Origin of the sequence: Tannerella forsythia 92A2, assembly GCF_000238215.1 — a bacterium.
In the GTDB taxonomy this organism is placed as follows: Bacteria; Bacteroidota; Bacteroidia; order Bacteroidales; family Tannerellaceae; genus Tannerella; species Tannerella forsythia.
The window spans coordinates 1,729,121-1,786,791 of sequence record NC_016610.1; the positions used below are offsets into that span (position 1 = coordinate 1,729,121).

At 49.6% G+C, this 57,671-nt stretch carries 38 protein-coding genes, 1 tRNA gene and 1 pseudogene (2 of these 40 running past the window's edge); 30 read left to right on the forward strand and 10 right to left on the reverse strand.

Going from position 1 to position 57,671, the window contains the following annotated elements; all coding sequences use genetic code 11:
* The 6 genes from BFO_RS07100 to BFO_RS07125 form a co-directional block, all read left to right on the forward strand.
* On the forward strand, positions 1 to 679 hold the 3' portion of the coding sequence (locus BFO_RS07100) for a glutaminase (RefSeq protein WP_041591191.1). Its footprint begins 236 nt before the window's first position; 679 of the gene's 915 nt are visible here — the last part of the coding sequence; its start codon lies off the left edge, out of view; it ends in the stop codon at positions 677 to 679.
* A gap of 121 nt (positions 680 to 800) precedes the next feature.
* Positions 801 to 1,535, forward strand: a complete 735-nt coding sequence (locus BFO_RS14415; RefSeq protein ID WP_014224974.1) for a hypothetical protein — start codon at positions 801 to 803, stop codon at positions 1,533 to 1,535.
* Between the two features lie 115 nt (positions 1,536 to 1,650).
* Entirely contained in the window at positions 1,651 to 2,631 is a 981-nt protein-coding gene (locus tag BFO_RS07110) for a cation diffusion facilitator family transporter (protein WP_197556426.1), read from the forward strand.
* A gap of 745 nt (positions 2,632 to 3,376) precedes the next feature.
* Positions 3,377 to 4,312, forward strand: a complete 936-nt coding sequence (gene ribF, locus BFO_RS07115) for a riboflavin biosynthesis protein RibF (protein ID WP_041590752.1) — start codon at positions 3,377 to 3,379, stop codon at positions 4,310 to 4,312.
* 21 nt (positions 4,313 to 4,333) lie between these two features.
* Positions 4,334 to 5,407 (forward strand): M20 family metallo-hydrolase, encoded by a 1,074-nt coding sequence (locus tag BFO_RS07120; protein WP_014224978.1) that lies wholly within the window; start codon positions 4,334 to 4,336, stop codon positions 5,405 to 5,407.
* Positions 5,401 to 6,651, forward strand: a complete 1,251-nt coding sequence (locus tag BFO_RS07125) for a lipopolysaccharide biosynthesis protein (RefSeq protein WP_014224979.1) — start codon at positions 5,401 to 5,403, stop codon at positions 6,649 to 6,651. The genes BFO_RS07120 and BFO_RS07125 overlap by 7 nt, the downstream gene beginning before the upstream one ends.
* 60 nt (positions 6,652 to 6,711) lie before the next feature.
* Here BFO_RS07125 and BFO_RS07130 read toward each other — a convergent pair whose 3' ends face one another.
* Complete coding sequence (locus BFO_RS07130) at positions 6,712 to 7,356, reverse strand: thiamine diphosphokinase (RefSeq protein WP_046472584.1); 645 nt, start codon at positions 7,354 to 7,356, stop codon at positions 6,712 to 6,714.
* Between the two features lie 117 nt (positions 7,357 to 7,473).
* On the opposite strand from BFO_RS07130, the gene BFO_RS07135 reads away from it, so the two are divergent.
* Together BFO_RS07135 and BFO_RS14420 are read left to right on the forward strand one after the other, a co-directional pair.
* A complete protein-coding gene (locus BFO_RS07135; RefSeq protein WP_014224981.1) occupies positions 7,474 to 8,586 on the forward strand; it encodes an Ig-like domain-containing protein in 1,113 nt (370 codons plus the stop codon).
* 68 nt (positions 8,587 to 8,654) lie between these two features.
* Complete coding sequence (locus tag BFO_RS14420) at positions 8,655 to 10,277, forward strand: Ig-like domain-containing protein (protein WP_014224982.1); 1,623 nt, start codon at positions 8,655 to 8,657, stop codon at positions 10,275 to 10,277.
* A gap of 172 nt (positions 10,278 to 10,449) precedes the next feature.
* On the opposite strand, the gene BFO_RS07145 is transcribed toward BFO_RS14420, so the two are convergent.
* Positions 10,450 to 11,685, reverse strand: coding sequence for an anaerobic sulfatase-maturation protein (locus tag BFO_RS07145; RefSeq protein ID WP_014224983.1), 1,236 nt, complete (start codon positions 11,683 to 11,685; stop codon positions 10,450 to 10,452).
* 242 nt (positions 11,686 to 11,927) lie between these two features.
* Here BFO_RS07145 and BFO_RS07150 point away from each other — a divergent pair, with 242 nt between their 5' ends.
* The 4 genes from BFO_RS07150 (at position 11,928) to argS (ending at position 18,139) form a co-directional block, all read left to right on the forward strand.
* On the forward strand, positions 11,928 to 12,617 hold the full coding sequence (locus BFO_RS07150; protein ID WP_014224984.1) for a succinate dehydrogenase cytochrome b subunit: 690 nt from the start codon (positions 11,928 to 11,930) through the stop codon (positions 12,615 to 12,617).
* Between the two features lie 41 nt (positions 12,618 to 12,658).
* A complete protein-coding gene (locus tag BFO_RS07155) occupies positions 12,659 to 14,599 on the forward strand; it encodes a fumarate reductase/succinate dehydrogenase flavoprotein subunit (protein ID WP_014224985.1) in 1,941 nt (646 codons plus the stop codon).
* 31 nt (positions 14,600 to 14,630) lie between these two features.
* Positions 14,631 to 15,386, forward strand: coding sequence for a succinate dehydrogenase/fumarate reductase iron-sulfur subunit (locus BFO_RS07160; protein ID WP_014224986.1), 756 nt, complete (start codon positions 14,631 to 14,633; stop codon positions 15,384 to 15,386).
* Between the two features lie 962 nt (positions 15,387 to 16,348).
* A complete protein-coding gene (argS, locus tag BFO_RS07170) occupies positions 16,349 to 18,139 on the forward strand; it encodes an arginine--tRNA ligase (RefSeq protein ID WP_014224988.1) in 1,791 nt (596 codons plus the stop codon).
* 57 nt (positions 18,140 to 18,196) lie between these two features.
* On the opposite strand, the gene topA is transcribed toward argS, so the two are convergent.
* Entirely contained in the window at positions 18,197 to 20,539 is a 2,343-nt protein-coding gene (gene topA, locus BFO_RS07175) for a type I DNA topoisomerase (protein ID WP_014224989.1), read from the reverse strand.
* A 193-nt stretch (positions 20,540 to 20,732) separates the two neighbouring features.
* On the opposite strand from topA, the gene BFO_RS07180 reads away from it, so the two are divergent.
* The 11 genes and pseudogenes from BFO_RS07180 to BFO_RS07240 all read left to right on the forward strand — a co-directional run bounded on the left by BFO_RS07180 (position 20,733) and on the right by BFO_RS07240 (position 41,852).
* Positions 20,733 to 23,402: a valine--tRNA ligase gene (locus BFO_RS07180; RefSeq protein WP_014224991.1), complete on the forward strand. Its 2,670-nt coding sequence runs from the start codon at positions 20,733 to 20,735 to the stop codon at positions 23,400 to 23,402.
* Entirely contained in the window at positions 23,392 to 24,453 is a 1,062-nt protein-coding gene (locus BFO_RS07185; protein WP_014224992.1) for a DUF6340 family protein, read from the forward strand. Before BFO_RS07180 ends, BFO_RS07185 begins: the two co-directional genes overlap by 11 nt.
* 358 nt (positions 24,454 to 24,811) lie before the next feature.
* A complete protein-coding gene (locus BFO_RS07190; RefSeq protein ID WP_014224993.1) occupies positions 24,812 to 26,053 on the forward strand; it encodes an ISL3 family transposase in 1,242 nt (413 codons plus the stop codon).
* Positions 26,054 to 26,182: 129 nt separating this feature from the next.
* A complete protein-coding gene (locus BFO_RS07195) occupies positions 26,183 to 26,635 on the forward strand; it encodes a hypothetical protein (RefSeq protein ID WP_041590755.1) in 453 nt (150 codons plus the stop codon).
* Between the two features lie 75 nt (positions 26,636 to 26,710).
* Positions 26,711 to 26,783: transfer RNA gene (locus tag BFO_RS07200), tRNA-Thr, on the forward strand.
* 388 nt (positions 26,784 to 27,171) lie between these two features.
* Positions 27,172 to 30,711: pseudogene (gene tfsA, locus BFO_RS15610) on the forward strand (S-layer glycoprotein subunit TfsA).
* A 109-nt stretch (positions 30,712 to 30,820) separates the two neighbouring features.
* Positions 30,821 to 34,903 (forward strand): S-layer glycoprotein subunit TfsB, encoded by a 4,083-nt coding sequence (gene tfsB, locus BFO_RS07215; RefSeq protein ID WP_155642566.1) that lies wholly within the window; start codon positions 30,821 to 30,823, stop codon positions 34,901 to 34,903.
* Positions 34,904 to 36,627: 1,724 nt separating this feature from the next.
* Complete coding sequence (locus tag BFO_RS07225; RefSeq protein ID WP_041590760.1) at positions 36,628 to 37,524, forward strand: TIGR01212 family radical SAM protein; 897 nt, start codon at positions 36,628 to 36,630, stop codon at positions 37,522 to 37,524.
* A gap of 50 nt (positions 37,525 to 37,574) precedes the next feature.
* Entirely contained in the window at positions 37,575 to 39,743 is a 2,169-nt protein-coding gene (locus BFO_RS07230; RefSeq protein ID WP_014225003.1) for a S9 family peptidase, read from the forward strand.
* Positions 39,743 to 40,594, forward strand: coding sequence for a lipoyl synthase (gene lipA, locus BFO_RS07235; RefSeq protein ID WP_014225004.1), 852 nt, complete (start codon positions 39,743 to 39,745; stop codon positions 40,592 to 40,594). Before BFO_RS07230 ends, lipA begins: the two co-directional genes overlap by 1 nt.
* Positions 40,595 to 40,643: 49 nt before the next feature.
* Positions 40,644 to 41,852 (forward strand): NUDIX hydrolase, encoded by a 1,209-nt coding sequence (locus BFO_RS07240; RefSeq protein ID WP_014225005.1) that lies wholly within the window; start codon positions 40,644 to 40,646, stop codon positions 41,850 to 41,852.
* Here BFO_RS07240 and BFO_RS07245 read toward each other — a convergent pair.
* From BFO_RS07245 to BFO_RS07275, 7 genes are all read right to left on the reverse strand, one after another.
* Positions 41,830 to 42,324: a metallophosphoesterase family protein gene (locus BFO_RS07245; protein ID WP_041590761.1), complete on the reverse strand. Its 495-nt coding sequence runs from the start codon at positions 42,322 to 42,324 to the stop codon at positions 41,830 to 41,832. The two genes, BFO_RS07240 and BFO_RS07245, sit on opposite strands and share 23 nt — an antisense overlap.
* A gap of 193 nt (positions 42,325 to 42,517) precedes the next feature.
* Complete coding sequence (locus tag BFO_RS07250) at positions 42,518 to 43,198, reverse strand: DUF3825 domain-containing protein (RefSeq protein ID WP_014225007.1); 681 nt, start codon at positions 43,196 to 43,198, stop codon at positions 42,518 to 42,520.
* Positions 43,199 to 43,298: 100 nt separating this feature from the next.
* Positions 43,299 to 44,381, reverse strand: a complete 1,083-nt coding sequence (locus BFO_RS07255; RefSeq protein ID WP_041590763.1) for a PCMD domain-containing protein — start codon at positions 44,379 to 44,381, stop codon at positions 43,299 to 43,301.
* 81 nt (positions 44,382 to 44,462) lie between these two features.
* On the reverse strand, positions 44,463 to 45,656 hold the full coding sequence (locus BFO_RS07260; RefSeq protein WP_014225009.1) for a pyridoxal phosphate-dependent aminotransferase: 1,194 nt from the start codon (positions 45,654 to 45,656) through the stop codon (positions 44,463 to 44,465).
* A 33-nt stretch (positions 45,657 to 45,689) separates the two neighbouring features.
* Complete coding sequence (locus BFO_RS07265) at positions 45,690 to 46,901, reverse strand: bifunctional 3,4-dihydroxy-2-butanone-4-phosphate synthase/GTP cyclohydrolase II (protein WP_014225010.1); 1,212 nt, start codon at positions 46,899 to 46,901, stop codon at positions 45,690 to 45,692.
* On the reverse strand, positions 46,879 to 48,777 hold the full coding sequence (locus BFO_RS07270) for an LptF/LptG family permease (protein ID WP_014225011.1): 1,899 nt from the start codon (positions 48,775 to 48,777) through the stop codon (positions 46,879 to 46,881). Before BFO_RS07270 ends, BFO_RS07265 begins: the two co-directional genes overlap by 23 nt.
* Positions 48,778 to 48,849: 72 nt before the next feature.
* Entirely contained in the window at positions 48,850 to 49,233 is a 384-nt protein-coding gene (locus BFO_RS07275; protein ID WP_014225013.1) for an START-like domain-containing protein, read from the reverse strand.
* A gap of 255 nt (positions 49,234 to 49,488) precedes the next feature.
* On the opposite strand from BFO_RS07275, the gene rimP reads away from it, so the two are divergent.
* From rimP to sufD, 7 genes are all read left to right on the forward strand, one after another.
* Entirely contained in the window at positions 49,489 to 49,956 is a 468-nt protein-coding gene (gene rimP, locus BFO_RS07280) for a ribosome assembly cofactor RimP (RefSeq protein WP_041590764.1), read from the forward strand.
* Between the two features lie 8 nt (positions 49,957 to 49,964).
* Positions 49,965 to 51,350 (forward strand): transcription termination factor NusA, encoded by a 1,386-nt coding sequence (nusA, locus tag BFO_RS07285; protein WP_041590765.1) that lies wholly within the window; start codon positions 49,965 to 49,967, stop codon positions 51,348 to 51,350.
* A 28-nt stretch (positions 51,351 to 51,378) separates the two neighbouring features.
* The gene (gene infB / locus BFO_RS07290) at positions 51,379 to 54,336 is read left to right on the forward strand and encodes a translation initiation factor IF-2 (RefSeq protein WP_014225016.1); all 2,958 of its coding nucleotides are present in this window, start codon (positions 51,379 to 51,381) and stop codon (positions 54,334 to 54,336) included.
* Positions 54,337 to 54,348: 12 nt separating this feature from the next.
* Positions 54,349 to 54,846, forward strand: a complete 498-nt coding sequence (locus tag BFO_RS07295; protein ID WP_014225017.1) for a CvpA family protein — start codon at positions 54,349 to 54,351, stop codon at positions 54,844 to 54,846.
* A 1-nt stretch (position 54,847) separates the two neighbouring features.
* On the forward strand, positions 54,848 to 56,305 hold the full coding sequence (sufB, locus tag BFO_RS07300) for a Fe-S cluster assembly protein SufB (protein ID WP_014225018.1): 1,458 nt from the start codon (positions 54,848 to 54,850) through the stop codon (positions 56,303 to 56,305).
* A 104-nt stretch (positions 56,306 to 56,409) separates the two neighbouring features.
* Complete coding sequence (sufC, locus tag BFO_RS07305) at positions 56,410 to 57,156, forward strand: Fe-S cluster assembly ATPase SufC (protein ID WP_041591198.1); 747 nt, start codon at positions 56,410 to 56,412, stop codon at positions 57,154 to 57,156.
* Positions 57,157 to 57,198: 42 nt separating this feature from the next.
* On the forward strand, positions 57,199 to 57,671 hold the beginning of the coding sequence (sufD, locus tag BFO_RS07310) for a Fe-S cluster assembly protein SufD (RefSeq protein ID WP_041590766.1). The gene runs 871 nt beyond the window's last position; only the first 473 of its 1,344 coding nucleotides appear in the window; it begins with the start codon at positions 57,199 to 57,201; its stop codon lies beyond the right edge, outside the window.

Here is a 57,671-nt window from a genome sequence, read left to right on the forward strand (position 1 = left end):
CAATATCTGGAAACGGATGGATTTGGAACCTGCGGGAACGCCTTTTAATTCGCTCGTACAATTGGAATACGACAGAGGAATACCGCGTAATCCTTTTGTAAATGCCGGTGCGATAGTTGTATGCGATATTCTTGTGAGTCGGTTTGAAAATCCTTCGGTCGAGGTGTTGGAGTTTGTACGAAGCTTGTCGGGGAATAACAAGATAGATTTCAATCTCAAGGTTGCGTATTCGGAGCGATCGATGGCATATCGTAATTACGCATTAGTCAACTTGATGAAATCGTTCGGAAATATCAAAAACGACATTGAGAAAGTCATGGACCTGTACTTTAAAATATGTTCCATTGAAATGACATGCAGAGAGCTGTCCGAGTCATTTCTTTTTCTTGCCAATAACGGTGTTGTGCCTTATTCGGGCAAGCCCATCCTTTCTCCCAGTCGGACCAAACGCACGAATGCATTGATGCAGACTTGCGGGTTTTATGATGAGGCCGGACAGTTTGCGTTTAAGGTCGGACTTCCCGGCAAGAGCGGTGTGGGCGGTGGCATTGTCGCCGTACATCCGCAAAGATACTGTATCGCCGTGTGGAGTCCGCGACTGAACCCTAAAGGGAATTCCCAGAGAGGTATATTGTTTTTGGAAGAGTTTACGACCAAAACCAAACTTTCTATTTTCTGATTCTCGTCCGGAAATTCAGTTTCGTAGAGCGGTTATTCGGAAAAATCCCTACAAATAGGGATTTTTTAAATGCCGGAAAAGGGCTTCCTTTGTACGAACAAATTATTTATTTATTTCAAAGATGAATCTGCAGAAAATAACAATCAGATGCTGCGTCTGCTTTTTGATGCTGATCATTACGCATGTGTCGAAGGCGCATACGATGTGGATCGAATCGTCCTATCAGGGGCATATCGGTCAGGAACAGCAGGTTAAAATCTTTTTCGGCGAGTTTTCGATCGATATGATTACGCCTGCGCAAAAATGGTTTTCGGATATTGCCGATTGCGAGTTGATGCTTCTTACTCCCGACGGAGCGCGAAGGACGTTGTCGAAAGTTCGGGAAGAGAACTGTTACACGGCTTCGTTTACTCCCGAGTCCGAAGGGTGGTATCTTGTTTATCTTGAACATCTCGTAAAAGACTTGTATCAAGGAATGCGTATTATGTATCAGGCACTCTCGTGGGTCAAAGTGGGTAGCCCGACAGGATTACCGGACGTACCGTCGCCTTTCAGTGACGGGAAACTGATCCTTCCTCCACAGACACCTTTTGAATTGAATACATCGGCGGAGGTTGCACTTCTTAGAAACAGAGCTCCGGTCGTCTCACAACGTTTTACGCTTACGGCGAACAACGGATGGCGAAAGAGCCTGCGGAGTGGCAAAGAATCGGGTAAGGCTAGCACGGAACTGATCTTCCCTGCAAAGTATTTATACGAATGGAGCGAAAACATCCCCGTCGGTAACGATGCGGAGAAAGTGCAGCCCGAACATCGTTCCGATTACGTGAACATGTGCTATTTTTTCAGTTTGTAAGACTTTGCCCGGACAGTAAATTAAAGATGCACCAGAGCTGCCGATTGTGAGCAATATATTATATGTATGAACAGGAGGAGGGGATAACGAATAATCATGAACTGATTTGGAGAAAATGACACACGAACATGAAATAAAAAACAAGATGCACGGGCATCACGCACATGATGACCATCACCATCATCATGCACACCCTGTAAGAGGGCGTAAGCTGTTGTGGGTGACACTGCTGAATTTTTCGATCACGATTGTGCAGGTGGTCGGAGGAATTCTTTCTAACAGTCTTTCGTTGATTTCCGATGCTGTACACAATTTGGGTGATTCGTCAGCCATCTTTATCGCTTTTCTGGCCGGTAAGCATGCTGAAAAACAACCTGACGAACGGAAGACATTCGGTTATAAACGTGTTGAAATTCTCGCGGCGCTTTTCAATGCCGTCGTGTTGATCGCCATTTGTATCTATTTGTTCTTCGAAGCTTATCAGCGATTTGTGACACCGGAGCCGATTCAAGGGAAAGTGATGCTCTTCGTCGCTGTTTTCGGTCTGCTGGCAAACCTGATCTCGGTTGTTGTACTGCATAAAGACAAATCACACAATCTGAACGTACGTGCCGCATACTTGCATCTGCTGGGTGATACGCTGTCGTCCGTGGCCGTCATTGTCGGAGGAGTGGCCATCTGGATATGGGAACTGTATTGGCTCGACCCGCTCATCACCGTATTAGTAGGCGTGTACATTATCCGTCATACATGGTCGATTGTGCGGCAAACAGTCAATATTCTGATGCAGGCTACTCCCGACGGAATAGATGTCAATATGCTGAAACGGAAGGTTGAAGAATTTCCCGAAGTGGAAAACATGCACCATCTCCATATCTGGCGGATGGATGATGAGCATATCCATCTGGAGGCACACATAAATCTTTGCGAAGATCGTATGCTATCCGATGTACAGCAAATCAGAAGACATCTCGAAGCGATGCTGTCCGAAGAATTCGGAATTGGTCATGTAACCCTTCAGTTCGAATATAAAGGATGCCATGGAGAAGACGGATTGATTCATCAAAGAACACCTGCATGTTCTGCACATACATAGAGAAGGCGGGAATCTTGTAAAGAGTGTAATCACTTGTTCCATTTATTTTTCTTTAACCCAAATTACGCGATACACTGTTCGGCGTTTACCGTTAATATAATAATGGACGTGCGAATGTACGACAATGGTTACGTCCGGCTTACAGCCCTCCGCCGAGATGCGATGCCTTTTTCCCCAACGCTTCGCTTTGCTCTTCCCCCCCCCCTTGAAGGGGGGGAGGGGGGATGTTCCTCTGCGCTCGGAAACCGTGTACCACGCATAACAATTAACCATTGACAATTAACAATTAATTTGTCATTCAGAGCGAAGCGAAGAATCTCTTTTCCGTTACTTTTGGCTTGACCCAAAAGTAACCAAAAGGTCAAGGCTTCGGGCGCTTCACACGCCTTCGCGACGCTTGCAGGTCGGAAAATCAGGTAACTCGCTTCGCTCGGACAGCCTGATTTTCTTTCGCCCTGCTCGCTGTTCCGTCGGCTCACCGCCCGAGGCCTGAGGGACGAACGCCGAGGGCGTTCGAGGCGAGATTCCTCACTACGTTCGGAATGACAAAGGGATATCTAAATCCATATTCATTCAGGCTTTCAGCCCTCCGCTGAGATGCGATGCTTTTTTCCCCAACGCTTCGCATTGGACTGAATTAATGCGCCCTTTCAGGGCTTTTACAGCGGTCAGTAAACAATTCAACAACTAAACATTTTTTCGAATCGTGTATACTATTCTCGGCTTTTTTATCTATGTTTGTGCCATGATCATCATACGCAATGCAGAAGAGAGGCGAGGCAACGCGTGGGCGGCAACGGTCGGATTTTTCGATGGTGTTCATCAAGGACATCGTTTCCTGATTCATGAACTGCGCCGTCTGGCCGATGAACACGGGCAGACGGCTGCCGTTTTTACATTTCCGGTGCATCCCCGTATCGTGTTGCAGGCCGATTATCAGCCGAAGCTGTTGAATTCGTTCGATGAAAAATTGAAACGTCTGGCAACGACGGAGGCCGACTGCTGCGCAGTACTTGACTTCACACGCGAATTGGCCACTCTCTCGGCGCGTGAGTTTATCGAACAGGTTTTATGGCAACAATGGGGTGTCCGTACACTGTTAGTGGGGTACGACCATCGTTTCGGGCACAATCGCGAAGAAGGTTTTGAAGCATACGCCGCATACGGCGAAGCATGCGGCATGGAAGTGCGGAAGGCCACTCCATATCTCCCGTCGGAAGGTAAAGACGCCGTCAGTTCATCGCGGATCAGGCAGTTTCTTGCCGAGTGCCGCGTAGAAGAAGCCGCGCAGATGTTGACGTATCCGTATCTTCTGAAAGGACATATCGTCGGCGGGCGTCAGATTGGTCGTATGATGGGTTTCCCGACGGCCAACATCGAGGTCGACGAACCGTTCAAGGTCTGGCCGGGTAACGGAGTCTATGCCGTGTGGGTACACCTGCGCGGTACTCGCTACAAGGGGATGCTCTCCGTCGGCAACCGCCCGACGGTCGATGGTCAGTCGCTGACGGTCGAAGTCCATCTGTTGCATTTCTCCGATACGGTCTATGGCGAAGCAATCGAGGTGGAGTTTATTCATTTCATACGTCGGAACAGGAGATTCAAAGACTTGGAAGCCTTGAAAGAACAGCTTGAGATCGACCGTGAAGAGGTAGATCGTCTGCTGCATTATGAACCATGACATAACGAATCGCGTATTGAAATGGAAATATATTATCAGGCCATAGATTTGCTGAAAGGGATGATCAGACGCCCCTCCTTTAGTCGTGAAGAAAAGGAGGTCGCCGATTTCTTACAGTCCGAATGGAAGACTGCGGGGCGCGTCGTGCATCGCAAGGGGAATAACCTCTGGATGACCTCCGGAAGCATTGATCTCTCCAAGCCTACCGTACTGCTCAATTCGCATATCGATACGGTCAGACCCGTACAGGGCTGGACGAAAGATCCGTTCGCTCCTTGTGAAGACGACGAAACCGAACGCCTCTATGGTTTGGGCAGCAACGATGCCGGTGCGGGTGTTGTCGCTCTTTATGCGGCATTCAATGAGTTATCGGTGAAGGACCAACCCTATAATCTGATTTTTCTGGCGTCGGCCGAAGAAGAGGTGTCCGGGCAGGGAGGGGTTGAAAGTGTCCTGCCCGAGTTGCCTCCGATCGCGTTCGGTGTCGTGGGCGAACCAACCGCGATGCATCCGGCGATTGCCGAAAAAGGACTGCTTGTGCTCGATTGTGTCAGCCATGGAAGAGCCGGTCATGCTGCCCGAAACGAGGGTGTTAACGCGATCTCCGAAGCTATGAAAGACATCGCGTGGTTTCATTCGTATACTTTCCCTCGCCGCAGCGACCTGTTGGGGAGCGTAAAGATGAGTGTGACGATGATCGGAGCCGGCACACAGCACAATGTAGTGCCGGACCGATGCCGGTTTACCGTCGATGTGCGTACCAATGAATTTTATTCCAATCGGGAAGCGCTGAACGAAATACGGGCGCATGTCTCTTGCGATGTGACGCCCCGCAGCCTGCGCCTCAACTCGTCGTGCCTTGATGCCGGGCATCCGTTTGTGCAACGTGCCGTGATGCTGGGGAAAGAACCGTTCGGGTCTCCCACAATGAGTGATCAGGCCTTGATGCCGTTTCCTACGGTAAAGATCGGGCCGGGTGATTCGGCGCGTTCTCACAGCGCCGACGAATACATCGAACTGCCGGAAATACGTGAAGCGATCACTCTTTATGTCCGTTTGTTGGATCAGCTAAATATCACCTCCTTCCCGTGTTAAAAAAAATCCTTGCGACCGTCGGAACGCGCTATGCGATCGCGTTGCTCAACCTGTTGCTTATCCTGATTCACAGCCGGGTGCTGGGTAGGGACGGGATGGGGGTAGTCGGGGTGATATATGCTTCGGTCAATCTGGCGGTTATCTTTAACAGTGTCCTCTGTGGCAATACGATCGTCTATTTTATGCATCGGCAGCCTTTCCGTACCGTTTTCTGGCCGACGTATGTATGGGCTTTTGTCGGGTCGGCGATAGCTTGTGTCTGCATGTCCCTGCTGGGGATGCTCCCCGAAGGTTATGGGTTTATTGTTTACGGGCTGTCCGTCCTGCTTTCGCTCGTAGCGGCGAATGCTCGTTTCCTGCTGGGTAAAGACCTGATCAAGGCGTTTAATGCGGTTTTTATCATTCAGGGCGGATTATTGTTTTTTATCCTCGTCGGCTTCTACTTCGGACTGAACAAGCGCGATGTGTCAGGGTATCTGTGGGGTCTTTTTCTGACGAATCTCATCGCGTGGATGGTTAGTCTGGGATTGATGATAAAGCCGTTCTTTCGCGTGCCGCACGAAGCTCGGGTTTCCGGATCGTGGATAAAAGGTGTGAAAGCGATGTTTGTGTATGGCCTCTGGAGCAGTGCCGACAATTTGGCCGAAGGACTGACTACGCGCCTGAATTACTTTCTGCTGCAACGATTCGGTGGGTATGGTCAGGTCGGGTTGTTGGATTCGGGTACGAAAATATCCGAAAGTATCTGGCATATCAGTCACGGGGTGAGCTTTATCGCTTACAGTCAGATCGCCCGGACATCGGAGGCCGAACGGCAGCGCAGCCTGACGTTGAGGCTGTTTAAGCTAACTTACTGTACGCTGATCGTTGCTATGGCACTTGTCCTCTGTCTGCCGGAGTGGGTCTATACGGATTATCTGTTTACGCCCGAATTTACGGGAATCCGAAAGGTGATTGTGGCCTTGGCTGTCGGGATTGTGACCTTTGGCAGTAATCGTATCCTGAGTCATTACTTCATTGGAACGGGGCGCGTGCGTATCAGCGCCATATGTTCGTGTATCGGATTGCTTATACTGCTTATAGCGGGTGGCTTCCTGATTCCTGCTTACGGGGTGACCGGAGCGGCGCTCTCTTCGAGTATCGCATTTTCGGCCATGCTGCTTTTTTCCATCGTTGTGTTTCTCCGTCTTACTCCAACTCGCCCTGTCGAGTTATTGCCGCGCATGCCCCGCATCAAAAAGTAATTCTTTACGCAGGGGTTTTCAAGGGAAAAACTTCTTGAATGATGTTTCGCACCGATAGAATCAATAGGCACGGAACACAATGACTTTACCTTCCGTTTCCACTTCGAACTGATCGCTCAGCGCCTCGTTCAGTGTGCCTTGCCACCAACGGGTGATGCGTTGTCGGGTTAGGGGCCAGCGTACGTTGCGGAGGGTTAACGGTTCGCTGTCTACACAAAAAACGGAAATCTGTTGTCCGGTATACGAAGCAAAAGAGGTATGTCCCGTGGCAGGTGTGAAGATGCCGTAATCTGTGCGCATCTCGACGGTTGCCTTGTCCATATAATCGGCCAGCAGGCTGATGTTGCCGAGCGTGTGGTCTTCACGTTTCCCCGTGGCGCCGACAATAAGCAGTCGGCGATGTCCCTGCTTGAGGGCATAACGTACCGCTTTCGTCAGGTCATTCGTTTCCTGTTCCGATTCGAGATGTAGCCTGTCTGCCACCTTGTCGCGCGCCGTCTCGGAGATGGAGTCGCCATCGCCTGCCACGGCCAGCGGCATAAAGCCGGCGCGAAGGAGAGCATCGGCAGCTCCGTCACAGCAGATGATGCGGTCGCGAAACCGTTCTATCGCCCCATACGCAGCCGGATGGGAAGGAAAATCTCCGGCTGCCACAATGACTGCGTCGGGAACCGGTGTCATAGGATGTTTATGTGTGAAATTCATGAAAATGAGTGTTAAAAACGGTGCAAATGTAAGATATTATTTGGATAGTAAGGGTAAAGTTCTGACTTTTGCAGTTCTATTTCATTGCCGTAATTATACATGCATTTCAAAATAACTATGAAAAGAATGATTCTTTATTTTCTGGCAGCCGTATTTGCGGATGCAGGGCTTTCTTTTGAGGCTGCCGGACAAGCGAAGCCGGTGCAACAGACAGTCTATTTTCATCAGGACACATTGCGTCTGGTGGTGGGACAGGAAGATTCTCTGAGAGCAACAGCCGTTCCTGACGCCCCGATTCTTTGGGAGGCACCTGCTGCCATACCTGTCATTGCTTCTATTGCTCCTCCTGCTAATTCAGGTCGTTATGGAAAGGTGTATCTGGTCAAAGGCAGAAAAGTAGGTAAGACGAAGGTGATCGTTCAGGTCGGTGCGGCTAAGGATACGTGCTGGGTCTATGTTTCTCCCAGGATTCTCGTGAAAGAGGTGCGTTTGAATAAAGACACCGTTCGTCTGAAGGCCGGCCGGACTCAAATGCTTCAAGCCAGTATAACTCCGCAGAATGCCACCGACCCAACGCTGAATTGGATGAATATGGGGAAAGCTACGGTTACCCCGTCGGCGACGAATCGTACCGAAGCGTTGGTAACCGCCGCTGTCGTGACAGACACAACCCTCATCATTGCCGAAGCAAAGGACGGGAGTAAATGTCGCGATACGTGTGTGGTTATTACGCATGTCCCGCTTGACAGTATCCGTCTGAACAAAGACACCCTGCGTGTGGATATCGGGAGCAAAGATACACTTCGGGCAATGGTGTATCCGAGCCAAGCCACGAACCGTTCACTGAACTGGACGGTCAAAGGAAAGGCCGAGCTTACTGCATCGTCCGAGACGGATACGGTGGCGCTGATCGCAGCGGCTCTGACTCCCGACACGGCGTATGTCATCGTGGAGGCCAAAGACAGCAGTGACTGTCGTGATACCTGTGTCGTCATCACCCGTAAACCCGGCGATGACGCTACTGTTGAAGTGAATGATCAGAGTATATATGCCTCCGAAGGGTATGTGCATATCCGTTCCGGTAAACCTGTTTCGTTGCGCATTTACACGATTTTGGGGGCGCTGTACCGGCACGAAGAAAGGCTTGTCGGCGACCATGTCATTGCTTTGCCGCGTGGCCTTTATATCGTCGTTCTGAATCATACCGCTAAAAAAATAATGGTGCGGTAAGAAAAAACGCAACCTTTTATTCGCTTTGTTTGTTACTTTATTACGAATCAAATTAAATAATAAAAGACATGAAAAGATGTACGCTTTATTTTGGAGCCACCCTTATCTGGGTGATGGCTCTGCTTCCAAGTGAAGTATGGGGGCAGTCTCCCCAACCCGGATGTGTTCTGACTAAAGACACGATCCGCATCGATGTGGGGCAGTCTGACTCGGTCAAAGTGAATGTCACGCCCAAAACGGACACTGTGGCGTGGAAATCGAAAAATCCGCTGATAGCAACGGTAAAATATGCCGTATCCGACAGCACGTATGGTAAGATTACCGGAATAAATCCGGGAGAGACGGAAATTGTGGTGACCTCGCAAAGTAAGGTGAAAGATTCTTGTGTCGTCATTGTTTACCAGCCGGTGACGAGTGTGGAACTGAAGGATAAAAAAGGCGCTGATATTGAAGAACTCTATATGACGGTCGGCAGTAAAGACACGCTTTATGCAAAGGTCAATCCGTCGGGGGCGAATAAGAAAGTGCGGTTTTTCAGTCTTTCGGGGCTTGTGACCGTCAATACCTTCGATACCTTGGGCGTGATCACAGCAAAGGGACAGACAGGAAAAGTGAAGATTGTCGTTATTGCCGGACATGAAGGCAACTTGAAAACCGACACGTGTCTGGTGCATATTACCAATCCGGTGACGGAAGTTTCTTTTCCGGAGGTTAAAAAAGACACGGTCGTGATGCATATGCGTCATAAAATGTTGTTGCGTGCCATGGTAAAGCCGGCGAATGCAGATAACACCGATCTGGCTTGGTCGGTAGAAGGCGGGTCGGTAACGGCTACCCCCATGGTCGACGATACGAAAGTCGCACGCATTGAATCCGTAGCACCCGGTATCTCGAAGGTGACGGCGATGGCAAAGAACGGAAAGTTTGCCACGTGCGTCTTTAAGGTGCTCCCCCCCGTAGCGGTAACGGGGTTATCACTCGATAAGGATACGCTTTACATGGCCATCGGAGAACGTGATACGCTGACGGCTAAGATTACACCTCACGATGCTTTCAAAAAGAAAGTAAAATGGTCATCGACGAATACCACTTATGCCACGGTGACATCCGAAACGGATACAACGGCTGTCGTATCGGCTAAGAAACGTGGGATCGCCCTGATTATTGCCGAATCGTTGGATGGAAGTTTTAAAGACACTTGTTATGTGAGTGTGCTGGAAACGATACCGGTGAAGGGAATAGATATAGACAGTACCTCCATTGAACTTTCCGTCGGAAAGAAAACGACGCTTCAAGCAACGATTAAGCCGGTCAATGCCACGAATAAGAAAGTGGTATGGACGAGTGGAAACCCAGCTGTTGTGACGGTCGATTCATGCCACGTGACCGGAGTGGCTTCGGGTGAGACCTGGGTGTATGTCCGGACGGTCGACGGCGGCTTCAGGGACTCCTGCAAAGTGACGGTTCGTAAAACGAATGCAAGCGAAGATATCGTTGAAAATGTTGATATCTGGAGTTTTGACAACAGCTTACGCATCCGTACCGATCAATTGCGGCCATTGGCCATTTATACGATTTCAGGTACGCTCTACCGCAAAGAGGATGTAGTCGGCGAGCGTATTATCACGCTGCCTAAGGGCGTCTACATTGTCGTATTGGGCGATGTGCGCAAAAAAATCTTTGTGCAATAAGGTTGTACATAGGTTATTTCCGAAAGAGCCTGCCGGACGCCATAGCCGAGCAGGCTCTTGTTTTTTTGGGGGAGGGCGTCTTCGTGTCTGAATTTTCAAAACGCTCCTATTCACATTCACAAGGTCGTATCTTGCGAGATGAGGTGTAATGTCCGATGGAACAGCGTTATTTTTATCGTCTTATTTCGTGCATGATATTGGCCGGCGGCCGACCGTTACGCAATTCTTCGGCCATGAAGGCCATAGCCGGCTCGACGTGTGCGAAATAGCGCTTTAATCCGGCACAGAGGTAATTCAAGCCGTACTCGCCATCGTCCGACACGGCGATTCTGTTCTTCGGGCATTCGCCATTGCACAATCTCAAGAAGCGGCAGGAGCAACATTCTGCCGGTAGACCGTCCCGTTTGTCATTCCCGAAGCGGCGCTGTTCGTCCGAGAGGGTCATCTCCACAAGTGTTTTCTCATACAGGTTGCCCCGTCGGTATTCGGGATAGACGAAATGGTCGCAGGCATAGACGTCGCCGTTATATTCCATGGCCAGCGCATGTCCGCAGGTCTTCGCATAGATACAGACGCCAGGCGGTTGGCCGAGGACACCTGCGAGCGTGGCGTCGAAAAGTTGTATATAATATTGTCCCACATCGTGGCGTACCCATTCGTCGAACACTGCAATGTAGAAATCGCCGTAAGCGATCGGATCGACCGACCAGGGGGCCGGCTCACAGTCTTTCGGATGGTCGGTCGCCGTCAGCAGTTCCAGCCCGTCCGCACGCGTACCGAGGCGTTCGACAATGGGAGAGAATTGCATGTATCGGCTGCCGATGTCTTTGAAGAAGTGATACATCTCAAGCGGGAAACGCACGTTATAGTCGTGCAGTACCGAAAGCGTATTAAACTCGACCTCGTGGTGATGCAACCGCTCGATGCCCCGCATGACCCGGGTAAACGTACCCCGTCCTCCACAATCCTTACGATAGCGGTCGTGCATGGCTTCCGGCCCATCGATGGAGATGCCGACCAGAAAATCGTTGTCTTTGAAGAAACGGCACCATTCGTCGTTAAGCAGCAGCCCGTTCGTCTGGATGCAATTTTGTATCTCCCGTCCCTGTCCGTATTGCCGCTGGAATTTCAGCGCTTTGCGGTAGAAGTCGAGGCCTCGTAACAGCGACTCGCCTCCGTGCCATGTGAACTGTACGAACGGACTTGTCTGGCATTCAATATACGCTTGGGTAAATCGTTCGAGGGTCTCGTCGGACATTCTCTTCTGCTTGCGTTCCTGATACAGTCCGCTTTTTTCGAGATAATAACAATATTCGCAGTCCATATTGCAGAGTGCACCTGCCGGTTTGGCCATCACGTAAATCGGAAACGAGAGCGGAGTGAAATACAGCGTCGGTTTCATATTCATAGAGCAAAGATACGGAATTTTTGCCAATGGTAAAGAGTGTCCTTACTTATGCCTCTATAGATAGAGGATTTGTAAGTGGATGAATGGGTGTAAATCACTTTTTATTAGTGTTTAGAGATATCCTGTAGTGATTACGGAAAAATTTCTGCAATATATTTGTTTATCCACTTTCTATATCGTACTTTTGCGACATTAAAAGAAACGTTAAACCGAATAAATAAACATTTAAAAATAATTTGCTTATGTGGTTACTAAAATCTTCTATCGGGAAAAAACTGGTGATGAGTATATCCGGAATTTTCCTGGTTCTGTTTTTACTGTTCCACCTGTCGATGAATGTGACGGCAGTCTTCTCGACTGACGCCTACAACATGATTTGTGGATTGCTGGGGGCAAACTGGTATGCGGTAGTGGCGACCATCGGCTTGGGAGTGATTATTACCATTCACTTTGTGTATGCGGTGATGCTGACGCTGCAAAACCGGAAGGCGCGCGGGAACGACCGTTATGCGGTCAATACGCGTCCCCAAGGGGTGAGCTGGGCCTCGCAGAATATGTTCGTGATCGGTGTGGTGGTCATTGGCTTTATGATTCTTCATTTTAGCCAGTTTTGGTACAAGATGATGTTTGCGGAATTACTGGGACATCACGAAGTAGAGCTGGGTAGCCGTGTTGTATCTCCGCAGGACGGGGCCGACTTTATTCAGTATTATTTTAGCCAGTTGTGGGTGGTGATAGCCTATTTGATTTGGTATGTGGCGTTGTGGTTTCACCTCACACACGGTGTGTGGAGTGCGATCCATACCATCGGCTGGAACAATCACGTGTGGATGAACCGTCTGAAAGTGATCAGCAATGTGGTGGCTACGCTTATCTTTTTGGGATATGCTTTTGTTACGCTCTTCTTTTATGTGAAAAGCCTGTGCGGCTAATGGGAACAAACAAGATGTAATTTCTTTTAAAAGCAATCGTTATGAGTCAAATAAATTCAAAAATACCACAGGGGCCGTTAGCCGAGAAGTGGACCAATTATAAAGCACACCAGAAGTTGGTAAACCCGGCCAACAAACGTCGTTTGGATATTATTGTCGTAGGTACCGGTCTGGCCGGCGCCTCGGCTGCCGCCTCGCTGGCCGAGATGGGGTTTAACGTATTTAACTTCTGTATTCAAGATTCGCCGCGTCGTGCACACTCTATTGCTGCGCAGGGAGGGATCAATGCGGCCAAGAATTATCAGAACGACGGCGATTCGGTATACCGTCTGTTCTATGACACGATTAAAGGGGGCGACTATCGTGCCCGTGAAGCCAACGTGTACCGTTTGGCCGAAGTATCGAATGCCATTATCGACCAGTGCGTGGCGCAGGGCGTACCTTTTGCCCGCGAATACGGCGGATTGCTCGACAACCGTTCGTTCGGCGGGGCACAGGTATCGCGCACGTTCTATGCCCGCGGACAGACGGGACAGCAGTTGCTGCTGGGCGCATATTCGGCGCTGAGCCGTCAGATCGGGCTGGGTAAAGTAAAGATGTACACGCGTCATGAGATGCTCGATGTCGTAAAGATCGACGGACGCGCCCGCGGTATTCTGGCACGCAATTTAGTGACCGGTAAGATCGAACGTTTTGCGGCTCACGCCGTAGTCGTAGCCACAGGCGGATATGTGAACACATTCTTCCTGTCGACGAACGCGATGGCCTCGAACGGATCGGCGGCATGGCAGTGCTACAAGAAGGGTGCGTACTTTGCCAACCCGTGTATGGTACAGATTCACCCGACGTGTATTCCGGTGCACGGCGAATTTCAGTCGAAACTGACGCTGATGTCGGAGTCGTTGCGTAATGACGGACGTATCTGGGTGCCCAAGAAGAAAGAAGATGCCGAAGCGATTCGTGCCGGCAAACTGAGACCCACACAGATCAAGGAAGAAGACCGCGATTATTATCTGGAACGTCGTTATCCGGCGTTCGGTAACCTCGTGCCGCGCGACGTGGCTTCGCGTGCTGCCAAAGAACGTTGCGACGCCGGGTTCGGCGTAGGAGCCGGTCAGGCCGTTTACCTCGACTTTGCCGATGCCATCAACCGTCTGGGACGCGATGTGGTAGAAGCACGCTACGGAAACCTCTTCCAAATGTATGAAAAAATTGTAGACGATAATCCGTACGAAACCCCGATGATGATTTATCCGGCGCTCCACTATTCGATGGGCGGACTGTGGGTAGACTACGAATTGATGACCAACATCCCCGGTCTGTTTGCCATCGGCGAAGCCAACTTCTCCGACCACGGAGCGAACCGTCTGGGAGCATCGGCCCTGATGCAAGGATTGGCCGACGGTTATTTCGTGCTGCCGTATACGATTCAGAATTATCTGGCTGACCAGATTCAGGTGCCCCGTTTCAAGACCGACGCGCCGGAGTTTGCGGAAGCCGAGAAGCAGATTCAGGATCGGATCAACCGGTTGATGAACATCAAAGGAAAGCGTTCGGTCGACAGTCTGCATAAAGAGCTGGGACACATCATGTGGGATCACGTCGGGATGGCGCGTAATGCCGAAGGGCTGAAAGAAGCCATCGAGATGTTGAAGAAACTGAAAAAAGAATTCTGGAGCAATGTACGTATTCCCGGCAAGGGCGACGACCTGAACGTAGAGCTTGAAAAAGCGTTGCGTCTGGCCGACTTTATCGAGATCGGCGAACTGATGGCGCACGACTCGTATGACCGTGCCGAATCGTGCGGCGGACATTTCCGCGAAGAGCACCAGACGTCGGAAGGTGAAGCGATGCGCCACGACGAAGAATTCTCGTATGTATCGTGCTGGGAATATCAGGGCGAAGACAAAGATCCGGTGATGCTGAAAGAACCGCTCGATTACGAGTTTGTCGTTCGCCAGCAGCGGAACTATAAGAATTAAGGAGTTTCACACAGCTTAAAAGAACAAGACAATGGATAAAAATATCGATATAACTGTAAAAGTATGGCGCCAGCGAGGTCCGAAAGAAAAAGGCGCTTTTGAAACATATCCGCTTAAAGGAATCTCCCAGGGCAGTTCGTTCCTCGAAATGCTGGATGTGCTCAACGAACAGTTGGTCAACGAAGGCAAAGAACCGGTCTTCTTCGATCATGACTGCCGCGAAGGCATCTGCGGCATGTGCTCGTTATACATCAACGGCCATCCGCACGGCCCGGATTCGGCTATTACCACGTGCCAGTTGCACATGCGCAAGTTCAACGACGGCGAGACGATTACCGTCGAACCGTGGCGCTCGGCCGGTTTTCCCGTGATCCGTGACCTGACGGTCGACCGTCAGGCATACGACAAGATCATGCAGGCCGGAGGGTTCGTGTCCGTCAACACCGGTGGAGTACCCGATGCCAATGCTATTCCGATTCCGAAGAAAGATGCCGATCTGGCTATGGATGCGGCCGCCTGTATCGGTTGCGGCGCTTGTGCGGCCGCCTGCAAGAACGGGTCGGCCATGCTGTTCGTGTCGGCCAAGGTAAGTCAGCTGGCCTTGCTCCCGCAGGGTAAGGTAGAGGCAGCCCGCCGTGCCAAAGCCATGGTGGCCAAGATGGATGAGCTTGGGTTCGGAAACTGTACGAACACCAGAGCATGCGAGGTGGAATGTCCGAAACAAATTTCGGTGACGAATATCGCTCGTATGAATCGCGAGTACCTCTCGGCCAAGTTCAAGGATTGATCGTATACTCGCAAAGGAGTAAACCGTGTATGGTAAAAAGCCATCTCGCCTTGCGCGAGGTGGCTTTTTTTTAAATGAATTGCAGACTATGGGTGTTGAGGTGTTTATCCGAACGCAAATTTCGCAAATGGCGCAAATGAACGCGAATCAACGCAAATGTTGTTCCGGCGGGCGAACACAAGGTTCGCCCGTCATGGCGTTGATATGAACATTCCCCCAGCCCCCCTTCAAAGGGGGGGAAGAGCGAAGCGAAGGGGGATGTTCCTCTGCGCTCGGAAACCGTGTACCACACATAACAATTAACCATTGACAATTAACCATTAATTTGTCATTCAGAGCGAAGCGAAGAATCTCTTTCCGTTACCCCGCGAGATTCCTCACTGTGTTCGGAATGACAAAGAAGGCGTTCGTAATTCTCCTTCCCCTGTCATTCAGAGCGCTCTTTCTGTCACTTTTGGCTTGACCCAAAAGAAACCAAAAGGTCAAGGCTTCGGGCGCTTCGCACGCCTTCGCGACGCTCGCAGGTCGGAAAATCAGGTAACTCGCTTGGCTCGGACAGCCTGATTTTCTATCGCCCTGCTCGCTGCTCCGTCGGCTCACCGCCCGAGGCCTATGGACGAACGCCGAAGCGTTCGAGGCGGGATTCCTCACAATGCTTGGAATGTTAAAACAAAGTGTGGCGGCCTTTTTAGAACGCTTGGAATGTTAAAACAATTTGTGCGAGCCTTTTCACAACGCTTAAAATGTTAAAACAAAATGCGGGAGCCTTTTCACAACACTTAAATTGCTCAAACAAGATGCGGCAACCGTTTAAGAGCTGTTTGAGATGATGCAAAAAATAACGGAATCGTATCGTCGCGGGGGGAAGGCATACTCCATAAGCAGCCCGTTACAAGGGCGGAAGTGGCCGCGGGTTTCCCGAAAAAATATTACCTTTGTCCCGTTAAAATTTAGGTTGCACAATGATTGAACAACAACTTTCGGCGGCCATACGTTCCGCCATACAGACCCTTTACGGGGTGGCGATTGCACCCGAACAGGCCGTTTTGCAGAAGACAAAAAAAGAATTTGAAGGACATCTTACGCTCGTCGTGTTTCCGTTCTTGCGCATCTCCAAAAAATCGCCCGAGCAGACGGCGCAGGAGATCGGTGAATATCTGCTGGAACATGAGCCATCTGTCGCCTCATTCAATGTGATTAAAGGCTTTTTGAACTTGACAATCGCCGGATCGAACTGGATCGAGATGCTGAACGCGATGCACGGGCAGGAGACCTACGGCATTACGCATCCGGCCGAAAAGGCTCCGCTGGTGATGATCGAATACTCGTCGCCCAACACGAATAAGCCGCTCCATCTCGGACATGTGCGTAACAACCTGTTGGGATACAGTCTGTCGGAAATTCTGAAAGCCAACGGTAACCGGGTGATTAAAACGAATATCGTCAACGATCGGGGAATCCACATCTGCAAGTCGATGCTGGCCTGGCAGAAATGGGGCGAGGGCGTGACGCCCGAATCGTCGGGGAAGAAAGGCGATCATCTGGTCGGTGATTTTTATGTCATGTTCGACAAGCATTACCGTGAGGAAGTCGGTCAGCTCGTGGCATCGGGCCTGAGTAAGGAAGAGGCCGAAGCCCGGTCGCCGCTGATGGCCGAGGCGCGTGAGATGCTCCGCCGCTGGGAAGCCGGCGATGCCGAGGTGCGCGAGTTGTGGAACCGGATGAACGGTTGGGTGTACGATGGCTTTGATTGGACGTATAAGCGGCTCGGAGTCGATTTCGATAAGATTTATTATGAATCGGAGACGTATCTCGAAGGGCGCGAGAAGGTGCTGGAAGGATTGAAGAAAGGACTGTTTTATCGCCGCGACGACGGGTCGGTATGGGCAGACCTGCGGCCGGAAGGGTTGGACGAGAAAATCTTGCTGCGCTCCGACGGCACATCGGTGTATATGACGCAGGACATCGGCACGGCCAAACTTCGTTTCGACGATTATCCGATCGACCGGATGATTTACGTCGTAGGAAACGAGCAGAATTATCATTTCCAAGTGCTCTCGATTCTGCTCGATAAATTGGGCTTCGCTTTCGGCAAAGGGTTGATTCATTTCTCGTACGGTATGGTGGAACTGCCCGAGGGGAAGATGAAGAGCCGCGAAGGAACGGTCGTCGATGCCGACGATCTGATGGACGAGATGATTGCCACGGCGCGCGATATCTCGAACGAGCTGGGCAAGCTGGACGGCTTGAGCCCTTCGGAGGCCGACGATATCATCCGCGTCATCGGGTTAGGATCGCTCAAGTATTTCATCTTGAAAGTCGATCCGCGTAAGAATATGACATTTAATCCGAAAGAGTCGATCGACTTCAACGGAAACACCGGTTCGTTTATTCAATATACGTATGCACGTATCCGCTCGGTGCTTCGCAAGGCCGAAGAACAGGGGCTTGTCATCCCCGAACAGCTGCCGACCGATACGCCCGTCAATGCGAAAGAGCAGACATTGATCGGTTCGCTGGCCGACTTCGCCTCGACGGTTAAAGAAGCCGGCGAGACGTATAGCCCGGCCTGCATTGCCAACTACGTCTATGATCTGGTGCGCGAGTTCAATCAGTTCTATCACGACTATACGATCCTCGGCGAGAGCGATGAACGGATCAGGCAGTTGCGTCTGACGCTCTCGGCCGAAACGGCCAAGATCGTGCGCTTGGCCATGTCGCTGCTGGGTATCGAGATGCCGGAGCGGATGTAGCGGAGGGCTTCCTTCCGAACGGAACGAAATAAAAAAAGCTGCGTTGAGCAGCTTTTTTTATTTCTTCTTTGCGCCTTTTCTTTTGGCCGGTTTTTCGTCGGCCTCGGCGATGATTTTTTTACACTCTTCGAGCGTCAACGACGCGGCCTCAACGCCTTTCGGGATACGGTAGTTGGCTTTGTCGAATGTGATGTACGGCCCGTAACGTCCGTTCAGAATTTCCAGTCCCGGCTCTTCCTCGAACTTTTTGATGTAACGCTGCGCCTCCTTGTTCCGTTTTTCCTCAATCAGCGCGATCGCCTCTTCGGCCGTGATGGAGTAGGGGCTTAGCGTCTTGGGGATGGATACAAATTGGTTGTCGTGACGCACGAACGGCCCGAATCGGCCGATCGCTGCCGTCATCTCCTTGTCTTCAAACGTACCGATGACACGCGGCAGATTAAAAAGCTCCAGCGCTTCTTCGAGCGAGATCGTTTCGATAGACTGACCTTTCATCAGTGACGCGAAACGCGGCTTGGGCGCTTGCTTGTCGTTCGGATTCGCCAGCCCGATCTGAACAATCGGACCGTAACGGCCGATTTTGACGAAAACCGGCTCCCCGCTCTTCGGGTCGATACCGAGCTGACGCTCCCCGACCTTATGTTCTGTTTTCACCGCGGCTGTTTTTTCTACAATCGGATGGAAGAACCGGTAGAATTTATCGAGCGCTTTCGTCCAGACCAGCTCACCCTCGGCAATGGCATCGAATTCTTTCTCCACGCTGGCGGTGAAGTTGTAATCCATAATATCCGGAAAGTACTCCATCAGGAAATCGTTGACTACCGTGCCGATGTCGGTCGGAAGCAACTTGTTGCGATCGGCTCCGACGATCTCTTTCTTTTCTGCCTCCGTGATTGTCCCATTCTTCAAGGTGACCGCGTGGAAGGAACGTTCTTCGCCCGGTTTATCTCCCCGAACGACGTATTCGCGGTTTTGAATCGTCTGGATCGTCGGTGCGTACGTAGACGGACGTCCGATACCCAGCTCTTCCATGCGGCGCACCAAACTGGCTTCCGTATATCTCGGCGGACGCTGCGTGAAGCGTTCCGTAGCGGTGATCTCCTGCACGCCGAGCACATCTTTCACCTGCACGGCCGGGAGCAGTCCGTTTTCCTGCTCGCCTTCTCCCTCGTCGTCCGCGCTCTCGCGGTAGACATGCAGAAAACCGTCGAACTTCACCACCTCGCCCGTAGCGAGGAATTTATCTTTCATCTTTCCGATACCGATCGAGATCGTCGTGCGCTCCAGTTCGGCATCGGCCATCTGACTGGCGATTGTACGTTTGTAGATCAGGTCGTACAGTTTTTTCTCCTGTGCGTTTCCGTTGATTGCCGGATGATCCATATACGTCGGACGAATAGCTTCGTGCGCTTCCTGTGCGCCTTTGCTCTTCGTGTGATACTTGCGTAGCTGATGATACTTTTCCCCGTATTCGCGGAAAATCGCTTCCTTGGCCGTATTCAGGGCAAGGCTGCTCAGGTTCACCGAGTCCGTACGCATATATGTGATGAATCCCGATTCGTAAAGTCGTTGAGCAACCATCATCGTCTGCGAAACGGAGAAGCCGAGCTTGCGCGCCGCTTCCTGTTGCAACGTAGAAGTCGTGAAGGGCGGAGCCGGCGATTTTTTCAGCGGCTTTTTACTGATATCGTCGATGATAAATTCCGAACTTGCTTCCCGGCATGCTTTCAGAAACCGGTCGACCTCATCCTTGTCTTTCAGGCGTCTGTTCAGTTCCGCTTTCAGGAGCGTTTTTCCGTCGGGCAGGATGAAAGTAGCGATGACCCGGTACGAGGCTTCGGCCACGAAGTCGTTCACTTCGCGTTCACGCTCTACGATCAGGCGCACGGCTACCGACTGCACCCGTCCGGCCGAAAGCGCCGGCTTGACTTTGCGCCATAAAATCGGTGACACCTCAAAACCTACGATCCGGTCTAATACGCGGCGTGCCTGCTGAGCATTGACCAGATGGATATCGAGGCTGCGAGGCGTATCCAGCGCATGCAGGATCGCGTTCTTCGTGATCTCGTGAAAAACGATGCGCTGCGTATTTTGGGGGTTCAGATCCAGCACTTCGGCTAAATGCCAGGCAATGGCTTCTCCTTCGCGGTCTTCATCAGACGCGAGCAGCACCTCCGTCGCCTCTTGCGACGCTTTTTTCAAGTCTGCAACCAGCTTTTTCTTTTCCGCTGGAATGACGTATTGCGGTGCGTAATCATTCTCAATATCAATACTGAACTCTTTCGTCTTCAAGTCGCGGATGTGTCCGTAACTCGACATGACCCGATAGTCTTTACCCAAAAATTTCTCGATGGTTTTTGCTTTTGCAGGAGACTCTACGATAACCAGTTTTTTTTGCATCTTTTCTCGTTGTTCTTTTTTTAAATCCGGGGCAGAGATTGTGGCACGGAAAGGGAGAAACTGTTCGTTTTTTCTCTCTCAAAGTCGTGCTTATCTTTGCTTTTCGGGGTGCAAAGATACAAAAAAACTACATTCTCGATTATATTTATTATTTTTGCGCCGACTGTTGATAAAGCATCAATAACAAGAGCAAATGGAATTAGCAACGAAATACGACCCCTCGTCGGTCGAAAGCAAGTGGTATCAATATTGGTTAGATAACAGGCTGTTTGCCTCGAAGCCCGATGGGCGCGAACCGTACACCATCGTGATACCGCCACCTAACGTGACCGGAGTATTGCACATGGGGCACATGCTCAACAATACGATTCAGGATATTCTGATCCGTCGTGCGCGCATGACGGGGAAAAACGCCTGTTGGGTGCCGGGCACCGATCATGCTTCCATCGCTACGGAGGCCAAGGTCGTAGCGCGTCTGGCCGAAAAAGGAATACGCAAATCGGACCTCACGCGGGAGGAGTTTTTAAAACATGCCTGGCAATGGACGGAAGAGCACGGTGGGATTATCCTGCGGCAGCTCCGTAAACTCGGCGCCTCGTGCGATTGGGAGCGTACAGCATTCACCATGGATGAGACCCGCTCGGCAAGTGTGATCAAGACCTTTTGCGATCTGTATAATAAGGGGCTGATATATCGTGGCGTGCGTATGGTTAACTGGGATCCTGCAGCCTTGACGGCTTTGAGCGACGAAGAGGTGATCTATAAAGAGCAACAGGGGAAACTTTATTATTTAAGGTATAAGATCGTCGGTGAAGAAGGGTATGCCGTGGTCGCTACCACACGCCCCGAAACCATCATGGGCGATACGGCCATGTGCATCCATCCGGATGATCCGAAAAACAGACATTTGCACGGCAAACAGGTGATTGTGCCGCTTGTCAACCGCGTTATTCCCGTGATTGAAGACGATTATGTCGATGTCTCCTTTGGTACGGGCTGTCTGAAAGTGACGCCCGCTCACGATGTGAACGACTATCTGCTCGGTGAAAAATATAACCTTCCTTCGATCGATATATTCCATGACGACGGCACCATTGCTCCGGCAGGTCAACTCTACGTGGGTATGGATCGGTTTGAAGTGCGCAAACGGATCGTGCAAGACCTTGAGGCGGCCGGATTACTCGAGAAAACGGAAGACTATATAAATAAGGTAGGCTTCTCGGAGCGTACACAGGTAGCCATTGAACCGAAACTTTCGATGCAGTGGTTCCTGAAGATGGAAAAGCTGGCGCGTCCCGCTCTCGATGCGGTGATGAACGATGAGATCGTCTTTCATCCGTCGAAGTTTAAAAATACGTATCGCCACTGGATGGAGAACATCAAAGACTGGTGTATCAGTCGTCAGTTGTGGTGGGGACACCGGATACCGGCCTATTATGCTGTCCCGACGAATCTCCCTCAGGGTGAGACGCCGTCTACGGTTACGATTGTAGCCGAGACCGAAGACGAAGCACGCGCGATAGCCGGGCAGCATCCTGCTTTGGGTGGCGCGGGAAGAACGTATACGTTGCGTCAGGATGAAGATTGCCTCGATACGTGGTTCTCTTCATGGCTGTGGCCGATCGCTCTCTTCGACGGGATGAACCGCCCCGGTAACGAGGAAATGGCGTATTACTATCCGACGTCCGACTTGGTCACCGCTCCGGATATTATTTTCTTCTGGGTGGCGCGTATGATTATGGCCGGCTATGAATACGAGGGGAAGATGCCGTTTAAAAACGTCTATTTTACCGGTATCGTGCGTGATAAGCTCGGCCGGAAGATGTCGAAATCGCTGGGTAATTCGCCCGATCCCCTCGAATTGATCGAGAAGTATGGCGCCGATGGCGTGCGTATGGGAATGATGCTCTCCGCACCGGCCGGCAATGATATTCTGTTCGATGAATCTCTTTGTGAGCAGGGACGTAACTTCAATAATAAAATATGGAATGCGCTGCGTCTCGTAAAAGGCTGGACGGTAGCCGATCTTCCGCAGCCCGAATCTGCCGGAATTGCCGTCAAGTGGTTTGAGGCGCGTGTCGCCGCAGCCATCGAGGAGTTGAACGACGATTTCTCAAAATATCGCATCTCAGAAGCGTTGATGGTCGTGTACAAACTTTTCCGCGATGAATTCTCCTCATGGTATCTCGAAATGGTCAAACCGGCATACGGTCAGCCGATCGATGCGACTTCATACGCAGCCACACTCCGGTTTTTTGAACAGTTGACGTTGCTGCTTCATCCGTTTATGCCGTTTATCACCGAAGAAGTGTGGCAAGCGCTTGTCGAGCGCCGGCCCGGCGAAAGCATCATGGTAGCGCAAATGCCCGATGTGGGCAATAAACATGACCGGCTCGTCGCGGATTTCGAGAACGTAAAGAATATCGTAGCCGCCGTCCGTTCGATACGTCTTGAGCGGAACATCCCGAACAGGGAGCCTCTGACGCTCCAAATCGTATCGGGCGATTATGACGATGCTTACAATACGGTGATTACGAAGATGTGTCATCTGGAGCAGATTGTGCGTGCTCCGAAAGATGAGACGTCGGCATCGTTTCTGGTCGGTACGACGGAATATGCCGTGCCGCTCGGAAGTACGATCGACGTTGCCGGGGAGGTGAAGAAGATGCAGGAGGAGATTGATTACCTTGAAGGGTTTCTGGCTTCAGTCATGAAAAAGCTCGGTAACGAAAAGTTTGTCGCTCATGCGAAGCCTGAAGTCGTGGCTAATGAGCGCAAAAAGCAGGCCGATGCCGAAAGCAAGCTGAAAACGCTGCGTGAAAACGTTGAGAAGTTGAAAGGAAGAGATGCCGATGTGCGTTAAGGGTTCGGCAAGAGAAGGACGTTCGTCTCGGTTTTTATTCTCGGTGACAGGGCTTTGCCTGTTGCTCCTCGCTTCATGCAGCTCGTTACGTTATGTAGAGATAGAGACATACAACCCTTCCGAGATTGTCTTTCCGAAGAAGGTGCGTAAAATCCTGATCGTAAATAATGCCGTGGCGCAGCCGAAGGTGCGCTATGAAGCCTTACGGCCGATGAATTCGGCTGATACGATGGGTGTAAGAGCCGACAGTACGACATTCGATTTTTGCCGAAAGTTAGGCGAACGGATGGCTCAGTCTCCGCGTTTCGAGGATGTACGTCTTTATCAGGGCGCTTTACGGACCGATTCCTTTTTTGCTTCGGAGCAGCGTCTGACCGATGAAACGGTGCGGCGATTATGTGAAGAGGAGGGAGTTGATGCCGTGATCTCGTTAGACCGTTTGCTCTTTAAGATGAAAGGAGTACTTCGGCAGGGGGACTATCTGCCGGTGGAGTCGGTCGATGTCGAGGTGCTCGGCACGGTGCGCGCGACTATTCCCGACGGGAAGCGTGCTTTGGGAACCGTCCTGCTGTCCGACACGATACCGGTTAATCTCGAGTGGGACTTGGCCGCAACGGAGAAGATCGAAGAACTTCCGCTGGAAGAAGTGTTGCATGGCGTGTCGAGCTATTTGGCCGATAAGACCCATCTGAATTTTGTTCCACACTGGAGCTCCGATACTCGCTGGTATTATACGGCTTCGGGATCACTGTGGAAAGAAGCGGCAGCTTATGCTGCGACAGATCATTGGGAGGAGGCTGCTGCTATCTGGCAGCGTCTTTACGACCGAACGCCCGAAGGGAAAGCTCAAGCGCGTTTGGCTGCCAATCTTGCTTTGAGCGAGGAGTTGAAGGGAGATCTGTCAAAAGCGCTGGAGTGGGCGGGGCGGTCGCATGAGCTTTGTCGCAAGTACTTGGGAGCGTCGGCCGAAGCTACGCGGAATCAGGCCTGTTATATCTCGGTCTTGGAACATCGGGTACACTCGGATGAAGCTTTGAGAAAGCAGTTTTAACAGAGTTTTTTTGCGTTGGCTGTTAGGGGGGGGCTTCGTTCGTGTCATTTTTCGCCTCCTTGTGGAACATTTTTTTATGTTCCACGATTAACAAATAAGAAGCAGGGCATCATGATTTTGTTTGTGAGGGGGGGGGGCTGTCAGTAAACAGTTGCCAGCGTTCAGCCATCAGCGGTCGGTACATCGTGTAGGGGCGAGCCTCTGTGTTCGCCCACCATAACAACCGATTCGGCCTCGGATGATAGAGACACAATGAATTGAATTCTGCCCTCTGCCGGGTACTTTTTTCTGGGTCTGTGTTGAATCGTGTGGGTAACCCATAGATCAGCATTCGGAAAAAAGTTGTATAATTGCATTCATGGATACGAACATGTTATTCTCTATTGGTTTGAATTTGTCTTTTCCCTGGAAAGTGGTTAAGAGTGAGTTTCGTTTGCTTGATGAGAGCAATATCCGCGAGCTTCATATTTGGATTGACTTTGAGTACGGCTCCCGGTTCATCTCTTCTAAGGGAACCTTACTTTCCCCTCACGACACGGTTGACAAGCAGTGGCGTCATCTGAATTTCTTTGAACATCCATGCTATTTGCATGCTCGTGTTCCTCGATTGAAGACCGATGTTTCCTCAATAGAGATGGTACAGGTTCCCTGGGCACGGCATAACTCGGGCTTTACGATGCTTTTCGAGGCGTTTGCGATGGCTCTTATAGAAGAAGAGACTCCTGTCAACTCTGTAGCTAAGACAGTAAAGGAATATCCCAAGCGTATATGGACCATATTCCGTCATTGGATAAGCAAAGGCAAGCGTAATCTCAACTTGTGCGGAGTCAGACGTATAGGCGTGGATGAAACCTCTCGCAGGAAAGGACATTCGTACATCACTCAGTTTGTTGACCTTGACACCAGAGAGACGATCTTCGTCTGTCCGGGCAAGGATTCAGATACGTTCAAGAGGTTTTCCCAATGGCTCATAGAGCATGATGGAGATCCTTCGCTTATAGAGGTGGTTGCTATGGACATGTCCAATGCCTTCACCTCCGGCTGCATGAGGTATTTCCCTCAAGCACATATTGTATATGACAAGTTCCACATAGTACAGGACACCAACAAGAGACTTGATGAGGTGCGCAAGGCAGAAGTGGGTGAGAAGAAACTGCTGAAAGGGCATCGGTTTACACTGCTGCATCTTCGGAAGAACCTGCCGGAAGGAAGGTTGCAAGAGCTTGATACGATATTGCTCACCTACCCATCTCTTGGAAAAGCCTATAGCCTCAAGGAAGGACTCGTTGATATACTTCATGCCGCCACTGCCAAATCTCAAGGAGCATGGGAAGACTTTCTCAAATGGATGGAGATGGCTGAGCAGTCTGCATTGGAACCGTTCAGAAAACTGGTGGCAACGTTCAAGGGGCATCTGTTCGGCATAAAGACATTCTTTGAGCAGGGAACTATCACAAATGGGGTATTGGAAAGCCTTAACTCTAAAGTCCAATTGGCCAAAAGAAGAGCTAGAGGATACGCAAATGTGAATAACTTTATGGATATGGTATACTACATAAACGGAGGAAGGAATTTCCATTACCCACTCAAATCAACATAGAGCCTTTTTTCTATTGCGGAATTTGCGATAATTCTTCTTCGAAAAACAAAACAATGCTTATCTTTGTTCTTTTGAAAGCTGAAATTGTCCGCACATATCGGATAGAAAGGAATAAAGGGATAGAAGAAGATGAAGCAAAATGTGAAGGTCCAGTCTGTGATAGAATCGTTGTTTTTGTCGGTCGTAGAACGTTTGACAAAAGATCATGCGTTGCGCGTGATTAACAGCTTGGGGGTGCAATTGGACCTCGAGGCCGGCGAGATTCAGATTTTTGATGAGCAAGAGCGTCTGTTGAGGAAAAAAGTGATTTTCGATTGGGCCGATTCCAAGAATAAGGACGAAGCGTTTACTCCTCAAAAGATAGCCATGATTCGTTCGGCGATCAATAAAGTAGCCGGCGAAGGGGCTTTTGAACATTCGAATTTCATGAAACCGTTTGTGATTCGTCTCACAAACGAAGATTTTAGTACAATAGAAGCGCTTTATTCCGTGGAAGATACGCCCGGAGAAGGCGATTTGCTGAAAAGTTTGGATCGGGAATTGAAAGATTTTTACAGGAAACTCTTTTCGGATGTGGAATAAGTTATTATCTTTGCGCCCGGATAACGAATGTTTCTGTTGGGAAGCGATTCATGGGCGCGAGAGGAAACGAATTACGCCGAAATAGCTCAGTTGGTAGAGCAATTCATTCGTAATGAATAGGTCCCCGGTTCGAGTCCGGGTTTCGGCTCAAGCTAAAGAAAAACAATATTATATAATAGAGTTTTTTTTGATGTGCCTGCAAGGGTACAGGATGAAAAAACATAGGAGATAAAGCAATAAAATGCCTCGGATAATAGAATACATTCGTATTGAAAGAGTTCTGACGATGAAGCGGGCTAGAGGCCTGGCTGCTGTTGCCGGAACTTTATATTTTGTACCTGAAAACGCCCCTTTTTGATAAGAAACAAATCAAGCATGAAAAAAAAAACAGGTTTATGATTGCAGGAATAAAACAAATATGTATTTTTGTTGCATTGAACAGTATGTCCGGGAGGGTGGTATGCCTTGGCGGATGCGGTTTATAAGAGGAAGAAAATAAATTAATTTACGTAGTATTAATATTTAATTATTTGATTATGAACAAAAAAGTATTTACTTTGTTAGCGGCTTCGCTGATGCTGTTTATGACGGCGTTTATGGCGGATGCGCGACCCTTTTACGGGGATGCGGTTAAGTATCTTCCGGAGGGAATGGGCAAAGGAGCTTATCACTTAAAGGTAACGCTGCAAACCGCTACCGGACCGGTCGATAAGTTCTTGGCAATGGATGAGTTTGGTTATATTACCCTGGTGGATTCCGCTTTTATTTATGGGGCGAGTGTACCGGCCGATTCTTCGTATCGCAGACTGCGCGCTGCAATGTGGTGTGTGAATGTGACCAAGCCTGAGCTTTATGGCAAGGTGCCCGGTTTTGCTTTTACGAATAAGGAGTATGGTGCAGGGCTGGAATTTGAGTATGAAAGCAGTATGTTTAAGAAAATGTGTGCGGGTATGGACGTTCATTCTCAGCGTGATCTCCCGTTAGTGGGAGGTAATCTTGGCATATGGAAGTTCTCCCGTACCTATAATACCGTGCCGCTGGAGCAGGAACAGTATCTTGCCATAGAGGTGAAGCCGGACTATTATATGACGTTCGCCATTAACAAAACTTGTGGCGCTTCCGACTCTGTTCGTTTGGTTGTAGCTCATAAGGATGAATTCGATGTGAATGCCGATTTCTACAAGAAAGACTTGTTGAAATTCACCTTGGTTAATGCTCGTCCGAGAGTGCTTACCGCCAAGGACTTCAATACGATGATGTATGAATATTCGAAAGAGGAATACCGTCAGCTTGAGTTCTCGCAGAAAGTTTCTGCCGGACAGGTAAACCCGTTTGAGCAGCCGTTGATGGCGGAAGATGTGACCGGTACCACCGGTGATAAGCAGTATCTGAACTTGAAGAATAAGGACGGTAAATATGTTACTGCTTTGGCAGGTAATACTGAAGAAAACTATGTGAATGATCTGGGGTATCGTTATCCGAAGATTGTGACCGGAGGGAAATCAACTTCCCAGCATAGCGACTGGCGTTTGGTATACTATCCTTCCGAGGACAGTCTGGTTATCAATGTACGCAGACTGAATCATATGGTGGAGGGTGATAATGAAGATAATATGACCTATTTGGACGGTGAATATGATGGTTTGTTTAATCAAACGATTTGGAACTTCCTGACGGTACGTATGCAGGATCTGTCGGCCGGCGAACGCGTGGTTACGGTAAGAAACAAACCGGCCAATGTGCGTGGATTCTTCAATATCAACAGTTGTGTATTGTACGATAAAAACCGTACAACGGTGGAGGGTGACTTGTATACCATTAAAGATAAGGATGGACGCTATTTGGTCGTGCCGATGTATGCCGGTAACTTTACTCCGCAATGGTTGCGCCTTGACGAAAATGAAGTAGCGAATATGACTCCTTCGTATCAATGGTATGTTGAACAGGTGAACGAAGGTTCCAGCATCTCGAAGATTCATCTGATAAATCGTGAGTTTGATGATATCCGTATCGAATATGTGCAGATATACAATGATTATGAGCTTTTCAAAGGAGTTTGGTGGCGTTTGGACCCGAAGAATAAGAAGAAAGATTATTCGCCGGTGATGGGCAGAAATTTCGTAAACAAAGAAAGCTTTATTCGTGTTCCAAGACCGTATCGTAACGACCCGTATTTGGGATATCGTTTCTTTAGCCGCAAACCGAGCTAGTTTGGTAAGGAAGATGGCGGTATTGCCGAAGCAACCGATTCACTCAACTGGTTCGCTTATACATTCCAGTACTTAAGCGGTTTGAGCGGAAATCATTATATGGGCTTCGACGAAAAAGCTTCGAATAAAGACACCATTCTCTATGTTTTGAAGGGAGAAAAGACGTACTTCCAGTTGGTAATACCCGACTCCTTGCGTAAGGAAGCATATGGTACCGAACGATATGGTATTGGATGGACAAGCAACAGTCCGCTGAAGAGCAAATTTACCAAAAAAGGTACGGATGACTATATCGCACCGTTGGAAAGATGGTACTATCATCTGCAAATCAACGACTATTGGAAGTTTAAACGGAATGAATACTATTTGGTGTTAGACGATAACGGTCGTTACGGATATACGCCAGAGGTAATCGCCAATGCTCGTAAACTGAATAAAGCCAAATTCTATCTGCGTTTTACGTATCAGGTAGACGGCAAGAACTATTACGCCTTGCTCGATCGTATCGATCTTTCTAACTTCCATTACTATACGGATATTACCGGATTGCCTATCACCGATACGGTAAGAGTACATGATACCAGTCATGGATCCATAAAGAATAATTCGTTTGGAGTCGTTCATGCTTCTGTTGATGACTTGAACAACTACGTAAGAAGTCAACCCAAAACGGTCGGTGGGCAACGTGTTTCGACCTTTGCCATCTCGTGTGAGACGGAACCGCTTTATCGTCGTTTCAATACGACGGACGAAAGCGCCATAGGTTCCGATAATCCGGATACGTTGAAATTCCATCGTACGGCTGTAGGAAAAGAAAGAGAATATTTGTATGAAGATGCACACAGTATCTATTCCTATGACATAAAGCGACTTCCGGGAAAGAATCATAGCAGTGTTAACTTCTTGGGCGTTCAGAATGAAGATGACGCCATTGCCAATAAGGATAAGGATCAAGTCTTCAAACGTCATTTGGATACTGATTGGGCTATATACGTAGATACGGCTTATGTAAACCGTGGTACGGGACATATCAAACCGCAGTATCTCTTGGCGGTAGATCCGAAATTCGGTTATCTGGGCTGCCCGGTTTGCGGTGAAGATCAATTGAATCGTCCGTTCGTATATGCCCGTTATCTGCGTAACCAGACCGATTCGGCTCGCTTGGCCGGACATCCGGACGGTACCATTGTGGATAAGGATTATATTTGGGATGCTAAATGGGAGCGCTTGTCGTTTGTACCGGCGATCCATGCAGGAGATACGTTGTATATCCTGAACGGCCGTCCGATCGAAGCCTTTATACAGAAGAAAAAGGAAGCTGACGGAACCGAAACCGAATATGTGAACTACAAGAAGTTGCGCAATGATTCAAAGGTTAAGATTGTCTTCTTAGGCAATAACAAGCATAAGGATGAGGTCTTCTCGTTCCGTTTCACGGAAGTGGGCGGTGGCTCGAACAAAGACTTTATGATCGAATCTGAAACGACGAGGCGCGATGTTACAAAAGGCCGTATGATCGCTCCGATGAACGGCGGCTGGGTGAAGATTCAGAACGGTGTGCCGGTAATTAGCCGCGGTGCGTATACCGACTGGATTGCAGAAGCTGAAACATGGAACGTAAAGATGACGAAGAAGTCTCCGCTGGCCAATGCCGAAGCGTCTGTAACGGATGTGAAGGTGGTAGCCGGTGCCGGAGAAGTGATGATCCGCAATGCTTCGGGCAAGAAAGTGACGGTAAGCAATATCTTGGGTCAAACGATTGCGAAGGTAGTCTTGACGTCGGATAATCAAACGATTGCAGCTCCGCAGGGAGTGGTAGTCGTAGCGATTGAAGGTGAGAATGCAGTGAAAGCTGTAGTAAAATAATAAGGTATTCATTAAATGGAAAGGAAGGATGGCAGGCGATCTCTTGCCTGCCACTCCGAACTTTCCAACCCATACGAATTGAATATTAATATTAAAAATGATAATGATTATGAACAAGAAAATTTTCACGCTATTAGCGGGTGCTTTTATGGGCTTCGCAGCGGTGTCTTCAGTGACTGCACAAATAGCACTGGAGCAACAGCAGCTGCGCGTTAAGCCTTATGACAATGCAAAGCCCACGCTGAAGTTTAAGGAAGGAGCCAATGACGGGTACTATTACCTTCAGGTAGACTCCATGGTGGCCTATGACAAGGTTACGAAACGGCAAAAGATGATTGGCTTTACCCCTAAGAAAACACCGTGGCCCGGAGTTATCCCGCTCGACAGCTTTGGGACAATACGAAGAGGGGTGACCCTTTATATGGGACCGGACAGTGCCGGACAAAATGCCTTGTGGATTGATGTCATGGGACGTTTGAGTGGAACCACTCCCGGACCTCGGGTTCCGAGTGCATATCCAAATACCGCCAGCATAGCTCTGGAAAGTGCAGCCGGTCTGTGGTGTGTCACGATTCAAAAGTATTATCAGGGACAGAATCCGACATTCGATTTCACAAACAAGCTTCAGAGAATGATGCTCGAAGTCAATGTGTATGGTCATGAAAGCTGGCCGAAGGATGTCGACGGCTGGAGAAAGTCGAACTATAAGAGTTCCTCCAATCCGAATGCTCAAACACCGGGCAGTATCTCTGCATGGGAATTCTCCGAAACGTATAAAACAGGCGTGAAAGGCGGCCGTCCGCTGGTTTCTTATCTCGATGAAACGATGGATACCGTGGCTGTTTTGGTGGGAGATACTCTCAACAAGTTAGGGTATGTACAAGTAAAAATTGCTCCGGCTACTGATGTGAAAGCCGGTAAGATCAATGGTATGTTGCTCTTTACGTTGAAAGAAGCGATGCCGTTCGCCCTGGATAAAAAGAGCTTTGAAACCGTATTGGGTACACAGGCATCCCAGGAAGCTCGTTCGTTGAAATTCTCTCCGAACGGAACGCCCAATCCGTTTACGGATCAGAAATGGGAAGTAGAATATCTGGACGGTATTAGTCCTGTGACTGCGATGTTGATTGACAGTTCGGCTTGGACTAACCCGTGGGAAACGAACTACCGGGCATGGGATGTAGCTCCGATCTCGCAAGTTGGAACTGCTGGAAATCCCTGGTTTAGCGTAGATGTCCGTCATATGGGACAAATGGGGTATGTACGGTTAAAAAATGCCGGAAAATATTTATATGTAGATACGGTCTATTACAATTCCGGAAATTCGCAATTCCTGAAATTCAATCAGAACGCAACTTTCCCGTCAGATGGCAGTCCGATGATCGGTCAGTTCGTTTGGCGTATGGTATATTATCCTTCGGGCGACAGTATCTATATCAATCCCTTCAGTGCAACGTATCTGCCGACGTATGATCCGAAGGCGATTACCGATTCGACCCGTTTCGCTACGGACAGTGTCGTACGTTCATGGTACACCTTTACGGCTTATCCGACCCCGAAATTGATGGTGGATACTTTACCGAGATATAATCAAAATGGAGTTTTTCATCCGGCATTACAAGTTCCTGTGGATGAACGTATGACAGCCCGTCTGAAATGGGGTGTAAATCCGAAAAGAAAAATCGGTGCGGTTACTCCGGGTGCCGGTGCTCCGATTGATTACAGCTATTATCACAGACTGTATGTGTCTCTTCAGAACCTCACGGTAGACGGTAAGCCGGGTACTAGAGTGACCTTGCATAATACAAAAGAGAATGGTAAAATTAATACGCAGATCAACTTCGGTTGCTATGAGCCGTGTAAAATGGCTACTTCCGATCGGGTATCGATTGACCCGGATCTGTACCTGATCCGTAACGAAAGAGGACAGTATCTGCACGTTCCGTTGTATTCGGCACATGACTCGGCTGTCTGGGTATTCCTGGATAAGAATGTACATCCCGAAGAGTTGCCTTCATTCCAATGGATTGTAGAGAAACGCTTCAAAAATGCCGAAGCTTCTCCGATCAACATCATCAACCGTGAGTTCGGTCAGATCAACAAAGGCGGTATGTATGCAGGAAATTACGGTTTAGCCTTTATGGATATCCAGTTGATGAAAGATCAGCATGCACCGTTTAAGGGTCGTACGAAAACATGGGGTTGGAACAAGCAAATTGTAAACTCCGAGGTGATTGATTTCGAAAAGACGAAGAATAATATGAGTGCGAAGAAAGCACCTACGTTTATCCGTCTGCCGAAACAGTACAAGAACAATCCGAACCTGGGTTACCAATGGATCAACAGAGATACGGCTACCGTAAATCTGTATGCATTCAACTATAGATCGGGCATTGACAATACGAAGTACCTCTCGGTGAAGGCGTCGATCTTTGACGGTACGGGCCGGGATTCCCTTATCTATGTGCAAGGTACGAACTGCTTTGATATTGCATATTTCCGTATTGACACTGTAAACGTGGATGCCGGTCATTACAAACCGTACGGGTATGGTGTGAAAGCCGGTGCAGAAAGTCCGAGTGTGTGGAAGAAGAATCAGGTGGCTGATTTGGTACAGTTGAAGAGACAGGCTTATCGTATCAAATACGAAAATCCGTTCAAATATTGTCTGGGTGCGTTGAAACTGAGCAATGGCGAACAATATCGGTATTCGTTGAGCTCGAGATTGCGGTATAATGAAGTCATCGGGACGCCGCTGTTCTTCCTGCGTGATGTATATATGGAAGAAGACGGAGTGAAGGACTTTGCATTAGTGCAGATTATCGATACGTTCTCAATTCAAAGTACCGGTGGAGGCTTGACTCCGAGTGCTCAACTTGAGAAATATCTCAAAGAGCATCTGGGTGCGCAGTTGACCTCTTTGATCATGGGCAATTTGAAAAAGGCCGGCGAGTTCAATCCGGGTGTGTTTGTAGCTGCCGTAGAGGAACAGGCTCCAATGAAGTTGAAGTATACCTATCGGGGAGATGTGCAAACACGTGTTTCGACATTCCGCTTGAAGAGAGACGCCGATCCGATCTACCGTCGTTTCAATACGGAACTGGAAGGTGACAAACCGGGCGATACGCCGGAGACGGTGAAGTTCTATACAACGAGAAGTGCTCCGACAGGAAAGAACTATCTGTTTGAAAATACGAATGCGCTGAAAGATCAGCAGGCTTATTACAGAGCGAAAAAGAACTATTTGGGCTTGGTAAGTATCAATTCGAACCCGAATGTAAAGACGGCTATCTATGTGGATACGGCTTATGTGAACCGTGGTACGGGCCATATCAAACCGCAGTATATGCTGATGATTCGTCCGACAATCGTAGAAGATACGTTGGGTTGTGACGATAACGGCGATTTGACGATTCCGTTGCCGGGGTATCGTAGAGGGATGTACTTGATCAATGCTACCGATTCTGCCAAAGCGGATGCAGGTACGCCGAACGAAAACGATTACCTCTGGGGTACGGCTTGGAACCGCTTGGTGTTCACGGATGCAATCCATGCAAATGATGCCTTGTATATCTTAGGTCATGCCGATCTGAAAGGTCTTTATACGAAAATTAATCTGAAAGGTGAGAAGATGCTTGACCTGAAGAAATTGGATGCTGCATCGGATTCGTCTCCTGCCGCTCCGAAGAACGGTAAGATTCGCAAGATTGCATTGAATAACAATTTCCATAAAGACTGTGTGTTCTCGTTCCGTCTGATCGAAAGAAAATCGTGCGATAAAGAAGGCGGTGACTTCCTGATCGAGTCTGAAACGCAAGATCGCGGTCAGTATCCGGTGATTGCTCCGTGCGATGGCGGCTGGATCAAGATTCAGAACGGTGTGCCGGTGATCTCTCGTTCGGATGTGCTGCAAGCAATTGCAGATGCCGAAATCTTCAATGTGGAGAAGACGAAGGAAGATCCGGTAGCGAATGAAATTACTCCGGCGATAACCGAAGTGAAGGTCGTAGCTGAAAACGGCGCTGTCACGATCCTGAATGCCGCAGGCAAGAAGGTCGTTGTAAGCAACGTATTGGGCCAGACGCTTGTGAACACTGTATTGACTTCCGACCGTGCTACGGTTGCAGCTCCGCAAGGTGTTGTCGTAGTAGTTGTTGAAGGACAACCGGCTGTAAAAGCGATGGTGAAGTAAATGTTGAAATAATCATTTGATTCAATATTAAGATGAGGAGGGTTGCCCTATGAGGGTAACCCTCTTTTTTTTAGACTACTTTACGACTCATCTCACCTTCCTTGTCGGCTCACCGCCCGAGGCCCAAGGACGAACGCCGAAATGAATGGTCAATGGTTATTTTCTAAATACATGATTCGGCGTGTACCACGCATAACAATTAACCATTGACAATTAACAATTAATTTGTCATTCAGAGCGTGAGCGAAGAATCTTTTCTCATTGTCCGGCAGGGCTGCAAGCCCGATATATTTCAGCCCCATCCCGCAAGGGTGGGGTATCCATGTCCGCACCTTGTTTAGAGGGCTGAAAGCCTGACATAATCTCTTTTCTGTCACTTTTGGCTTGACCCAAAAGTAACCCAAAAGTCAAGGCTTCGTGCGCTTCACACACCTTCGCGAGGCTTGCAGGTCAGAAAATCAGGTGACTCGCTTGGCTCGGACAGCCTGATTTTCTTTCGCCCTGCTCGCAGCTCCGTCGGCTCACCGCCCGAGGCCCAAGGACGAAATTAATTGTCAATGGTTAATTGTCAATGGTTATTTTCTAAATACATGATTCGGCGTGTACCACGCATAATACTTAACCATTGACAATTAACAATTAATTTGTCATTCAGAGCGAAGCGAAGAATCTCTTTCCTTTTCTCCACGAGATTCCTCACGATGTTCGGAATGACAAATACGGTTATTTGCGTTCGGATACCGTGTACCCGGTACGTTTGCCCGCACGGGGCACAAGGGCTGCAAGCCCGATATATTTCAGCCCTATCCCGCAAGGGTGGGGTATCCATGTCCGCACCTTGTTTAGAGGGCTGAAAGCCTGACATAATCTCTTTTCTGTCACTTTTGGCTTGACCCAAAAGTAACCCAAAAGTCAAGGCTTCGTGCGCTTCACACACCTTCGCGAGGCTTGCAGGTCAGAAAATCAGGTGACTCGCTTGGCTTGGACAGCCTGATTTTCTTTCGCCCTGCTCGCAGCTCCGTCGGCTCACCGCCCGAGGCCCAAGGACGAACGCTGAAATGAATGGTCAATTGTTATTTTCTAAATACATGATTCGGCGTGTACCACGCATAACAATTAACCATTGACAATTAACAATTAATTTGTCATTCAGAGCGAAGCGAAGAATCTCTTTCCTTTTCCCCGTGAGATTCCTCACGATGTTCGGAATGACAAATACAGTTATTTGCGTTCGGATACCGTGTACCCGGTACGTTTCCGATATATTTCAGCCCTATCCCGCAAGGGTGGGGTATCCATGTCCGCACCTTGTTTGGAGGGCTGAAAGCCTGACATAATCTCTTTTCTGTCACTTTTGGCTTGACCCAAAAGTAACCCAAAAGTCAAGGCTTCGTGCGCTTCACACACCTTCGCGAGGCTTGCAGGTCAGAAAATCAGGTGACTCGCTTGGCTCGGACAGCCTGATTTTCTTTCGACCTGCTCGCAGCTCCGTCGGCTCACCGCCCGAGGCCCAAGGACGAAATTAATTGTCAATGGTTATTTTCTAAATACATGATTCGGCGTGTACCACGCATAATACTTAACCATTGACAATTAACAATTAATTTGTCATTCAGAGCGAAGCGAAGAATCTCTTTCCTTTTCTCCACGAGATTCCTCACGATGTTCGGAATGACAAATACAGTTCTTTGCGTTATTTTCGTTCGGATCATTACCTTTGCAGAATGAAATCGAAGATGCACTCTTTCCCTTTCAAAGTACAGAAAATTTCGTTGAATGCGGGTTTCACATGCCCCAATCGCGATGGGAGCAAGGGGACGGGCGGGTGCACGTACTGCAATAACCGGACGTTCAATCCCGATTATTGTCGTGCGGAAAAGAGTATCACCGAACAGATGAACGAAGGGATGCGTTTCTTTTCCCGCAAATATCCGGAGATGAAATATCTGGCTTACTTTCAGGCGTACACGAATACCTACGGAGAGATGAACGAGCTGCAACGCAAGTACGAAGAGGCCTTGGCCTGTCCGGGAGTGGTGGGGTTAGTGATCGGCACGCGTCCGGATTGCATGCCGGACGAGTTGCTCGACTATCTGACCGCTCTTGCCGGGCGAACGTACGTGATGATCGAATATGGTCTGGAAAGCACGCTCGACCGTACGCTGCAGCGGATCAATCGCGGGCATACGCATGCCGAGTCGGAAGATGCGATCCGTCGCACTCATGCGCGAGGCCTTCCCGTTGGCGTACACTTGATTCTCGGCCTTCCCGGCGAGAGCCGCGACGAGATGCTGCATCATGCCGATGTGCTTTCGGCCTTACCCATTACTTCTCTTAAACTGCATCAGTTGCAGATTATCCGTCATACGGCGATGGGACGTGAGTACGAGGCATACCCCGAACGGTTTCGTCTGTTTACCGTAGACGAATACATCGATTTGGTCGTTGCGTTTCGCCGGCGTCTGCGTCACGACATCCTTATCGAACGGTACGTATCGCAGGCGCCCAAGGAATGGCTGCTTGCCCCCGACTGGGGACTGAAAAATTATCAGTTCGAGGCAAAGCTTCGAAAGCGCATGAATGAAATCAACAAACGACATTTGTTTAAGCAACCAATTTAGAAATATCGGTTTTTTTATTTAAGTTTGCCCGAAGAAAAAAACAAAAAACAATGGGGAAGGAAACAGGAATAGCTCTTTTGCTCTTGCTACTTACGGCAGGAGTTGTCAGCGCTCAGCAGCGGGTGGAATTGCGAGGAGTTACGGACGGAAAATACCGCCAATCGACGACCGACGGAGGGTTGCGTACCATGACCGACGGAGTGCATTATACCGCGATGAACAGGGAGCGGACGATGATTGTCAAATACGACTATCGCACGGGTAAACCGGTCGATACGCTTTTTTATACCAAGACGGCGCGTGAATGTACGTTCGATGATTTTCAGGGGTATGAAGTGAGCCCGACCGGACACCGGATTCTGATCTGGCGCGAGACAGAGCCGATATATCGTCGCTCGTTCAAGGCGCAGACTTTTGCTTACGACGTGCGTCGCAACATGGTGAAACCGCTGAACGATTCGGGCGCCAAAGTGATGATTCCGACCTTCTCGCCCGACGGACGAATGTGTGCTTACGTGGTCGATAACAATATATGGGTGAGAAAATTCGATTACGATACGGAGGTGCAGGTCACGAAAGACGGCGCGCCGAACAGGATCATCAACGGCGCTACGGACTGGGTGTATGAAGAAGAATTCACGGTGACGAACCTGATGAGCTGGTCGTCCGACAGCCAATATCTGGCGTACATCCGTTCCGACGAGTCGGAGGTGCCGCAATACGCCATGCATATCTATGGCGACGGCTATTATCCGGGCGAATATATCTACAAATATCCGAACGCCGGCGAAAAAAATTCCCGCGTCACGCTTCATTCCTACAGCATCGAAACGAAAGATATCAAAACGATTCCCGTGCCGGTCGATGCCGACGGCTACATCCCGCGCATCGCTTTTACTGCAGCCCCCGACCAGTTGGCCGTGATGACGCTCAACCGTCATCAGAACATTTTCAGCATGTATTATGCGAATCCGAAGAGCGGCGTCTGCAAACAGATTCTCAAGGAAGAAAGCGACACGTATATTGATTCCAACTGGCTCAATGAGCTGATGTTTACGAACAACGGGTTCTTGTACGTGAGCGAGAAGGACGGTTATGCGCATATTTATCAGTATGCGGCAACGGGCGTAGAGCAGCGTCAGGTGACGAAGGGGAACTGGGACGTGACACGGCTTATCGGTATCGACGAAGCAACGAACACGGTCTATTACGAGTCGGCCGAAGAAAGTCCGTTGCGCCGCGCGGTATATAAGGTAGATGCCAAGGGCGTGAAGACGCGCCTGACGAATCAGGAAGGAACGAACAGTGCGTCGTTCAGCGCCAACTTCGCCTATTATGTGAACCGGTACTCCAGCGCCCGCACACCCACTGTCATCACCGTGAACGAGACGAAAACGGGCAAGACGTTGCGGACGCTCGAAGATAATGCGTCGTTGAAAGAAACGCTGCAAGCCACGGCTTATTCGCCGAAAGAGTTTATCACCGTACAGACCGCGTCGGGCTATGAGCTGAACGCGTGGATCGTAAAGCCGGCCGGCTTCGATCCGTCGAAGAAGTATCCGGTGATGATGTTTCAATACAGCGGCCCCAATTCGCAGTCGGTATTAGACCGCTACGACTTCGGATGGGAGCAGTATCTGGCGGCAAACGGCGTGATCTGCGTCTGTGTCGACGGACGAGGCACCGGAGCACGTGGCGAGACGTTCCGCAAATGCACTTACCTCAAGCTTGGCGAGCTGGAGTCGAGAGACCAGATCGAAGCCGCTCGGGCGCTGGCCAAGTTACCTTATGTGGACGGCAGCCGGATGGCGATCTGGGGCTGGAGCTTTGGCGGATACAATACGCTGATGGCGCTGAGCACCGGCAACGGCACGTTCAAAGCCGGTATTGCCGTTGCGCCGCCTACCGACTGGCGCTACTACGACACGGTCTATACCGAGCGATTCATGCGTACACCGAAAGAAAATGCGAACGGTTACAATGCCACGTCGCCCATCTTGCTGGCCAAAGATTTGCAGGGCAAGCTGCTGCTGATCCACGGCACAGCCGACGATAACGTACACTTCAAGCAGACGATGGACTATGCCGAGGCGCTCGTGCAGGCCGGTAAACAGTTCGACATGCATATTTACCGGGATCGCGACCATGGCATCTACGGCGGCAATACGCGCTACCATCTATACACGAAGATGACGAATTTTGTACTGGAAAATCTCTAATGAGCATCTATCTTCGGAAGCCCGACTGGCTGAAAATACGTTTGCAGGGGAACGAACAGTTCCGCCGAACGAAAGAAATCGTCGAGTCGCATTGTCTCCATACGATCTGTACGAGCGGCAAATGCCCCAATCAGGGCGAATGCTGGAGCCGTGGCACGGCTACGTTTATGATCGGTGGCGATATCTGCACGCGCTCGTGCCGTTTCTGCAACACGTTGACAGGTAAGCCCCGGCCGCTCAATCCGAACGAGCCGGTGCAGGTGGCCGAGAGTATTCGCCTGATGAAGTTGCGGCATGCCGTCGTTACGTCGGTCGATCGGGACGATCTGCCCGATCTCGGTGCCCGGCACTGGGTGCAGACGATCCGGCGTATCAAAGAGCTAAATCCGCAGACGACGCTCGAAGTACTGATCCCCGACTTTCAGGGGCGGACGGAGCTGGTCGATCAGGTGATCGATGCGGCGCCCGAGGTTATCTCGCATAACCTCGAAACGGTGCGCCGCCTCACACCGCAGGTGCGCAGCGCGGCACGTTACGAGGTGAGCCTGTCGGTGCTGAAACGCATTGCCGAGCGCGGACGGTGTGCCAAGACGGGCATCATGGTCGGGCTGGGTGAGACGACGGTCGAGGTGGAGGAGCTGATGGACGATGCCTGCGCCGTGGGGGTATCGGCACTGACGATCGGGCAGTACCTGCAACCCTCGCGCAAGAACCTGCCGGTGACGGAATACGTCACTCCTGCGCAATTCGAAGCTTATCGTGAAACGGCTCTCTCGAAAGGTTTTCGCTCGGTCGAGAGCGCACCGTTGGTGCGTTCGTCGTATCATGCCGAGCGAGTGCTTGAAGAATGAAATTTCTTATTCGCAACAAAGCACCCCTATACATTGTTATATATGCAGCATGGAACAAATTACCCGTATAAAGAACAGCATGGATATCCGTAAGGGCTTGAATAATCAAGCCGTCGGGTTGTTGCCGTTGCTGTTGCTGATGTTTCTGAACAATTTCTATACATACCTTGTCTCGTTCGTTATCGCAGGGGTGTTCTGTGTGGTTAGCTGTTTTACGTTCTGGGGACTGTTTCGCGGCAGGAAGTATCAGTTTATGCTTTTGCCTACGGCCCTTACGCTGATACTCTATTCGCTCTTCCTGTTCTTACGTCTCGAGCCGGTCTTGTATCTCCATTCGCCGCTTATTGCCGAATGGCTGTTAGTTGCCGTCTTGTCGGTGATCGGCTTTTCGAAGCGCCCGATCATCGGCCGAGTACGTAAATCGAACCGTCCGGCGTTGAAGCGCGCTCCGTTGCGTACAGCCTTGAACGAGTTCTTTTTTGTGGCGCAGATTGCCCAGAATATTTATACGTTGCATCTGTTTATCCTTCTGTTCTACATGATTCTGCCCGAGAACTACCAGCATATCTGGGTCGAACGGCTGCTCTACCGTGAGGCTCCCTTGTTTATCGGTCTGGGGATTATCGTCTACGAGCAGATCCGGGTATCGATGATGAAGCACGGTTTGGCGGAAGAGAAATGGTTGCCCGTGCTCGATAAGAAAGGCAAAGTGATCGGACGGATTGCTTATTCGGTCAGCCTCACTTCGCAGGCGCGGCATTATTGTCATCCGGTGGTGCGTATTGCCGTGGTGTATGACGGGATGCTCTACCTCGTCAAACGCGGCTCTGTTCAGCCTGTCTCGCCCGAGGCGCTCGATCATCCGTTTTACGGGCACGTGCTTTTCAAGCAGACGTTCGAGCAGACGGTGCGTGAGTTATTGGGCAACTCGCTGACCAAGGGCGAAGCCAAGCCGCATTTGCTCGTTCGCTATCCGTTCGAGAACGAACGGGTGACGCAACTCGTTTCGTTGTACGTGCTGACGTTGCATTCTGAAGAAGCCTTCGTGAACTATGTAAAAACGGCCGAAGGGAAGCTGTGGACACCCCGTCAGATCGAAGAGAATCTGCAGCAGGGACTGTTCAGCGAATACTTCGAGAAGGAGTATGCCTATCTGCAACATACCGTATTGCTGGCCGAGCAATACACGGCGAAGCGCGAACAGCCGGTCGAGGTATCGGCCGAGACGGAGCCGGTTACCGTTTCGCCAACTCGATAATTTCCATATCGCGGATATCTGCCCCGTTGATGACGAAACGCATCAGCGTGCGCACCGTATGAAAGCCGCTTTTTCCCGCTGCTCCGGGGTTCAGGCATAGACAATTCAAACGTTTGTCGAACATTACTTTGAGGATATGCGAATGTCCGCAGACGAACAGTTGCGGCTTCGTTTCGTAGAGCTCGGCGCGTATGGCCGGCTCATAACGTCCCGGATAGCCGCCGATATGGGTCATCATGACGGACACGTCTTCGACCGTGAAGTGAAGGGTCTTCGGGTACATCTGTCGCACGGGGTAGCCGTCGATGTTGCCGCAGACAGCCCGTAGCGGACGTATCGCCGAGAGTCGCAACGCCACGTCGGCCGAGCCGATATCTCCTGCATGCCAAATCTCGTCGCACGAAGCGAAGTAGGTGGCGTATTTCTCATCCCACCATCCGTGAGTATCCGAAAGTAATCCGATCGTTTGCATTAAGAGGCGAAAGTATAAAAAAGAAAGCATCTTTCATAAAGATGCTTTCCTATAATCTTGCTTTAAATCTTCTCTTAAAGTGTATCTTCTTTGTGTTTACAGTAAAATGTATCTTCTTTACAGAATTGTATGATCTTATAATAAAGATATTTGTTGCAAAATTACTACAATCGATTTAACCTGCAAATGTTTTTTACACTTTTAACCATTCATCATCCGGTTTGGCAATCAAACGTGCATTGTTTATGGCCATGTCTAATGTCAGGCATGTAGAAGCTCTGTAAACACCATGTTCTTTTTCAATAACTAATGCCAGATCTGCGGAGGCTTTTGAGGTCAAGCATAAAGGTAGGAGTAATTGGAGGCGTCCGTCGTAGTATTGAGGGACAGCTGTTTTGTAATTTCTGCGTATCCTTCTTATGGCATCTTTAATTGTCCCTTCCAGTAAGATTCCCAATTGGTACTTATCCATAGTTTGTAGGGCGGTGGGAAATCTTGCGATATTATCGTCAATAATATGATTTACATTAGGTCTTAATTCTAATCTGGTATCATAAATCAGATCGGATGAATTTTCAAAATAGTTGGCATTGTCCGGCAAGCATGAAAATTTCATTAATTCTCTGTCACTGGCTTTTCTCCACCCGATAAAGAACCATTGAATTGTACCCGGTCTTCTGTTCTTCTGGAATAAACCGTATATTTCTTCTTGATAGTCTGTGACCAAGCCTGTATTGAAGATGGCATATCCATGTTGTTCCAGCACTTTGCCTTCTTCATAGACCTTGACAAAGGTATGTCTGATGTAATTTTCCAAAATAGGATTCTTACCGATGGGATTCTTTTTATAATCCCAGTCTTCTTTCATGGCCATCGACTTTAACTCTTCGATACATCCATGAAAATCCTTGAACCATCCGTAGTCAAACAGTTTTATATACGATCTTTTTCAGCAAAGGTGAAGAATTTTATCTTCACTCACAAACAATTTCTACTTCATCGATATAGAGGGTGCTGCCGGGAGCGCCGCTGAAAGTTGCTCCTGCTATGCTCGATGTAAAGACGACTGCCAGATTGTAGATGCCGTTGCGCAGCTTCGTCGCATCGATGGTTTTGCCTTTGCGCGTGATGAAGGGGAGTCTGAAGTGCGTCCACTCGTCCGTCTCTTTTTGATTTTCGACGACGGCGGTGCAGATCACGTTCGGATGCGTCAAAATATTCGTGCCGTCGAGGGTTTTAAGTGTCTTGTCCGTTTCATACAGTACGGCATAGAAATGACAGCGGTCGGTGATTGCTGTTTGTGCGGGTTGGCCGTTCTGATAATACGTTGTCCCTGCTTTGTATTTGTAATAGCCTGAAAGATAAAGTGGCCGACGGTAGAAGGGCAATCCGAAGCGCGTTGCTTTCAACGGAGTGCTGAGTGCGCTCAGGAGATCGAACGTACCGATAAACAGGTTTCCTGCGGCGATCGGCATACCGGCAAGAGCGCCGAAGCTGCCGGTGCTGCGTGTCGTCAGGCGGGCGCATTGTCCGGTGTATCCATTGGCCGACTGAGCGGTGGGATAGTCGTCGGGGGTTTGCGCGTTGCCTGTCATGGCAAACCCGAGGTTTCCGCTGGCCCACTCCATTGAGACGCGTCCGTTTTGCTTCTCGGCAAAGATGCAGAAGCGGCCGTTCTTTTCGGCTACCGTATCTTCGAAATGATACCTTGTTGGCAGTTCGTCGGCCACGAATGCGACGGTATACGTTTTTTTCCACTGCCCGTCTTGCGATGTGACGGTGTATGTTTGAGGCGTAGAGAAGTCGCGGGTCGTACCTCCGGCCGGTTCGATGACGGCACCGTCGGACAAGGTGAACGAGAGCGTTTGACGTGTCAGGTCTGCATTGGCTTCTACGAAGAGCGTGATTTTATCGTTTTCAATGATCGGTTCGCGCTTGAGGAGAGACGCCTCGGCAAGGGTGCATGTCAGGATGTCGGCTTCCGCGTTCGGCAGCTCGTCGCGCAGGCAACCGGTCGATAAGAGTGGGAGGATCAGCAGGAAAAAGAGTCGTTTCATATACTTCTGTGAAGGATGTTGCGTCAAAACATTTCGTTCTGACGCAACATCGCTGTCCCTTGTTTTATATTCGGCTCCAACTTATTTCAGTTGCGCCAATGCTTCGGTGATGCGACGCATCGCTTCGGTCAGGTTCTCGTCCGAGGTAGCGTACGAGAGACGGATACATTCGGGTGCACCGAACGAGTCGCCGCCTACCGTAGCCACATGGGCTACTTCGAGCAGGTACATCGCCAGATCGGCCGCGTTCTTTACGGTTCGTTCGCCGGCGCTTTTGCCGAAGTAGCTGCTCACATCGGGGAAGATATAAAAGGCCCCTTCGGGTACGGAGAGCTGAACACCCGGAATTTCACGGCAGAGGCGGCAGATCAGATCGCGCCGGCGCATAAAGGCTTGTCGCATCTCCTCTACGCAACGCTGATCGCCGGCAAAGGCTTCTTTGGCGGCTTTCTGTGCGATGGAGCTGGCGCCCGACGTGTATTGTCCCTGCAATTTGTTCGTTGCCTTGGCAATCCACAGCGGCGCGGCAATGAATCCGATACGCCAGCCCGTCATGGCGTATGCTTTCGATACGCCGTTGATGATTACAACCCGCTCTTTTATCTCGGGGAACTGTGCAATGCTTGCATGTTTCCCTACATAGTTGATATGTTCGTAGATTTCGTCAGACAGTACGATGATGTTCGGATGTTTGACTAACACCCCGGCGAGCGACTGAAGTTCTTCGCGGCTGTACACACTGCCGGTCGGGTTCGACGGCGAACAAAGCATTAACGCCCGCGTGCGGGGCGTGATCGACGCTTCGAGCTGTGCCGCCGTGATTTTGAAATCCTGATCGATACCGGCCGGGATGATCACATTCGTGCCTTCGGCAAGTTTTACCATCTCCACGTAGCTCACCCAGTAGGGAGCGGGCACGATCACTTCATCGCCCGGATTGATGATACTTAGCAGCGTATTGCAGACCGACTGTTTGGCTCCGTTCGATACAATGATCTGATCGACCGTATAATCGAGACCGTTTTCGTTTTTCAGTTTGTCGACAATCGCTTTCCGTAAATCCATGTAACCGGGTACGGGTGAATAGAACGAAAAATTCTCGTCGATGGCTTTCTTGGCCGCCGCCTTGATATGATCGGGCGTAAAGAAGTCCGGTTCGCCCACGCTCAGGTTAATGATGTCTACGCCCTGCGCTTTCAGTTCGCTACTTTTTTGTGACATGGCCAGCGTTGCCGATGTTGAAAGGCTGGCCAAACGTGCTGATACCTGTTCCATATTATTTAGATGTTTTTCAATAGAGTGATTGTGTTATTTGATGTTTTGCAACTGGTGTCCCATGCGCTCTTTTTTGGTGCGCATGTAAAACTCGTTATGCTCGTTGGGCGGCACTTCGATCGGGATGTTCTCGACGACTTCCAGTCCGTAAGCTTCCAACCCGACGCGTTTGACGGGGTTGTTCGTCATCAGGCGCATCTTCGTCACGCCGATCTGACGCAGTATCTGTGCTCCCACACCATAGTCGCGCTCGTCGGCCTGATGGCAGAGCTTCAAGTTGGCTTCGACCGTGTCCATGCCCTCTTCCTGCAGCTTATATGCGTGAATCTTGTCCATCAGTCCGATACCGCGCCCTTCCTGATTAAGGTAGAGCACCACGCCTTTACCTTCCTGCTCGATGAGGCGCATAGCCTTGTGCAGTTGTTCGCCGCAATCGCATCGCATCGAACCGAAGATATCGCCTGTCATGCACGACGAGTGGACGCGGACGAGCACCGCCTCGTCTGCGTTCAGTTCGCCTTTGATCAGTACCACATGTTCCGCCCCGTTGCTTTTCTGGCGGAAAGGAATGATGCGGAAACGTCCGTGCTCGGTTGGCAGGTCGGCCTCGACCCCCTTCTCTACGAGCGATTCTGTTCTGAGGCGGTAGGCAATCAGGTCGCGTATGGTGATGATCTTGATGCCGAATTTTTTCGAGACTTCGATCAGTTGCGGCATGCGCGCCATCGTTCCGTCTTCGTTCAGGATTTCGATCAGCGCCCCGGCCGGATACAGCCCGGCCAGTCGTGCCATATCGACCGTGGCCTCGGTATGTCCTGCGCGGCGCAGTACGCCGCGCGAGCGGGCGCGCAACGGATTGATGTGTCCCGGTCGTCCCAGGTCGGACGGCTTCGTGGCCGGGTCGGCAAGCGCTAAAATCGTCTGCGCCCGGTCATAGATCGAGACGCCCGTCGTACATCCGCCTCCCAGCTTGTCTACGGTCACGGTAAACGGCGTCTCAAGCATGGAGGTATTATGAATCACCTGCATGTTCAGCTCCAATTCTTCGCACCGTTCTTCCGTAATCGGTGCACAGAGTACGCCCCGACCGTTCGTCAGCATAAAATTGACCTTTTCCGGAGTGATCTTTTCTGCGGCGATAATGAAATCTCCTTCGTTTTCGCGATCTTCGTCATCGACGACGATCAGAAATTTTCCCTCACGAAAATCTTCAATTGCTTCTTCAATCGTGTTCATTCGGTTCATATGTCTCGTTTTTTAGAATATTCAACAGTTCATTACTTACCTGGGTCATCGTTCGTATGTCGTGCAACAGCAGTTTGCGACGATAAGTGGCCAGCAGATATATTGGCAGGCCGATGGGAAAGAGCCAACCCAATATTTTCCCCACCGTCCGGCTTATCCGGAAATGAATAGGATAGTATCCGTTGAGAATCGGGTAATCCATCAGTTTGTTCAGCACCAGATGGCGATCGGAATTACTTCCTTCGGTTACCAGTTCTTCCAGCTGTACGGAGATCCGTTCGGCTTCCGGGTCTCTGCCTCCCTGCTCCCAGAAACGAAAATAAGGCATCCATTGTCCGGACGTTTTCAGGTAGGTTTCGCATTGTTCTTTCAAGCGCTCAATTTGTGCTCCCCATATTGCATTGTCGACATGAAACATGATGACTTCTTTCTTTTCGATCTTACGTGTTGCGCGTTTGCCGATCAGTTTTTTCAGCCCTTCGACATACGTGTCGGCATTGAGGATAACCGAGTCGTTCGAGGCTTTGTAAGTCAGGAAAATACCGAGCGGAAGCAGTACGGCCGAGCTTAGCCACATGCCTTGCCACGGTTGCCACATGCCGTTGCTGGCCATCTTCAGGCCGATGTTGTTGATGACATAGTAAAAGATAAACAGGAAGATGGAAATCACGACCGGCATGCCTAATCCGCCCTTGCGGATGATAGCACCTAACGGTGCACCGATAAAGAAGAAGATCAGGCAGGCGAACGAGAGTGTAAACTTCTGGTGCATCTCCGTGTGATGACGACGCATCTCTTTCTCGTCGCCGGATAATACGGCCGCTTTGAAGTCATAGTCTGACTTTGTCGTTTCGATCGCATTTTTGGCTTGTCTAAGCAACATGACTTGTCTGCCCGGCGGTAATTCCCGGCACAGACGGTCGAAGTCCGGAATTTCTTCCGTGTGCACGGTGTCTTCCTCTTTTGCTCCTTCCAACTCTTTCCGGTATGACTGCTGATAGATTGCTCTCGCATTCATTTGCTTGATACTGTCCAAGTGAGCTGTCATCGAATCGATGGAGGATTGCAGATCAGCCAGGTTTTTACCGATGTATCGGTCTTGCAGGATCGATTCGTCGGCACGATGAAAATCCGAATCGAATCGGATCAGCATCTCCCGCACCTTGAACGACTCCTTCATATAGGGTATTGCTTCACTGCTTCCAATGCCGTCTTTGTTGAAGTTCTTGAACATCTTGCCCTCGAACAGATAAAGCACCAGAAACTGCTTGTCGGCCGAAATCTTCATCCGTCCCGAATCGGCCACAATCACCTGGGCATTGTTAAAACCTTCGGAATAATCATAGATCATCAGGTGGTTCAGTCGCCCGTCTTTGTCTTTTCTCTTGACATAGAGGTTGTAACCTTCGATTTGATTGGAGAAGGTGCTTTCGGGGATTTGCAGTTCGGGCGATTTGGCCCTGATGGAGCCCAGGAGGGTCCACATTTTTACTTGTGAGAGAGGGATGATGTTGTTCTGGAAAAAGAAGGCGCCCACGGCAACGAACGATAGGAGTATGATAAACGGGCGCATGATGCGAGGCAAAGAAATTCCGGCTGACTTCATGGCCAACAGTTCAAGCTGTTCTCCTAAGTTCCCGAATGTCATCAGGGAAGCCAGCAAAATGGCCAAAGGCAATGCCATCGGTACAAGGGAAAGGGCTGCGTAGAAAAACATCTCGAGAAGAACACTGATCTCAAGACCTTTGCCTACCATCTCATCTACGTATTTCCAGAGAAACTGCATCAGGACAATAAACATGCAAATGCCGAAAGTCATCAAGAATATCGGCATGAATTTTTTTAACAAAAAGAGATACAATCGTTTAATCCCCATAATGTCCTTTCAAATCAACTGCAAAAGTAGTGTAAAAAGAGATAATATATCACCTCTTGATGTGAAACAACATTAAATTCCTAACGTCCGTTTGAGTACTTCCACCTGCGAATCCCACAGATCAATGGCATCCGTCTTTTCGTTCGGCTCTGCAAAATCGGTAATCTCAAGCGCCGTAGATCCGGTAAGCTCGATCGTATGGATGATAAATTCGAAGTAGGCATTCTCATCTTCCTCTTCAAGCCATCGATAGCGAACGCTGACTTCGGGTTTGATTTCGATGATTTCGGCTTGTTCCTGCATTTTTTTCCATGTGAATGTGTAGATGTTCCCTCTGATATCTACCGTATCGGCAAACCAGGAAGATAGTCCGAGGGCTGTTGTTAGATGGTTCCACAGGCTACGATTCGAAACTTTGTCGAAAATGTATTCGATATGAAATTTTTCCTTTTTCATCCTGTCTTTGTTACTGTTCGGTTTTTTTGTGCTGCGCAAGATACAAAAAGGATAAGACATTACAAAAAAGAAGCGATGAAAAAACGAGTCGATATTTTATTTTATTGATTATTAGTTTGTTTTAGTTGTTTTGAAAAGTAAAGCAATAAATTTGTGCTTTTTTTCTTGGTAAAAAGGCTGATTTATTGTATATTTGCACCCGGCTAAAGTAAAAAGGGGATGGGGGCGAGTAGTCCCCATCTTTCTATTATAGAGATGATTGAAGCGAAAATGGTGGCCGGTTTGGCCGAGGCGTATTTGGCAGATTCGGAGTGTTATCTGGTTGATGTAACCGTTGCTCCGGATAATCTTATCGTGGTGGAAATCGATCACGATCAGGCTGTCGGTATAGAGGATTGTGTGGCGCTAAGCCGTTATATTGAAGCGGGTCTGGACAGAGATGTTGAAGATTATGAGTTGGAAGTGACCTCGACTGGACTGACGTCACCTTTTAAGACACTTCGTCAGTATTTGAAAAATATAGGGAATGAGGTTGAGGTGTTGTTGAAGAGCGGTGAAAAGCTGTCCGGGTGCTTGAAGTCGGCTGATGACACAGGGTTTGTCGTTACGGTCGGCCGGCCGGTGAAACCGGAGGGCGCCAAACGCAAAGTAACGGTTTGTACGGATGAGAGCTACCTTTATGACGAGATAAAATATACGAAAAATATAATCAGATTCAAATAGGAAATTTTATGGCGAGAAGACAAGAAACAGTCAGTATGATTGATACGTTGCAGGAATTTAAGGAGTTGAAGAGCATAGATAAAGATACGATGATCAACGTGCTGGAAGAATCATTCCGCAATGTGATCGCCAAGATGTTCGGGACGGATGAAAACTACGATGTGATCATCAATCCGGAAAAAGGTGATTTTGAAATCTGGCGAAACCGGATGGTCGTGGAAGACGGTCATGTGGAAGACCCGAATCTGGAAGTTGCATTAAGTGAAGCGCAAAAGATCGATGCCGACTGTGAAGTGGGCGAAGAAGTGACGGACGAAGTACATTTTGCGGACTTCGGACGTCGTGCTATTTTGAATTTACGCCAGACGCTTTCTTCGAAAATCTTGGAGTTGCAAAAAGATAATTTGTACGCCAAATATAGAGATTTGATCGGCTCGATCGTAACGGCCGATGTTTATCAGGTCTGGAAAAAAGAAGTTTTGCTGTTGGATGACGAAGGGAATGAATTGTTGTTGGCTAAGGCAGAGCAGATTCCAAGCGATTTTTATCGCAAGGGAGAATCGGTGCGCGCCATTGTGCAGCGGGTAGAGAATGATAATAACAATACGAAGATTTATCTCTCACGAACGGATAAAGTCTTCTTACAACGTCTCTTTGAGCTTGAAGTGCCTGAAATCAACGATGGTCTTATCACCATCAAAGCCATTGCACGTATTCCGGGCGAGCGGGCCAAAATTGCCGTTGAATCGTATGACGAACGGATAGACCCTGTCGGAGCGTGCGTCGGGATGAAAGGATCGCGCATCCGCGGAATCGTGCGGGAACTTCGAAACGAGAATATCGATGTGATCAACTATACGAGTAACACGTCGTTGTTTATTCAGCGCGCTTTGAGCCCGGCCAAGATATCGTCGATCCGTGTGGATGAGGAAGAGCATAAGGCGGAAGTTTTTTTGCGTCCCGAAGAAGTTTCCCTCGCCATCGGTAAAAACGGATTGAATATCAAGTTAGCCAGTATGTTGACGGACTATACGATCGACGTGTTCCGCGATATCGATGCCGCTGACGAAGAAGATATTTATCTGGACGAATTTGCTGATGAGGTCGATATGTGGGTGATTGATACGCTGAAGAATATCGGTTGTAATACGGCTAAGGCCGTACTCGCACTGTCGCGTGAAGAGATTATGGAACGTGCCGATTTGGAAGAGCAAACGGTCGATGAAGTATTGAGTATTCTGTCAGCCGAATTTGAAGACGAAGAAGAGGAACCGTTCGAGCCGGATTTTGAGCCTTTCGAAGAGGAGGAGCCGTATGCTCCGGAAGACGTACCGGAGTTCCTGCCGAAGGAGCAGGACACGGAAAGTGAAGAAGAACAAGAAGAGAAGGAATAACATACGAGATCCATACAAGAAGAAATATATGCCTGTTAAATTAAACAAAGTACTCAAAGACTTGAATGTCGGTCTTCAGACGGTGGTCGATTTCCTGCACGGAAAAGGATGTGAAATTGATAACAATCCCAATGTTCGGATTCAGGATGATCAGTATGCATTGCTGGTTAAAGAATTCGGAAAGAACCTGTCGGAGGCCGAACGTCGCCGTCTGCTTGAAAAAACGGCTCCGAAAGCGTCGGTAAAGGAAGCTCTCCCAAAGGGTAAAGAAAAGGAAGAAAAACCGAAAAAAACGCCGGAGGTGATTAAAACGGAGGTTCCTGACGAGATCAAACCTAAGTTTGTTACGAAGGGTAAGATTGACCTTGCGGGTGTCGGTAAACCGAAGAAAGAGGGTACGAAGCGGACAAAAAAAGAGGCGAAAAAGGAAAAAAACGTGTCTTTTGCTACTCCTGCAGAAGAAGTAGAAGAGGCGAACAAGATCGAAAAAGTACAGCAACCGGAATCGACACAAGCTCCGGAGTCGAAAGTCATACCACCGCCCGCACCGCCTGTCGAAGCGCAAGAGGTGCAGACGTCGGAACGTCCTGTCGCAGGAGGATCTGTGGCAAACAAAAAGGAAGAGCCGGCAGGAATGACTGAAGCTGAAGAGAAAACGGTCGAAACGTTGTCGGAGCAATCACCGGAAAGCAAGTCGGTTCCGAGGCCGGAGGAGGAAATCTTCCGCTTGGGACAGCCGAAATTGGAGTCGGCGATTAAAGTAACGGGCAAAATAGATTTGTCGTCCATCAACCAGTCGATGCGTCCTAAGAAAAAGAGCAAAGAAGAGCGTAGAAAAGAGCGCGAAGAGAAACGCAAACAGCAGACGCCGGCGGACCATAAGCAGAAATCCGGAGCCGGCAATGTAAGTTCGACAGCCCCTGTGGCATCGACCGGTGAGGGCGGAAAAAAGAAGCGTAAACGGATCAAGAAAGATAAGATCGATATCAATGCGACGGTGGGTACGAACAGTCGTCGCGATGATCGCGGGCGCAGTCATGATCACGGAGGAAAACGTTTGAAGAAGCCGGTTCGTACCGAGATCAGTGAGGAAGACGTACAGAAGCAGGTGAAGGAAACGCTGGCCCGCCTCACAAGCAAAGGCGGAAAGAGCAAAGGGGCCAAATATCGTCGTGAGAAACGCGATGCCGTAGCACACCGTGAACAGGAATTGCAGCTTGAGGAAGCCAAGGAGAGCCGTGTTTTAAAACTGACCGAGTTTGTGACGGCTAATGATCTGGCAAACATGATGGATATCTCTGTCGCGGAAGTGATCTCCACTTGTATGAGCATTGGCATGATGGTGTCGATTAATCAGCGTCTCGACGCCGAGACGATTAACATCGTGGCAGAGGAGTTCGGTTTCAAGACGGAATATGTAAGTGCCGAAGTGTCCGAAGCGATTAAAGAAGAGGAAGATAATCCGGAAGATTGGGGGGCACGTCCGCCGATTGTGACAGTGATGGGGCACGTGGATCACGGAAAAACATCTTTGCTTGACAATATCCGGAATGCCAATGTGATTGCCGGTGAAGCAGGCGGAATTACACAGCATATCGGTGCATACAATGTGACGTTGTCCGATGGCCGACATATCACATTCTTAGATACTCCCGGTCACGAAGCCTTTACGGCCATGCGTGCTCGCGGTGCCAAGGTGACGGATATTGCGATCATCATTGTGGCGGCAGACGATAGCGTCATGCCACAGACGGTCGAGGCGATCCATCACGCTTCTGCGGCAGGAGTGCCGATCGTTTTTGCCATTAACAAGATTGATAAGCCCGGAGCAAATCCGGACAAAATCAAAGAAGAACTTTCACAGATGAATTATCTGGTGGAAGACTGGGGCGGGAAGTATCAAAGTCAGGAAATCTCGGCCAAAAAGGGGATAGGTGTACCGGAATTGCTTGAAAAAGTATTGCTCGAAGCCGACTTGCTCGAACTGAAAGCCAACCCAAAGAAGCGTGCAACGGCTTCCGTCATCGAATCGTCGCTTGATAAGGGACGTGGTTATATGGCGACGGTGTTAGTGAGCAACGGAACGTTACGGCAGGGGGATGTCATATTGGCCGGTACGCACTACGGGCGTCTTAAGGCGATGTTTAACGAACGCAATCAGCGTGTCGAAAGCGCAGGGCCGTCGGAGCCGGTGTTGATTCTCGGATTGGACGGTGCGCCTCAGGCCGGCGATACCCTGAATGTTCTTGAAACGGAACAGGAAGCACGTGAGATTGCCGGTCGTCGCGAACAATTGCAGCGCGAGTTGGGGCTGCGTACGCAGAAACGTTTCGGGCTCGAAGAGTTGGGACGCCGTCGCGCACTTGGCGACTTCCATGAGCTCAACCTCATTGTCAAGGGCGATGTGGACGGTTCGGTCGAAGCCTTGTCCGACTCTTTGATCAATCTTTCGACGGAAGAAATTCGGGTCAATGTGATTCATAAAGCCGTTGGTCAGATTTCGGAATCGGATGTGGAATTGTCGGTTTCGTCAGATGCCATCATCATCGGTTTCCAGGTGCGTCCGGCGGCATCGGCACGTAAACTGGCCGACAAAGAAGGCGTGGAGATTCGTTTGTACTCGATTATCTACGATGCGATCGAAGAAGTGAAATCTGCGATGGAAGGTATGCTTTCGCCGGAGATCAAGGAAGAAATCTGTGGGAATGTGGAAGTACAGCAGGTCTTCAATATCTCAAAGGTGGGTACGGTGGCCGGCTGTATCGTGAAAGAAGGCAAGATCAAACGTACGAACAAAGTACGTGTCATTCGTGACGGTATTGTGATTCATACGGGCGAACTTAGCTCGCTGAAACGTTTCAAAGACGAGGTGAAGGAGGTCGTGACCGGACAGGAATGCGGTATTTTTGTCAATAATTACAACGATGTTCAGGTGGGCGATATGATTGAACCGTTCGATGAGATTGAGATAAAGAAAACATTATAGTGTTTTTGGCGGATGAACTGGAACTGGTTGGATATTGTCATTATCTGCCTTGTCGGAACCGGTTTTTTGAAAGGGTGGATTGACGGATTTATCCGTCAGATGGTAGCATTATTTGCGTTGCTTGCTGCGATCTACTTGTGTGCAAAGGTCGCCGTGTTCATCCGCGAATATATTTTACAGACCTGGTTCCCGGAAAATACGGTGGCTGTCGTTAGCTATGTGATCGCATTCGTGTGCATTCTTATGGTGGTTACACTGGTCGGAGGCTGGGTACATAAGGTCATGGATGCGACGCCCCTGAGCTTGGTCAATCATTTGGCTGGCGCTGTCTTTGGGGCTGTTGTCGCTTTGTTTATCGCTAGTCTGACACTGAATCTGTTGGAAGGCATAGATCGTCGTTCCGTGATTCTCACACCACAAACGAAGGTAGAATCCCGTTTATATGATTATGTAAAAGAAGTTGTGCCGGCAATCTGTCCGGCCGATTTATTTGTAAGGAGGAAAAATTAACATGGATACAACAAAAAAAAATACAGCCCCGATCTTAGATGAAATAACCGGTAGCGAATATAAATACGGTTTTACGACAGAGATCGAGACCGATATGTTGCATCGCGGATTAAACGAGGAAGTGGTGCGCATGATTTCCGCCAAAAAAGAAGAGCCGGAATGGCTGCTTGATTTCCGCCTCAAGGCGTTGCATCACTGGCAGACGCTGGAGATGCCTGCATGGGCACATCTGAAGATTCCGCCGATCGACTATCAGGATATTATTTATTATGCAGCGCCGAAGGCCAAAGTAGGGCCGAAGAGCCTCGATGAGGTTGATCCTGAGCTGTTAAAGACGTTCGACAAACTCGGCATCCCCCTTCATGAGCAGAAGGTCCTGAGTGGGATGGCGGTCGATGCCGTGATGGACAGCGTCTCGGTGAAAACGACGTTTAAAGAAACGTTGGCTGAGAAAGGCATCATCTTCTGTTCATTCAGCGAAGCGGTAAAGCATCATCCGGATTTGGTCAAGCAATATATGGGAAGTGTCGTGGGTTATCGCGACAACTTCTTTGCGGCACTGAACTCCGCCGTCTTTTCCGACGGATCGTTCGTGTATATCCCCAAAGGCGTGCGCTGCCCGATGGAGTTGAGCACGTATTTTCGAATCAATGCCGCTAACACGGGGCAGTTTGAACGAACCCTGATCGTAGCCGATGACGAGTCGTATGTCAGTTACCTTGAAGGATGTACCGCACCGATGCGTGACGAGAACCAGCTGCATGCAGCCATTGTGGAGATCGTTGCTCACAGACGTGCCGAAGTAAAATATTCGACGGTGCAGAACTGGTATCCGGGCGATAAGAACGGCAACGGTGGGATTTATAATTTCGTGACTAAGCGGGGCATCTGCAAAGGTGAAGGCAGTAAAATCTCGTGGACGCAGGTAGAAACGGGTTCGGCCATTACGTGGAAATATCCGTCGTGTATTCTGGCCGGCGATTACTCGGTGGGAGAGTTTTATTCCGTTGCGGTGACGAATAATCACCAACAGGCCGACACGGGTACGAAGATGATCCACTTGGGGCGAAACACCCGCAGCACGATCGTATCGAAAGGCATCTCGGCCGGTCACAGTCAGAACAGTTACCGGGGTATGGTGAAAGTCGCCGCTCGTGCCGAGGGAGCACGTAATCACAGTCAGTGCGACAGCTTGTTACTCAGCTCTACCTGTGGCGCGCATACGTATCCTTATGTCGATATCCAAAATGAAACGGCTGTTGTAGAGCATGAAGCAACGACTTCGAAAGTCAATGAAGAACAGCTGTTCTATTGTAACCAGCGTGGTATCGATACCGAGAAAGCCGTAAGCTTAATTGTCGGCGGATATGCTCGTGAGGTGATGAACAAGCTGCCGATGGAGTTTGCGGTAGAAGCGCAAAAGTTGTTGGCGATCTCGTTGGAAGGAAGTGTGGGATGATACGTATATCTTCCGTTCCGTTTTTCGGAACGGGACGGGGAAAGTTTGTTATATTATTATTAGACATGTTATTCTGGGATTAAGATTGAATTATGGGAGAAATCTTGTTAGAGATAAAAGATTTACATGCAGAGGTTGACGGTAAAGAGATTCTCAGGGGACTTAACCTGACCGTCAGGAAAGGTGAAATACATGCGATTATGGGGCCGAACGGTTCCGGTAAAAGCACGCTCAGCAGTGTGCTCGTCGGTAATCCGGTGTTTACGGTGACAAAAGGAACGGTGAGGTATAAGGGCAAAGACCTGTTGGAGCTCTCGCCCGAAGAGCGGAGCTGCGAGGGGATATTCCTCAGCTTCCAGTATCCGGTAGAGATTCCGGGGGTCAGCATGGTCAATTTCATGCGGGCTGCGGTCAATGCACAGCGTGAATATCGAAATGAAGAGCCGGTTTCGGCCTCGGATTTTCTGAAGATGATGCGTGAGAAACGCGAGATTGTGGAGCTCAATAATAAGTTGATGAGCCGTAGTGTCAATGAAGGCTTTTCCGGGGGAGAGAAGAAACGCAACGAGATTTTTCAGATGGCCATGCTCAATCCGACATTGGCTATTCTGGACGAGACGGATAGCGGCCTCGATATCGATGCATTGCGCGTTGTGGCTAACGGGGTAAACAAACTCAAATCGCCCGATAATGCGTCGATAATCATTACTCACTATCAGCGTCTGCTCGATTATATCAAGCCCGATGTCGTGCATGTCCTCTACGAAGGACGTATGGTGAAAACTGCCGGTGCCGAACTGGCTCTTGATTTGGAGAAGAAAGGCTACGATTGGTTGAAAACGAACGATTAACGGCGAAAGATGAATAGTTTGCATATATCGGACAAGGATGCGATGCATCCGGAAAAACAATACATGGATTTTTTTACGCAGCACGAAGATGTGCTCCACCGCTATGCGCCGGCGTTTATGAACGCCTTGCGGACACAGGCTTTGGCCGATTTCGAGCGGACAGGCTTCCCCTCCCCCCTGCATGAAGACTATCGTTATACCGATGTTGCCAAGGCGTTTGCGCCTGACTATGGGTTGAACTTGACCCGTCTGCATGTGCCGACCAACCCTTCGGACGTGTTCCGCTGTGATGTGCCGAACATGAGCACCTCGCTCTACTTCGTAGTGAATGATTCGCTTTATACCGATACGTTACCGAAGACTTCCTTGTCCGAAGAGGTATATGCGGGAGGGATGCACGCGTTTGCCGAGCTTCACCCCGAGATCGCATCACGCTACTACGGCAAGGCTGCCGATACTTCGGCCGATGCTGTCAGCGCCCTCAATACGATGCTGGCACAAGACGGGTTTGTGCT

Bases quoted from the DNA above. Each gene is read 5' to 3' on its own strand.
- BFO_RS07255 (WP_041590763.1), bottom strand. From the start codon at position 44,381: ATGAAACGACTCTTTTTCCTGCTGATCCTCCCACTCTTATCGACCGGT.
- BFO_RS07180 (WP_014224991.1), top strand. From the start codon at position 20,733: ATGGAATTAGCAACGAAATACGACCCCTCGTCGGTCGAAAGCAAGTGG.
- BFO_RS07260 (WP_014225009.1), bottom strand. From the start codon at position 45,656: ATGGAACAGGTATCAGCACGTTTGGCCAGCCTTTCAACATCGGCAACG.
- BFO_RS07265 (WP_014225010.1), bottom strand. From the start codon at position 46,901: ATGAACCGAATGAACACGATTGAAGAAGCAATTGAAGATTTTCGTGAG.
- tfsB (WP_155642566.1), top strand. From the start codon at position 30,821: ATGAACAAGAAAATTTTCACGCTATTAGCGGGTGCTTTTATGGGCTTC.
- BFO_RS07185 (WP_014224992.1), top strand. From the start codon at position 23,392: ATGTGCGTTAAGGGTTCGGCAAGAGAAGGACGTTCGTCTCGGTTTTTA.
- BFO_RS07150 (WP_014224984.1), top strand. From the start codon at position 11,928: ATGTGGTTACTAAAATCTTCTATCGGGAAAAAACTGGTGATGAGTATA.
- BFO_RS07195 (WP_041590755.1), top strand. From the start codon at position 26,183: ATGAAGCAAAATGTGAAGGTCCAGTCTGTGATAGAATCGTTGTTTTTG.
- sufB (WP_014225018.1), top strand. From the start codon at position 54,848: ATGGATACAACAAAAAAAAATACAGCCCCGATCTTAGATGAAATAACC.
- argS (WP_014224988.1), top strand. From the start codon at position 16,349: ATGATTGAACAACAACTTTCGGCGGCCATACGTTCCGCCATACAGACC.
- BFO_RS07190 (WP_014224993.1), top strand. From the start codon at position 24,812: ATGGATACGAACATGTTATTCTCTATTGGTTTGAATTTGTCTTTTCCC.
- BFO_RS07130 (WP_046472584.1), bottom strand. From the start codon at position 7,356: ATGAATTTCACACATAAACATCCTATGACACCGGTTCCCGACGCAGTC.
- lipA (WP_014225004.1), top strand. From the start codon at position 39,743: ATGAGCATCTATCTTCGGAAGCCCGACTGGCTGAAAATACGTTTGCAG.
- BFO_RS07245 (WP_041590761.1), bottom strand. From the start codon at position 42,324: ATGCAAACGATCGGATTACTTTCGGATACTCACGGATGGTGGGATGAG.
- BFO_RS07230 (WP_014225003.1), top strand. From the start codon at position 37,575: ATGGGGAAGGAAACAGGAATAGCTCTTTTGCTCTTGCTACTTACGGCA.
- nusA (WP_041590765.1), top strand. From the start codon at position 49,965: ATGGCGAGAAGACAAGAAACAGTCAGTATGATTGATACGTTGCAGGAA.
- BFO_RS07240 (WP_014225005.1), top strand. From the start codon at position 40,644: ATGGAACAAATTACCCGTATAAAGAACAGCATGGATATCCGTAAGGGC.
- BFO_RS07120 (WP_014224978.1), top strand. From the start codon at position 4,334: ATGGAAATATATTATCAGGCCATAGATTTGCTGAAAGGGATGATCAGA.
- BFO_RS07110 (WP_197556426.1), top strand. From the start codon at position 1,651: ATGACACACGAACATGAAATAAAAAACAAGATGCACGGGCATCACGCA.
- BFO_RS07155 (WP_014224985.1), top strand. From the start codon at position 12,659: ATGAGTCAAATAAATTCAAAAATACCACAGGGGCCGTTAGCCGAGAAG.
- BFO_RS07135 (WP_014224981.1), top strand. From the start codon at position 7,474: ATGAAAAGAATGATTCTTTATTTTCTGGCAGCCGTATTTGCGGATGCA.
- ribF (WP_041590752.1), top strand. From the start codon at position 3,377: ATGATCATCATACGCAATGCAGAAGAGAGGCGAGGCAACGCGTGGGCG.
- rimP (WP_041590764.1), top strand. From the start codon at position 49,489: ATGATTGAAGCGAAAATGGTGGCCGGTTTGGCCGAGGCGTATTTGGCA.
- BFO_RS07275 (WP_014225013.1), bottom strand. From the start codon at position 49,233: ATGAAAAAGGAAAAATTTCATATCGAATACATTTTCGACAAAGTTTCG.
- BFO_RS07295 (WP_014225017.1), top strand. From the start codon at position 54,349: ATGAACTGGAACTGGTTGGATATTGTCATTATCTGCCTTGTCGGAACC.
- topA (WP_014224989.1), bottom strand. From the start codon at position 20,539: ATGCAAAAAAAACTGGTTATCGTAGAGTCTCCTGCAAAAGCAAAAACC.
- BFO_RS07270 (WP_014225011.1), bottom strand. From the start codon at position 48,777: ATGGGGATTAAACGATTGTATCTCTTTTTGTTAAAAAAATTCATGCCG.
- BFO_RS14415 (WP_014224974.1), top strand. From the start codon at position 801: ATGAATCTGCAGAAAATAACAATCAGATGCTGCGTCTGCTTTTTGATG.
- BFO_RS07145 (WP_014224983.1), bottom strand. From the start codon at position 11,685: ATGAATATGAAACCGACGCTGTATTTCACTCCGCTCTCGTTTCCGATT.
- BFO_RS07225 (WP_041590760.1), top strand. From the start codon at position 36,628: ATGAAATCGAAGATGCACTCTTTCCCTTTCAAAGTACAGAAAATTTCG.
- BFO_RS07250 (WP_014225007.1), bottom strand. From the start codon at position 43,198: ATGGCCATGAAAGAAGACTGGGATTATAAAAAGAATCCCATCGGTAAG.
- infB (WP_014225016.1), top strand. From the start codon at position 51,379: ATGCCTGTTAAATTAAACAAAGTACTCAAAGACTTGAATGTCGGTCTT.
- BFO_RS07160 (WP_014224986.1), top strand. From the start codon at position 14,631: ATGGATAAAAATATCGATATAACTGTAAAAGTATGGCGCCAGCGAGGT.
- BFO_RS14420 (WP_014224982.1), top strand. From the start codon at position 8,655: ATGAAAAGATGTACGCTTTATTTTGGAGCCACCCTTATCTGGGTGATG.